Consider the following 40,808-nt stretch of genomic DNA (forward strand, 5'->3'; position numbering starts at 1 on the left):
TGGCCGGCGACGTCGGCAGCCTGCGTCACCTCGAAGCCTCCTAYCTGCAGAGCTGGCTCGTCTCCAAGGCGTGGGGCGACTGGGCGACGGAATCGCAATGGCTCTGGCGGCTGTCGACCAAACACGGCTCGAACGGTGTGCTGGGCGATGTCGGCATCCATATCCTCGATTTTGCCGGTTATGGCGCCGGCACCGAGGCCGAGCGGATCTTCGCGCGGCTGAAGACCTTCGACAAGGCGCCGGGAAACCGCATCGGCGAATATGACCTCGACGCCAATGACAGCTTCGTCATGACGGCCGAGTTCGGCAACGGCGCCATGGGCGTGATCCATGCCAGCCGCTGGGCCACCGGCCATCTCAACGAGCTGCGGCTGCGGCTGCATGGCGACAAGGGGGCGCTCGAAGTGGTTCATACGCCCGATGGCTCGACGCTTCGCGCCTGCCTCGGCACGGATGTTGAAACGGCAACCTGGCGTGATGTCGATGCCGGCACGGTGCCGACCAACTACCAGCGCTTCGTCGCCGCGGTTCGGGATGCCAAGACGGTCGAGCCCGGCTTCCGCCATGCGGCAAACCTGCAGAAGGTGCTCGATCTNCGACCAACTACCAGCGCTTCGTCGCCGCGGTTCGGGATGCCAAGACGGTCGAGCCCGGCTTCCGCCATGCGGCAAACCTGCAGAAGGTGCTCGATCTGGCGATGGAGACCGAGGCGGAAAGGCGCGAACTCTCGGTCTGATAAACGCCTCAGCCGGCCGGCGGGGCGGTGGAGTTGCGCATGACCAGCTCCACCGGCCAGACCTCGTTGAGGTCGGCGGCCGGCGTGCCCTGAAGCAGATCCAGAACCATTTCGGCGATCCGCGTTCCCGCAGCGCGGATTGACGAGCGTGTGGTGGTGAGCGTTGGGATCAGGTTCTCGGGGCTGAGATACGGAAAGACGTCGTCGTGGGCGATCAGCGAGATATGTTCGCCGACCGTCATTCCGGCGCTGCGGATTGCCCGCATGGCGCCGAGTGCCGACATCATCGAGCCGGCCAGCACCGCCGTCGGCCGGTTCTCCTGAGCCAGAAACCCCTGCATCAGGCGAAAGCCCATCTCGTCGGTGAAATCGCCGTTGCCGAGCAGGTTGGGATCGATGCCGATGCCGCGAGCGCCAAGCGCCGCCGCATAGCCATCCTGGCGGTGTTCGGTAAAGGTATAGCCGCGATGGCCGTTGACGAGCGCGATGCGGCGATGACCGAGCGCGGTCAGTAGGTCGGTTGCCTGGCGGATCGCGCCGTAATTGTCGATGTCGAGAAAGGCGAAATTGCCTGCCGTCTCGGTTCGTCCGTGCAGGACGAAGGGCAGCCGCAGGTCTGTCAGCAGAGCGATGCGGGGATCGTCGACCGCGGGCGAATGCAGGATCACCGCATCGACGCGCTTGCTGGCTGCAAGCCGGCGATAGGTCGCAAGCTCCGCTTCCCGACTGTCGACGGTTGAAAGCAGGATATCGACGTCGGCCTGTTGCAGCCGGCTACCGAGCCCACCCATGAACTCGCTGGTGTGCGGGCCGAAATCGCCGCCGCCGCGAAAGACGATGCCGATGGTGCCGACGCGTCCGGTCGCAAGCCCAAGCGCGCTGGTGTTCGGTCGGTAACCAAGTTCGGCCGCCGCCTTCAGCACCCGTTCGCGCGTCGCCTTCTTGACTTCCGGATAGCCGCTGAGCGCGCGGCTGACCGTCGTTTGAGATAGCCCCAGCCGGCCTGCGAACTCCTTGAGATTCATTTCATTTTCCCGTTGCCGTGGAGATCATAGCCTACCGGGCTTTGCCCGTGCAACAAGGCATGGCGTCAGGGGGCAACAGTCGAGCCGACGGTATTTTCCACTGATTGGCCAAGACGACGGACCTGATTGCCGTAGTTGGCGCGGGTACGCGGGTCGAAGATCATGATCGGCGTGGACACCGCGATGCTGGCAGCACTGCCGACGGTCTGGGCGGTGCCCAGCGCCACCGCGCCGACGCGTTCGCCGAGGCCGACATCGGAATCGGTCACCGTCTGCCCGGCGATCAGCCGGTTGCCGAGCAGTTGCACAACCTCAGGGCTTTCGGCGAATTTTCCATGATTCAGCTTGTCGCCGCCCTTGAGTGCCGTCAGGTCGAGAACGGTGATACCGGCCTGTTCCAGCTGGGTGCGATAAGGCTCGACCGTCGGGTCGATCTGCCCGAGCCGATCGATATTGCCGGAGATCCGGCGCGAGAGGTTGAGCGCGCGGTCGTCGCGTGACACGAACAGCGTGAATTTCGGCCGTGCCTTGCCCATCGCCTGGATCTGCTTGCCGAACACGTCGACGTCGAGATCCGGCGAGGCGAGAATGACGTCGGTAATCTTCGGTGCAATGCGGCCGTCGCGGATTGCCATCTGTCTGAGCGCCTCGACCGTGACCCAGGATCCCATCGAGTGGGCCATGACGGTGATTTCGCCGACCTTCGGGTCGCGGGAAGCGCGGCGCAGCAAATCTTCCAGCGCATCGCGGGAATAGTTGGTGCTTTCCTTGTCGTAATTGTAGTCGAAGACGCTGGCGCGCGACGGCCAGGTGAAGATCACCGGCGCGACGTCCGTTCCTGAATCGTGGACGATCTGGGCATAACGATAGACCGCATCCTCATAACGGTTGTTGAAACCGTGAACGAAGATCAGCACGCGCCGGCTTTTCGGCAGGTTGCCCTTCAGCCAGGACTGCGCATCATCCTTGCCCTTGAGCGGCGTTACGCTGACCGTTGAAAACTCGCGTTCGGGATTGGCCGGCAGTTTCTTCGGCCATTGAACCTGACCGACCTCGCGGTTCTTGCCCGGCGGGATCGAGACGACGATTTCCGTCAATGAGAGTTCGTCCGAGCGCTCACCGCTGAAAAGCACGCCCGGCTCAGTAGAGGGCGCGCGGGTGGTGGCGACCAGCAGGTCGACCTCCGAAGCGCCGCCGGCCGTTCCCGAGGGAACGAGCACGCCGACGGGCCGGCTGGCGCAGGCTGCGAGAAAGGATGCCAGGAACAATATGCTGGCGACGCGGCTGATTTGGCCCGGTCGGCCAGCCAGAGAGAACAAACGCAGCAACAAAACCCCCAATGCCGCATCATGCGGCGTGCCGATCCGTCATCGGGACCAGGCAATTCTCTTGCCTGAGAAATGGCAGGATTTCTGCCCTCGGAATAGCTTTTCGGCCTGTTCGGGACCTTTCTGGCGTCGCACGTGCGGCAAACATGCAACATTTCGCGACAGGCGGCCCTGGGTAAAACCCCTCGATATTCATTGAAAAGGGTTTGACCTTTCAATAGCATCCGATCTTCCTTCTTTCGGTGCGGCATCGCATGCCTCATCTGATCTCCCTGAAAACATAAGGAAATCCGGAATGCAGGCGGTTTTCGATGGCCATAATGACGTGCTTCTGCGGCTGTGGCAGAACGCACGCAAGGGAAGCGACCCCGTTGCCGAGTTCGTCGAGGGTACCGATAAGGGGCATATCGATGCGCCACGTTCGAAAGCCGGCGGTCTCATTGGCGGTCTCTGCGCCATCTACGTGCCCTCCGGCGATCTGGTGCTGGCGGGGCCGGACGAGAACGGCCACTATGTCACGCCGCTCTCGGCACCGCTCGAGCATTTGCCGTCGCTCGGCGTTGCCGTCGAGATGGCCGATATTGCGGTTCGTCTCGACCGCGCCGGTGCCTGGAAGCTTTGCCGGTCGACGGCGGAGATCCGCGATGCAGCCGGGCAGGGCACTTTTGCATCCGTTCTGCACATGGAAGGCTGCGAAGCCATTGGTGCCGATCTGTCCGCACTCGAAACCTTCTACGCCGCTGGCCTGCGTTCGCTTGGACCGGTGTGGAGCCGCCACAACGTCTTTGCCCACGGCGTGCCCTTTGCCTTCCCGATGTCGCCCGATACGGCGCCTGGCCTGACCGAGGCCGGCTTCGAACTGGTGAAGGCGTGCAACCGCTTGGGCATCCTGATCGATCTCGCCCACATCACCGAGAAGGGCTTCTGGGATGTCGCCAAGACGAGCGACCAGCCGCTGGTTGTCAGCCATTCGAACGCCCATGCACTGACGGCGGTTGCGCGTAATCTCACAGACAAGCAGCTGGATGCCGTCAGCGAGAGCAAGGGGCTCGTCGGCCTCAACTACGCAACCACGATGCTGCGCGCCGACGCGCAGGAAAATGCGGCGACACCGCTTTCCGATATGGTCCGCCACATCGACTACATGGTCGAGCGCATGGGCATCGACTGCGTCGGGCTCGGTTCGGACTTCGACGGCGCGACGATACCGGAAGACATCGCCGACGCTGCGGGCAGCCAGAAGCTCGTTGCCGCGCTTAGTGGCGCCGGATATGGTGACGCCGAACTGGCAAAGATATGCCGGGAGAACTGGCTGAGAGTTCTGGGGCAGGCTTGGCACGAGGCCGCCTGATCCATGAAGAAGAGCCCCCAAAGGGCACAAACGAGGGAACTGCAAAAAAATGATGCACAAGCTCAATGGACGTCTTCGTCTTCTGACCGCTTCGGCAGCGCTGGCCATGGTGATGGCCGCGACCGCACCGGCCTTTGCCGAAACGCCGAAGGACACGCTGGTCGAAGCCTTTGCGATCGACGACGTTATTTCCATGGATCCGGGCGAAGCCTTCGAGCTGACCGCGGCCGAAATCACCGGCAACACCTACAGCATGCTGGTGCGCCTCGACATCAACGACACCACCAAGATTGTCGGCGATCTCGCCGACAGCTGGACGGTTTCCGATGATGGTCTGACCTATACGTTCAAGCTGAAGTCCGGCCTGAAGTTCGCCTCCGGCAACCCGGTAACCGCTGCTGATGTCGCCTGGTCGTTCGAGCGCGCTGTCAAGCTCGACAAGAGCCCCGCCTTCATCCTCACCCAGTTCGGCCTTACCGGCGACAACGTGACGGAAAAGGCCAAGGCCGTAGACGATACGACCTTCGTCTTCACCGTCGACCAACCCTATGCGCCGAGCTTTGTCTTGAACTGCCTGACGGCGACCGTTGGTGCCGTGCTCGACAAGAAGCTGGTGCTCGAAAACGTCAAGCCGGTCACGCCAACGGATGACTACAAGTACGACAACGACTTCGGCAACGAATGGCTGAAGACCGGCTATGCCGGTTCGGGTCCGTTCAAGCTGCGCGAATGGCGCGCCAACGAAGTCATCGTTCTCGAGCGCAACGACAACTACTATGGCGAACAGGCCAAGCTCGCCCGCGTCATCTATCGTCACATGAAGGAAAGCTCGGGCCAGCGCCTGGCGCTGGAAGCCGGCGACATCGACATCGCGCGCAACCTGGAGCCGGGCGATTTCGACGCCGTTGCGAAGAATGCCGACCTCGGCACGACCAATGCGCCGAAGGGCACGGTCTATTACATCAGCCTCAACCAGAAGAATGCCAACCTTGCCAAGCCCGAGGTGCGCGAGGCCTTCAAGTATCTGGTCGATTACGATGCGATCGGCTCGACGATCATCAAGGGCATCGGCGAGATCCACCAGAGCTTCCTGCCGAAGGGCGTGCTGGGTGCCCTCGACGAGAACCCCTACAAGTTCGACGTCGCCAAGGCGAAGGAACTCTTGGCCAAGGCCGGTCTCGCTGACGGCTTCACCGTCACCATGGACGTGCGCAACGGCCAGCCGGTCACCGGCATTGCCGAATCCTTCCAGCAGACACTCGGCCAGGCCGGCGTGAAGCTGGAGATCATCCCCGGCGACGGCAAGCAGACGCTGACGAAGTACCGTGCCCGCAACCACGACATGTATATCGGTCAGTGGGGCATGGACTATTTCGACCCGAACTCGAATGCCGAAACCTTCACCAGCAACCCGGACAACTCCGACGAAGGCAAGAACAAGACGCTTGCCTGGCGCAATGCCTGGGACGTTCCGGAACTGACGAAGAAGACCAAGGATGCCCTGCTCGAGCGTGACAGCGCCAAGCGTGCGGAAACCTACAAGGAACTGCAGAAGACCGTTCTCGGCGAAAGCCCGTTCGTGATCATCTTCCAGCAGACCGAAGTTGCCGGCTACCGCGGCAACGTCAAGGGCCTGAAGCTCGGCCCGAGCTTCGACACCAACTTCGTTGCTGGCATCTCGAAGGAATAACCCGAAAGGATAGTTCCCTTGAGCATGAGCGGAACAGAACGGATGGGCGGGCGCCGACGCGCCCGTCCGGCGAAGATCATGGGCGCCGTGTTGCGCTTCCTCGTGATCGTCGTCACCACCTATCTCGGCCTTCTGGCCGTGACCTTCTTCATCGGCCGGGTGATCCCGATCGACCCGGTGCTCGCCGTCCTCGGCGACCGGGCGCCGACGCATGTCGTCGAAAGGACGCGCGAGGCGATGGGGCTGAACCTGCCCCTGTACCAACAATTCTTGATCTATGTGCGCCAGGCGCTGACCGGCGACTTCGGTATTTCAGTGCTGACGACCAACCCTGTGATGACCGATATCCGCCGCGTGTTCCCGGCGACCATGGAGCTTGCGACGCTCGGCACCCTGCTCGGCGCCATCTTCGGCGTGCCGCTCGGTGTTCTCGCTGCCGTCAAGCGCGGCAGCATCGCCGACCAGATCGTGCGCATTATCGGCCTTGTCGGCTATTCCGTGCCGATCTTCTGGCTGGCGCTGCTGTCGCTCCTCGTGTTCTACGCCCGGCTGAAGTGGGTCGCCTATCCCGGCCGTATCGATATCGTTTTCGAATACACCTTCACGCCGATCACCGGCTTCTACCTGTTCGACGCGCTCTGGCAACGTCAGTGGGATGTGCTGTGGGACGTCTTCCGCCACATCATCCTGCCGGCATCGCTGCTCGGTTATTTCTCGCTGGCCTATATCAGCCGCATGACGCGCAGCTTCATGCTCAATGAGTTGCAGCAGGAATACATCGTTGCCGCCCGCGCCAAGGGGCTCTCGGAATCCCGCATCATCTGGGGCCATGCGCTGCGAAATGCCGCCGTGCCGCTCGTGACCGTGATTGCGCTTTCCTATGCCGGGCTGCTCGAAGGTTCGGTCTTGACCGAAACCGTCTTCGCCTGGCCGGGCCTTGGCCTCTACATCACCAATTCGCTGCAGAATGCCGACATGAATGCCGTTCTCGGTGGCACCATCGTCATCGGTTCGGTCTTCATCGGCATCAATCTGCTGTCCGATCTTCTCTATCGGACGCTTGACCCAAGGACGCGCCAGCGATGAGCACCGTCACTGAAACACGCCCGATGACACGCCGCGAATGGCTGTTGTCCGACCGGCCGCAATCGCGCACCCAGGCGCGCCTCGGCCGCGCCTACATGACCTGGCAGCGCTTTTCCGCCAACAAGCTGGCCGTTCTCGGCCTGTTGATCCTGCTGGCATTGGTGTTCGTCGCCGCTTTCGCCAACGTGCTGGCACCGCATTCGCCCTATATCGGCGACCTCGCCAATGCCCGCTTGCTGCCGCCCGGCACCCAGGGTTATCTGCTCGGCACCGATGATCTCGGAAGAGACATTCTCTCTCGGCTCATCCACGGCTCGCGGCTGACGCTTGCCGTCGTGCTTTTGGTCGCGATCATCGCCGCACCCGTCGGCCTCATCGTCGGCGCGGTCGCTGGCTATGCCGGCGGATGGGTCGATGCGGTGCTGATGCGCATCACCGATATCTTCCTCGCCTTTCCGAAGCTGGTTCTGGCTCTCGCTTTCGTGGCAGCGCTTGGCCCGGGCATCGAGAATGCCGTCATCGCCATCGCCATTACCTCCTGGCCACCCTATGCCCGCATTGCGCGCGCCGAGACGCTGACGGTGCGCAATTCCGACTACATCGCCGCGGTGCAACTGATGGGCGCGTCGCCGACCCGCATCGTCTTCCGGCATGTGATGCCGATGTGCATGTCGTCGCTGATCGTGCGCGTCACACTCGACATGGCCGGCATCATCCTGACGGCCGCGGGCCTCGGCTTCCTCGGCCTCGGCGCACAGCCGCCGCTGCCGGAATGGGGCGCGATGATCGCATCCGGTCGCCGCTTCATCCTCGACCAGTGGTGGGTTGCCACCATGCCCGGCGTCGCGATCCTGATCGTCAGCCTCGGCTTCAACTTGCTTGGCGACGGCCTGCGCGACGCGCTCGACCCGCGGGAGAGCGGACAATGAACCCGCTTCTGACCGTTGACGACCTGAAGGTCTCGTTTCCAACCCGCACAGGGGTGGTTGAGGCCGTGCGCGGGGTCTCGTTCACGCTCGGCCGCGAGCGCCTCGGCATTGTCGGCGAGAGCGGCTCCGGCAAGTCGCAGACGGGGCGGGCGATCATGGGTCTGACGCCGGCGCATGCGCGGGTCACGGCCAAGACGCTTTCCTTCGAAGGCATCGACCTGCTTTCGGCCGCGCCGAAGGTGCGTCGGGATTTGCGCGGCAAGCGCATCGCCATGATCCTGCAGGACCCGAAATACTCGCTGAACCCGGTGATGAGCATCGGCCGGCAGATTGTCGAGACCCTCAAACGCCATGAGAGCGTCAGCCGCGCGGAAGCGCGTGAGCGGGCGCTTGACATGCTGGAGGCCGTGCAGATCCGTGATCCCGGGCGCGTCTATGATCTCTACCCGCACGAAGTCTCGGGTGGCATGGGGCAGCGCGCGATGATCGCGATGATGCTGGTGGCTGGCCCGGAACTTCTGATCGCCGACGAACCGACTTCGGCGCTCGACGTGACGGTCCAGCTCGAAGTGTTGTCGATCCTCGACAAGCTGGTCGCCGATCGCGGCATGGGCCTGATCTTTGTTTCGCACGACCTGCGGCTGGTGTCGTCGTTCTGCGACCGCGTCATCGTCATGTATGCCGGAAAGATCGTCGAGGAACTGGCCGCTTCCGACCTCGCAAACGCCAAACATCCCTATACCCAGGGCCTGTTGAACTGCATGCCGGCCATCGGTTCCGATCGCCATCCCCTGCCGGTTCTTGATCGCAAACCGGAGTGGGCCCTATGACGACCGCCACCGTATCCGTCGAAAATCTTGTCGTCACCTATGACGAGTTCAAGGCGCTGGACGACGTCAGCATCGACGTCGCGCCCGGTGAATCCTTCGGGCTCGTCGGTGAATCCGGTTCGGGCAAGTCGACCTTGCTTCGCGCGGTCGCCGGCCTTGCGCCGGTGACGTCAGGCAAGGTCCGCGTGCATGACCGGGTTCTGATCGGCAACCGCCGGGACAAGGCGTTTTATCGCGACGTGCAGATGGTGTTCCAGGACCCCTATGGTTCGCTGCATCCGCGCCAGACGATCGACCGCCAATTGCTCGAACCTCTCGCCATTCACGGCGTTGCCGATGGCGAACGCCGCATTCTGAAGGCGCTCGATGAAGTCGGCCTCGGCTCGGGCTTCCGCTTCCGCTACCCGCATCAGCTGTCCGGCGGCCAGCGCCAGCGCATTGCCATTGCCCGGGCGCTGATCCTCGAGCCCTCGATCCTGCTTCTCGATGAGCCGACTTCGGCGCTCGACGCCTCCGTGCAGGCCGAGGTCCTGAACCTGCTCGAACAGGTTCGACGCGACCGAAAGCTCACCTTCATCATGGTCAGCCACGACCTCGGCGTCGTCACGCACATGTGCGACCGCCTGGCGGTGATGCAGAACGGACGGGTGGTCGAACGCCTGTCCTCGGCGGATCTTGTCGCCGGGCGGATCGGCGAAGAGTACACGCGCAACCTGATGGTTGCGAGCAAGGGCTTCCAGCGCAAGGGTGCCGCTGCCTGACTTCAAGGGTTGCACAGTTGGGCCTGACAGGGCCCGACTGTGGTCCAAGGACCCTGGAATAGTTGGGCCTCTCGTTGAGGCGCGCAGCGCGCGACGAGGAGCGCGCGTCACATATGGACGCCATGGCGCCTTTAAGCACGTGGCATTGATTTCTCCCGCAACCGATTCCGATTTTGGAAGAAAAATAAGGCGTTAGCTTGCCTTCTCCCAGATCGATGTGGCGTTGGCAATGACCTTGCGGATGTTGCGCTGCTCGCGCCACTCGCGTCCCATGTCGCGAATGACCGGCTTTCTTTCCGGCGAGAAGATGTAGTTGCGGTAGCCTGCGACGTAGCCTTCCAATGCCGGGTTGACGCCGGAATAGAACTGCTTCTCCGGGTCGCGCGACAAGTCCATCATCTCGGCGCAGCGGCGCGCGAACGTCCCGCGCAGGATAGATGGGGAGGTCGTGAATTTCGGGAAGGTGCGGAAGAGCGGGATCTTGATCCCAAGCAGGCGGCCATACTCGTTTCGCTGATGGAAGTGCCCTTTTCGGCGGATATCCCAGTTCTGATCGGCGGTGTGAAACGACACCTGCATGATCGACGGATCGGCAAAGGGGGCCAGCAGATCCTCGCCCACGTCGCGCAGCGCGACCCAGTCGTCTTCCAGATGGAAGACATAGTCCGACGTGGTCGCGGCCCATACTCTTGCGACTGCGGCGCAAAAACCCGGATGCTGCGGTTCGGAGATCGTCGCGTCGGGGAAATGGCCGCGAACGATGTCGACGCAGGCGGCATGATCCTCCGGCGAGCCGAAGACGGGATCGAGATTGAGATGGGCGATCCCCACATCAAAACGGCATAGGACCTTTTCACGGAAGCTGTTCAGCGTTGCTGAAAGCAACTCCGGTCGCCTGGTTGCGACAATGCAAAGATCGATCCTGGACATTGTGCTCCTGCCCGATGCCGTTTCCTTCGCCGTTATCGCGGATTTTGATGAAGAGTTGGCCTAAATCAAGCGGACGAATGGTATGGCGACGACGAAACGACCGCCCCAGGCGCGGATGGTGGCATTGTCAGCGACGATCTCGTCGGTCAGGTTCCAGGGAAGGATAACGAGATAGTCCGGCTTGGCCACCTCCAGGTGGCTCGGCGCATGCACCGGGATGTGGGTGCCGGGCAAAAGCTTGCCCTGCTTGAGGTCGTTGCGATCGACCGCAAAGGCGATCTCGCCGGGCTTCACGCCGCAGACATTGAGGAAGGTATTGCCCTTCGCGGCTGCACCATAGGCAGCGACCGTCTTGCCCTCGGATTTGGCGAGAGCGAGGAAGTCACGGAATCCCTGGCAGACAGCGGCGATGCGCGTATCGAATTTCGCGTAGGTCTCCATCTGCGTGAGGCCAGCGGCCTCTTCGCTCGCACGTATCGATGCCAGGCGCTCCGTCGCCGGGCGCGTGCCGGTTTCGGTCTGGGCGAAAACCCGTAGCGAGCCGCCGTGGGTCGGCAACTCTTCCACATCGAAGACCTTCAGGCCGGATGCTGCAAAAATGCGTTCAACCGCCGCCAGTGAGAGATAGGAATAGTGTTCGTGATAGATCGTGTCGAACTGGACGCCTTCCATCAGGCGCAGCAGATGCGGAAACTCGAATGTTGCGACGCCATCCGGCTTCAGCAGAATTGCAAAGCCGGCGACGAAATCGGCGATGTCGGGCACGTGCGCCAGCACATTGTTGGCGGCAGTCAGGTCCGCACGGATGCCGCGGGCAACCAGGTCCGTTGCCGTCTTCCGGCCGAAAAAGGCGACCTCGGTCGGAACGTTGCGGGTCTCGGCGATCTTGGCCGCGTTGGCTGCGGGCTCGATGCCCAGAACCGGAATATCCTTGGCGACGAAATATTGCAGCAGGTAGCCGTCATTGGACGCGATCTCCACCACCTGCGAGGCTCCATCGAGCTGGAAGCGCTCGGTCATGGCATCGGCGTAGCGACGGGCGTGATCGAGCCAGCTGCTCGAAAAGGAGGAGAGATAGGCATAGCCATCGGTGAAGATTTCATCGGCCGGCACGGTTTCCGTCGTCTGAACGAGCAGGCACTCGGAACAGACCATTGCCTTTAGCGGGAAGGCGCGTTCACGCGCGATCGCTTCCTCGGTCGGCTCCAGGAAGGAGTTGGACCAGGGGGTCGATCCCAGATCGGCGACGACGGTCTTAAGCGGGGTCGAGCAGAAGCGGCAGTTGTGGGACATTGGGTCGTCAGCCTTTCATGAATGCGTCGATCTGGTCGAGCGTCAGAGCGCGAGCGTCGCCGCCCTTGCGCCAACCGTCGTACCAGTTTGCCGTCCACGCGATCGCTTCGTCTTGCGAAAGTCGGGAGGCCCAAGAGAGAGTCATGGCGGCAAGCGCCGGATCGAGCCCGAGCGTCTGCATTTCCCGCGGCTGGTCGGTCGAGGAAACATCGCGCCATTGCGGCGGCAGGCCCATCGCGGCCTGGACCGCTGAGGCGACGTCACGGACGGGGATCTGACGCTCGGCAGGCGAGGGGCCGAAGTTCAGGGCATCAACGGCAGTCTCGCCGGCATAGAGCGCTTCGGCATAGACGAAATAGCCGTTGAGGCAGTCAAGCACATGCTGCCACGGCCTCGTCGCCATGGGGCTGCGAATATCGAGCGCCTTGCCGGACAGAGCAGCGCGGACAATGTCGGGCACCAGTCGGTCGGTCGAAAAATCGCCGCCACCGAGCACGTTGCCGCCGCGTGCTGTCGCTACCCGGATGCCGCGCTCACGCAGGAAGGCATCACGCCAGGTCGAGACGACCAGTTCACAGGCGGCCTTGGAGCCGGAATAGGGATCGTGCCCGCCGAGCGTCGCATCTTCGGGAAAGTGCCTTCCGCTTTCGTCGTTGCGGTAGACCTTGTCGGTCGTGACCACGACGATTGCCTTCAATGCCGGAGCAATGCGTGCTGCCTCGAGCAGGCGCACGGTGCCCATGACATTGACATCGAATGTTTCGGCAGGGGTTCTGTAGCTTTCTCGCACCAGCGGCTGTGCCGCCATGTGCAGGATGATCTCGGGATTGCTCTTTTGCACCGCGGCCGCGAGCGCATCGGCGTTGCGGATGTCGCCGAGATGCTCCTTGCCGTCAGCCTGTCGCAAAAGGGTGTGCAACGACGGCTCGGCGAGCGGCGCCAGCGCATAGCCGGTGACGTCGGCACCCATTTGCCTGAGCCACAGCTGCGCCCAGCTTCCCTTGAACCCGGTATGCCCGGTTAGAAAGATGCGCTTGCCCGCCCAGAAGTTCCGGTTTGCCAGGCGGCTCATGCCCAGATTTTCCACGGCGCCGAGCCCTGCTGCCAGAGCTCTTCGAGTTGGGTCTTGTCGCGCAGGGTATCCATCGGTCGCCAGAAGCCATCGTGGGGGAAGGCCATCAGTTGCCGGTCTCTGGCAAGGCCCTCCAGTGGCTTGCCCTCGAAGGACGTGCTGTCGCCCTCGATGCGATCGAGAACGCTTCGGTTCAGCACGAAGAAGCCGCCATTGATGCGGCCGTTGTCGCCGGCCGGCTTTTCCGTGAAGCTTCGCACCTCGCCGTCATGGGTCGCCAGCGCACCGTAACGCCCCGGCGGCATGACGCTGGTAACCGTTGCTTCTCTGCCGTGGCGAAGATGAAAGTCGGTCAGCGCCTTGATATCGACATCGGCAACGCCGTCCCCATAGGTCAGGCAGAACGTATCACCCAAGTGGTCCGCCACGCGCTTCAGCCGTCCACCGGTCATCGATTCCGTGCCCGTATCTACCAGTGTCACGCGCCAAGGTTCAGCCTTGTTGGAGTGAAACAGCGTTTCACCCGTCGCCATGTCATAGGTCACGTCGGATGAGTGGAGGATGTAGTTGGAGAAGTACTCCTTGATCATATAGCCACGGTAACCGAGGCAGATGACGAAGTCCGAGAAGCCATAGTGGCTATAGATCTTCATGATGTGCCAGAGGATCGGCCGCCCGCCGATCTCGATCATCGGCTTCGGGCGCAGATGGCTCTCTTCCGAGATGCGGGTCCCGTAGCCACCCGCAAGAATGACAACTTTCATACGACTGCCCCTTGACGCAGTTTACGATATAATACCGTGAAGGATTGCTCCAATAGCGCTATCTGCCGCGGACGGCCCCTCTATATCAGCAGCCGCTTGCCCGATCTACATCTGCAATCGCTTACGCAATTTCGGTTTATTGGCAGCGAGAAATCGCTTTTTTTGACGCACACTTTCGATCGATACGCTGACGAGTGGGTTCTCCAACGGGCTGCTAGGCCCTGAGAAGAAAGCCCTCCGGAGCCACGGTCACCAGAAGCTTGCCGTCAATTTCGCCATTGACGCTGAATTCGGGATGGTCCGCCAGATAGGCGCGCACGGCCGTCTTGGGGTTGTCGCCGACGTTCCACGGACGGTCATTGAAGAAGTCCCGTGGGAGGTCCTCGACGAATGTATCGAACACCACGCAGTAGCATCCCGAGGTGACGAGGGGGGCATAGGCTTCCAGTTCGGCGAGCACGTGATCGTGCGTGTGCATGGAGTCGAGGCACACCATTACCCGTTCGTATCCCTGCGCCGCCTGTTGAACCTGGTCAACGACGTCCTTGGCGATCGAGGAACCTTCGATCAGCTGGATTCTCGACGCCATTGGATGCTCTTCAATGGCCTTGCGATTGTGCTTGCGGATGTCGATATCGATGCCGATCACCTTGCGGTTCGAGACCTTCGGATCGATCGTGACGCCTTTTTCGATCGCATCGCACATATCCAGCATCGCCAGCAGCGAGGCGCTCAGAACGATCGAGCCGCCATGCGCGATACCGGTCTCGATGATCAGGTCCGGCTTTGTCGCCCAGACCAGTTCCTGCATCGCCTGGATGTCCTGCGGATACTGGATGATCGGGCGCCCCATCCAGTCGAAATTGTAGACGTAGCGTTTGTCCATGGACATCTGCCGCCATTGCGACGACAGCGCGGTGAACGCCTCGTCGGTGCCGTAGCCGGCAATGGCAGCCATGCGCTCTGCGGAGAATTGCTTGATCGGGTCCATCCGAAGTCCTTTCGGTCGATGCTGAGGATCGCCAGCGTGTTTTAAGGGGCAAACGAGAGTATGTCCGCAATTCTGTCGATAACGCGCTCTGGTTTAAACGCGAACTCGGCCCGTATGCGGTCGATGTCTATCGGTGGGAATGTGATTGTCGGAGCATGGTCGGCGACGTCAACCCGGCAGCCCGTGTGGCGAGCGAGCCCAGTCACCCAGTCAGCATTGCTGGTCTGTTGACCGCTCGCCACGTTGTAGATCGTTTCCTGTCCATTTTCGGCAATTTGCGTCAAGAGTTTAACCGCGTCGTCGATCCAGATATAGTCCTTGGCCGACGCCATACTGCTCCGCAGCGTGATGTGACCGGCCGCTGCTTCCCGACAGAGATCGCCGATGAAACTCTCCGATGTGGCCGATGCCGGCCCGACGACGTTGGACAGGCGGGCGATGCGCACATTCGGCCTGCCGGACGCATTGCAGATTGCCTCACCTGAAAGCTTGGAGAGATTGTACAGATCCGATGGGTTGCCGGGGCGAACGGTCAAAGCTGCCAATTCGTCCGTGTTCGTGCTGCCGGCATAGACCCGCGTCGACGACAAATAGAGAAACGACGTGAAGTCGCAGTCTCGCAGCAGTTCGGCGGCCAAGCTGACATGCGCCTCGATCGTATCGAAAGGTCTCTGCCGAAAGTCGGCCGTAAGCCCTATGGCGTAGATCACATGCGTGCCATGGCAGGCCTCGGTCAGGCGGGCGTCGCGTGCAGGGGCGATCACTTCGTGGCCGAGTGACGTCAGATAGGTCAACAGGTGGCGCCCGACAAAGCCGCGGGCGCCGAGCAGGGTAAATCTCAAGATCGATATCCCAGGGTTCTCAATGGATTCCCGCCGGTGATCGAATAGGCCTCGACCGTGCCGCGCACGATGCTGCCTGCCGCGATCACGCAGCCCTTGCGCAGGATAGTTCCATCGAGAAGCACACAATTGGCCCCAAGCCAGACATCGTCCTCGATGACGATACCGCCTCTGCTTTCCTGGAAGCCCTGCTCACGTATCGGGCGGCTCTTGTCGCGGAATTCGTGATTGACGGGTGCAAGCGTACAATTCGCGGCGATCAAGACATTGTCGCCGATGGTGATGCCGTGACCGCTGTAGAAAACGCATCCACTGTTGATCGTGCAGTTGCGGCCGATCACGATGTCGCCACTGCCGCCGGCCGGCTTGAACTTCACGAAACTGTCGATGACCGAGTTCTCGCCGATCACGTATTTCGAACCGCGCACGGAGGCTTCCAAATCAGCCAGGTCGCTTATCCGCGCCGTGAGGTGTGCCTCGATCATTGTTCAAGCCGTTCGCTGTGCACGGCCTGCACCAGTCGCACCCTGCAGGGTCACACTACGCTTGTCCGTGCTTGCATTTCCGCGCGTCTTATGTCCTGAGAATTTGTTGGCCGTCAATATCTGCGGGCTGGAACACGACCCTTGTTCTGCCCACCGACCCGTTCCACGAGAAAGCCGATGTCGCGTTTCAATCGTATCGCCACACCTATCCCCGATCTTTTGGTCATCGAGCGTCAGCGCTTTGGCGACGAGCGCGGGTTCCTCTCGCGCTTCTTTTGCCGCGAAGAGCTTGCCGATTTCGGCGCCGATGGCACGATCGCCCAGATCAACCACACGATGACGCACCTCAAGGGCACGATCCGTGGGATGCATTTTCAGCGTGCGCCGCATGACGAGGCCAAGTTCGTGTCCTGTCTCGCCGGCTCCGTCTTCGATGTCGCCGTCGATCTGCGCCCGGGTTCGCCCACCTACCTGCAATGGCACGGCGAGGTTCTGAGCGCAGAGAACGCGCGATCGATGATGATCCCCGGTGGATTTGCGCATGGATTTCAGACGCTCTGCGAAGACTGCGAACTGATCTACCTGCATGACAAACCCTATGCGCCGGAGGCGGAGGGCGGGCTCAATGCGTTCGATCCGAAGCTGGCGATCGGCTGGCCGTTGCCTGTCGCCCAGATGTCGGCGCGCGACCAGGCATTCACCTATATATGAAGCGATTGCTAAAATAGCGTCTGCTGCCTGATCCCTTGCATTGTGCTATCCTCTCGCGCTGGCGGCCGAGTGTCGGCGAGGCGATGGAGATGCAGCGCAAGCTGGTTGCGATCATGGTGGCGGATTTCGTCGGGTCGACCGCGGCGATGGAATCCCATGAGGAAGAAGCCGTCGAATGCGTCTCTGCGTGCCTGAAGGCCGTGGGCGACACGGTCGCGCGCCATGATGGCCGGGTCTTCAACACCGCCGGCGATGCCGTGCTTGCGGAGTTCACGAGCCCGGTCAACGCCCTTCGCGCAGCCATGGAGGCGCGCAGCTCGCTTGCGGCCATCCCCGATGCCACGCCCAACCACATGCGCTTCGGGTTGCATCTTGCCGATGTGCTTGCCGTCGGCGACGACCTCAGGGGCAACGGTGTCAATCTCGCCGCAAGGCTGCAATCGAGTGCTGCCGCCGGCGAAATCGAAGTTTCCCAAGCTCTGTACGAGCAGGTGCGGCGGGTCTCGCCCTGCGCCTTCGAAGAGATCGGCGAGCGTCGCTTCAAGGGTGTCAGCGAGCCGATGCGTGTCTATCGGGTCGGGACGACGATCGACAGGCATCGGTTTCTCTCGGCGCCGACGCGCGAGGCGCCGCCGGCCGCGATGCGGCCCAATTCGGTGATCGTCACGCCCTTCGTCGCCTTCGCTGCCGGTCAAGACGACCAGTCCTTCCTGACGGAGGGGCTGACCGACGACCTCACGCTGGAGCTCGGCCGGCTGAAGAGCCTGTTCGTCAGCTCGCGGTCGGCCTCCGTGGTCCTTGCCATCCGTGATCCCGTCGAGGTGGGGAGGGCACTGGGGGTGCGCTATGTCGTTTCGGGCTCCGTGCGCAAACTGGGTAGCCTCGTGCGGCTCAACGTGTCGCTGTGCGAGACGACCCACGGGCATCTGGTCTGGTCCGACCGGATCGAGCGGCCGTTCGAGGAGCTGCTTGCCATCATCGACGAGGTGACCGCCCGCATCGCCGCAACAGTGGCAGGACGGATAGAGCAGGCGGAGCTGGTCGCCGCGCGGCTGAAGCGGCCGGACAACATGTCGGCCTACGAGTACTACCTGCTTGGCCTCGACCACCATCGCCTGATCGGTGTCGCCGATCGGCATATCGGCGAAGCCATGCACTGGTTCGAGCGCTCGATGGATGCGGATCCAACCTTCGGACGGCCGGTCGCCATGCATGTGTGCGCCTGGAGCAACCTGCCCGATTTCGACCTTTCGGCCGGCGAGCAGCAGGTCGCACACGCGCTCGATCTCGATCCTACCGACCCGGACTCCCATCGCATCATGGGTGCGATCAAGTGCATGGAAGGCGACTTCGCGGCATCGCGGCATCATCACGAGCGGGCGATAGACCTGGCGCCCAACGATGCCTACATCGCGGGCCGTTGTGCGGCTTTCTACACCTATGCGAACGAGGCGGAGCGGGCGCTCGAGCTGCTCGACCGGGCGGAGATGCTGGACCCGTTTCTACCGGTGTGGATTGTAGAGGAGCGCGTCGCCTCGCTCTATGTGCTCGGCCGGCATGACGAGCTTTTTGCCGTGGCGCGGGCGCTTCCCTATCAGACCCGGCGCACGCTGATCTATCGTATCGCCGCGCGGATGGCGCGCGGCGATATTGACCGGGCGCGCCAGTTGGTGGCGCAGATCCAGGCGCTCGATCCAAAACTGACGGCCGGCTATATCCGCACCCAGGAGTTCTTTAGGGATCGGACGATCACCGAAGCGCTTGTCGATCGCGTGCATGCCGCGGGCTTGCCATTGGCCTGATGGCGCTGTCGGCGGATGACGCCGCCCTCGGTTTCAGCTCGCGCGCGCCAAAGCCACGGCGTCGGCCCCCGCCGGGAAATGCAGCTGTTCCGACGTATCATTTGCAGCGCGCCATACCGCGTCCGCCACATCGCTCTCCGTGGTAATCAGGGCCGGGTTTGCAAAAGCGGCAAAGATCGGCTGCGCGAAGGCCGCATAGGTTTCAGGGATCAGATCTTCGATGCGCACGCCGACATTTTGCGAAAACCGCGTGCTCGGAGCGTAGCCGGGCTCGACCAGTTTGGCGCGCACGCCGAAGGCGCGAAGCTCGTGGGTAAGCGACCCGGTAAACCCCTCGATTGCCGTCTTGCTGGCGGTATAGGCGGCGGCAAGAGGCATGGCGGCGAGCGTCACGCTTGATGTCACATTGACCACGACGCCGGACCGCCTGCGGCGCAATTGCGGGATCACCGCCTGTGTCATTGCCATGACGCCGAACGTGTTGGTCTCGAAGATCTTCCGCACATGAGCCATCGGCGTTGCCTCGAAAGCCCCGACCACGCCGATACCGGCATTGTTGACGAGCGCATCAATCGGACCGCTTACCTCCAGTGCCACCGAAATGCTGTCGGGGTCGGTGACGTCAAGCTGCACGATACGCATGCGCTCCGACCGGGGCAGGATATCCTCGCGCGGCGTGCGCATGGTCGCGACCACGTTCCAGCCGTTGGCGTGAAAGAGGCGGGCGGTTTCGAGGCCGTAGCCGGACGAGCAGCCAGTGATCAATACGGTTTTCATGACAATTTCCTTGTTCGGTTCAGATGGTGTCATGATACCGAGCGAAAACCGGACGATATATAATTGAAAGTCCGTATTTGATTTGCGATAGTCCGGAAATGATCGATCCACTCTCGGAAATCATCACGCTGCTGCGACCCCGCGCAGTGTTTACGAAAAGCATCAGCGGTGCCGGCCGCTGGGGCGTGCGTTATTCCGATTTCGGTCATCCCGGCTTCTGCACCGTTCTCGAAGGTGCCTGCCGTCTGGCGGTCGACGGTCAGGACGTGCTGGCGCTTGAGGCGGGCGATTTCGTCCTGCTGCCGACAACGCCGGGCTTCACCATGTCGGGCTTCGAGCCGGTTACCCCTGAATTCATCGACCCGAAGGCAACACCTGATCCGGGCGACGAGGTTCGCCACGGCGACCTCGATGGACCGCCAAGCGTGCGGCTGCTCGGCGGCTACTTCGTCTTTGCAACGGAGGATGCGGGATTGCTGGTGTCGCTGCTGCCGGCGCAGGTGCATGTGCGCGGCGCCGAGCGACTTTCGATCCTGGTTCGGCTGTTGACAGAAGAAGCCGCCGAACAGCGCGCCGGTCGCGATCTGGTACTGGCGCGCCTGGTCGAAGTGCTGCTCATCGAGGCGCTGCGGCTGACCCAGCGGCCGGACGCTCCGCCGGGATTGTTGCGCGGGCTCGCCGATCAACGGCTGGCGGAAGCGATCAGGGTGATGCACGGCAACCCGGCGCGCTCCTGGACAGTGGCCGAGCTTGCGAAGGCGGCCGGGCTCTCTCGTTCGGCGTTCTTCGAAAGGTTCACGCGCAATGTTGGCCTGGCGCCGATGGAATACCTGCTCGCCTGGCGCATGGCGATGGCAAAGGACCTGCTGCGCAGCCACGACGCCGAAATCGCCGATGTCGCCGAACGGGTCGGCTACGGCTCGGCCAGCACCTTCAGCACCGCCTTCAGCCGGCACGTTGGACAGGCGCCGGGACGGTATGCGCGGGCGGGTGCAGAGGGGTAGTCGCTCGGCGCCAGCCGATATGCTGTGCCAATCTCCCGATGCGTATCGATAGATTTGTTCTGCCCTTGAGTGTTTTGGCTCGCTATAGCCTTGGGTGTCGTGCAGCGCGGCTCAGTGTCGGAGTAATCGGGACGGCAGAAGGGATTTGGTTTCCAACGTTACTTGGAAATCAACTCGTTGCGCGCTTCCTGGTGTCCTGCTGACCATGGCCACGATGATCTCAAAGAGTTCGTCTTGCGCCTGCTGAGCGGTGATTTCTGCTGTCGCTGCGGCATGGGACAAGGCGTCGGCGGCGCCCAGCATCGCCCAGAAGCTGGACTGCATGATACCTCTAGGCTGAAAGCGTCGGATGCCCGGTGCTTTCTCCCGCGCAGAAAGAAGATCTCGTAGAACTTTCCCACGGCGAACGCTCTGTTTTAACACCGCCATGACGCGACAGGGCAAGCCCTTTAAGGCGCAGGCGACACACATCGCGCTAACACGATGAGGGGGCTCTTTCGCCCATTCCTGAAAACGTACACGCTAACCAGTGGTCGCTGAGCCAAAGTACGCTCCACCCTCAGTCGTCCAGAGCATTCATGATACTCCGGCCCCGCAGGACGATGGGCCGCCAAGGAGGGGGCGAACGCCGTAAGTTACCGTAACGTACTTGCTACTACGGAGCTTTGCGAAAAGGCTGCCTCGGGCGGGCATCACCCACGTGAGCCGTTAAATAAAGCAACGGGAGAACACCATGAACAGGCACGTGATCGGTCTGTCCCTAGGACTAGTTTTAGGGCAGTCAGCGATGGCTCAGGCCGCGCAGCCCGCTCTTACCGAGGCAGAGGCGCACTCTATTGCCGTGGACGCCTATGTGTATTTCTACCCGCTGTTGTCCATGGACATCAGCCGAAAGACATTCACCAACGTCGAACCCGGCAAGGAATTCGGGAAGGGTCCGATGAACGTCTTCACCAACGTTCCCGAGTATCCTCCGGCGGATTTCAAGGGTGTGGTCCGCCCAAACTTCGACACGCTGTATTCCTCCGCGTGGCTCGACATGACGAAGGAGCCCGTAGTCATCAGTGCTCCGGATACCGACGGACGCTATTACCTGCTTCCGATGCTGGACATGTGGACGGATGTTTTTGCGTCGCCGGGTTGGCGGACCACGGGCACAACCGCAGGGACATTCCTTGTCACGCCGCCGGGCTGGAGACCCGACTTGCGCGACAAGTTCATTGAGGAGTTCAAGCTCCCCGAGAACACCCAGCGAATTGAAGCGCCGACGACGCATGTCTGGGTTATCGGTCGGACAAAGACCGACGGCCCGGCTGACTACGATGCCGTACACAAGATCCAAGCGGGGTACAAGGTTACGCTCCTATCGGACTGGGGCAAGTCAGCGAAGCCGGTTGAGGTTAAAATCGATCCCAGCGTCGACATGAAGACACCGCCAAAGATCCAGGTCGATACGATGGACGCTGGCAAGTATTTCGCATATGCCGCCGAACTGCTCAAGGTCGAGCCGCCCCACCTGACCGATCAACCGATCCTCGCGGAGATGAAGAAGATCGGCATCGAACCCGGCAAGAGCTTTGACATGAGCAAGCTCGATCCGACCGTACAGAAAGCCTTGGAGAGCGCGCCGCAAGTCGCCCAGAGACTGATGGAATGGAAGCTGGCGACGTTGGCGAGGGTAGAGAACGGCTGGTCGATGAATACCGATACGATGGGAGTATACGGCAACTACTATTTGAAGCGGGCCATTGTTGCGCAGCAAGGCCTTGGCGCGAATCTGCCGGAAGATGCCATCTACCCTCTCAATCTCGCCGACGAGTCAGGGCAGCCGCTCGATGGCGCGAATAAATACACGATAGCGTTCGAAAAGAATGCCATGCCGCCCGTCAACGCTTTCTGGTCGATCACGCTGTACGACGCAGCCGGATTTCAGGTTGGCAACAGCCTCGAACGTTTCGCACTCAGTAGCTGGATGCCGTTCAAAGACAACGCAGATGGCTCGCTTGATCTCTACATTCAAAACGAGTCCCCCGGTCCGGATAAGGAGGCCAACTGGCTGCCTACACCGAAGGGAGCGTTCACTCTGACGATGCGCATGTACGCTCCGAAATCCGAAGCGCTGATCGGAAAATGGAATCCGCCGCCCGTCAGGAAGGTGCAGCTTCCGGCCCTGGCTACTCAGTGAGTTTTCGAACAGCAAACCTCGGCTGGGAGACAACTCGGGCTTGAGATGTGTTTTGCCAGTGGCCGTGTGAACGGCTACTGGCAAAAACCTAGTTTGTGGCAATCCGCAACTCTTCAACCAACAGCTCGAATTTTCGGCGGTCTTCGTCTGACAACCGAAAAGCGCTGGCAGATAGTCAGCAAGACCTTTTTCGACTACAGTTGATTATAGCGTGAGCACAATCCACGAAGTTCGATGGAGCCACTGGGCAGGAAAATTTCCAAATGCCAGCGGGCGATTGCTTGAGCCCGACTCGATCCCGGCCTCCTTTTCGGCGTCCATGGAACTCGGGAAGGAGCGCCCGCTTTGCCGATGCAAAATTTGTGAGTGGGGCACAGAGGTGGAACCGAACTCGGAGATCGGCCCAGCCGGGCCTGACGACTTCCCTGCCATTCGAGCCTTGTGCAACAGCTTCATCGACTGGTGCCGGTCACGCTACGGCGAAAACGCTTGGTTCGTCGACCGCTATTACACACCAGAAGAATGGGCCGCGCTCCTGGACAGCCTGCCGAGGATCCACTCGGCTCCACATGGCGAGATCCTTGTTGCCCGCCTGAACGGAAAGGTGGTCGGTTGTGTTATGATGCAGCGGATCGATGAACACACATGCGAGATGAAGCGCATGTTCATCAGCCCCGAGGGCCGAGGCTTAGGGCTGGGCCGCCGTCTCGCCGAAAACATCGTGCGCGTGGCTGCTGAGCGGGGCTACGCGACCATGCGGCTGGATACCGGCCGCAACCACGATGAGGCGCTGAGCCTCTACCGCTCTCTCGGATTCCAGGAGATCGCGCCTTATTACGACGCACCTCCTGAACTGTGCAACCATCTCATCTTCATGGAAGCCCCTCTGGCGGGATAGCTTCTTGGCACGCCATGGCCGCAGATACCGCGTTTGTATCAACTCGGCGACAACACGAGGACAAATGGCAGCGGCTGGCGGTAACGAGCGGGCTCGCAGAGGATCGTCTTCTTGAGGGGGTGAGGATGCTCAAGGCGCGCGAGCCACGTCAGCCTGTCACGGACATACTGGCTGGGCAGTTCATGACGTCTTCGGCGGAAATACGGCCCTGGGCAACTGATAGAAGGAAAACGTCCGGTCGGCGGCGGGCGCGGACCTAGCACCATCATTGTTCTGGAATGGTGGAAAGATGGCGCACCCGACAGGATTCGAACCTGTGACCTTTGGAATCGGAATCCAACACTCTATCCAGCTGAGCTACGGGTGCATCCGTTTGCAGCAAGGCCGCCGAAGCGGACTGTGAGCGGTTCATAGCTTAGCTTGCGCGTCGCTTCAATGGTGAAATGACGGAGTTCGCAGGGGAATTTGCGAGCGGCTCACAAATTGATGCGGAAGCCAGCCGATGGTCGAGCTTTGGAATGGGCCTGATGTGGCTGCCGGGCGGGGCGGGACAAGCTGTGCCCTTTGTGTCAGGCATGGCGGTGCGGGTGAGGGGAAAGGTCGGGCATGCAGAATGGATCAGTGGGGATGTCGAGGTGGTCTGCACCGGAGTCGAACATGACTCGTAAAGCGAGCTGAAGCCCTTGAAGCTTGCTACTCGGTTCCGCTTAAACCGATGAAACACATGGCCCGGCGATTGCCGGGCCATGTGGCGTCGTTGGTTAGGCGGTCTGCATGGCGCCGGGGCCGGGGATCGCCTTGGGCGGGACCTTGCCCATGATGATCATGCCGAGCACCTCGTCCTTGGTCACATCCTCTGTGCGGGCCTGGCCGACGACCTGGCCGTTCTTCATCACCGAGACGCGGTCGGCGAGGTCGAAGACGTCGTGGATGTCGTGGCTGATCAGGAAGATGCCGATGCCTTCGCGCTTCAGCTGCTTGATCAGCTCGCCGACCTGGGCGGTTTCCTGGGGCCCGAGGGCTGCCGTCGGTTCGTCCATGATCAGGATGCGGGCGTCGAACAGGATCGCGCGGGCGATCGCCACCGACTGCCGCTGGCCGCCCGAAAGCGCCTTCACCGGTTCCTTGAAGCGCTGGAAGTTGGGGTTGAGACGCCCCATGACTTCGCGGGCCTTGGCCTCCATCGCCACGTCGTCGAGCGTGCCCCAGGGGGTGCGCAGCTCGCGGCCGAGATAGAGGTTGGCGGCCGCATCGACGTTATCGGCGACGGCAAGCGTCTGATAGATCGTCTCAATGCCGTATTTCTTGGCGTCGCGCGGGTTGCTGATGTCGGCGGCTTCGCCATTGATCAGGATCTCGCCGCCGTCGCGCTTGTAGGCGCCCGACAGGATCTTGATCAGCGTCGACTTGCCGGCGCCGTTGTGGCCGAGAAGCGCCACGACCTCGCCGGGGTAGAGGTCGACGGAAGCGTTGTCGACCGCATGGATGCCGCCGAAGGAGATGGAAATGTTCTTCATTTCCACGAGCGGAGTGCGTTGGTCTTTCATTGGTCGGACTCCTTCTTACTTGGCACGGGCGCGGTAGATCGTGTCGAGCCAGACGGCGACGACAAGAACCACGCCGACGACGATGCGCTGGAACGGCGAGTCGATCCCCAAGAGCACCATGCCCGACTGCAGCGATTGCATGACGAGTGCGCCGATCATCGCGCCGGCGATCGTGCCGACGCCGCCGGCAAGCGACGTGCCGCCGATGACCGCGGCTGCGATCGTGTAGAGCTCGTCGAGCTCGCCTTGCGCGTTAGTTGCGGCGTTGAGGCGGGCCGTCGAGATCGCCGCGGCGATGGCGCAGAGCACGCCCATCAGCATGAAGATCTTGACGGTGACCCAGCGGGTCTTGATCCCCGCCAGTTCGGCTGCCTCAGGATTGCCCCCGAGCGCAAAGACATAGCGGCCGAAGCGCAGGCGAGTGGCGATGAATGTCATGACGATGCCGACGGCGATGGCGACCAGCACGGGGATGGCGATACCGTGCGAGATGAGCAAGCCGCCGTCCGGCCAGGCGATGCCGTTGGCGTCGGCATATTTGCGAGCAATGTTGACCGGCCAGTAATAGTGGTTGGCGATCGCCACCGCGCCCATCACCAGGATGCAGCCGAGGATGCCGAGGAAATATTCGGCCCAGACCGGGCGCAGCGGAAAGCCGAAGCGCTTGCGCTGCTTGCGCGAGTTGAGGATGGCCCCGACGATGGCGATACAGGCGATGATGCCGACAATCCAGCTGGCTGTCGCCCCGATGGACCCCTCGGTGCCACCGCCCATCAGGCGGAAGGTGGAATTCATCGGTGCAACAGTCTGGCCGCTGGTGACGAACCAGGTGGCACCGCGCCAGACGAGCAGGCCGCCGAGCGTGACGATGAAGGCCGGCACGTTGAGGAAGGCGATGATCGAGCCCTGGAGCGCGCCGATCGCGGCGCCGACGGCGATGCCGCAGGCAAGCGTGATGATCCAGATGGCGGGATGCTCGAGCCCGAGATATTGCGGCAGGACCTTGACCTGCATGACCGCCATGATCATGCCGCAGAAGCCAAGCACGGAGCCGACCGACAGATCGATGTTGCGGGTGACGATGATCAGTACCATGCCGGTCGCCATCACGGCGACGGACGAGGTTTGAACCGTCAGGTTCCAAAGGTTTCTCGGCGTCAGAAACAGGCCGCCGGTCATGATCTCGAAGCCGAGCCAGATGATGGCCAGCGCGCCGACCATGCCGAGCAAGCGGGTATCGATCTCGGTGGCGCGGAAGAAGCGCTTCACCGGGTTCTCGTCCGCGTTGCGGGCACGGTTGGCCTGGCTCTGTGTCTGATTGCCTTGTGTGATGTCGGCCATGGACGTGCCTTCCCCCCACTTTCTGTTGATGTCACCGCATCCGCCGGCGCCAAAGACCGGAATGGGACGCGACAAGTCTGATGATGAAGACAGTTGTCGAGCGCTTCTCTCGTTCGTGCCAACGCGTGCCTGAAGGTCTTACAGCGCCGCGTGTGAAATATGACGCGCTAAGGACGCTGTAAAACTTCAAGCATGCTTCATGATCCTCTCCTCAGATCGCTTCCGATTTAAGGGATCATGCAGCGGGCATTGTCCGCCCCGGTCACACCTTGCGCAAGCGCCGCAACGGGTTGCGTTGCGGCGCTTGTCGAAGGTTAGAGCTCAACTCTGTCCGGGCGGCTTATTTGCACGCAGCGACGTCGCCCTTGACGCCCTGGCAAGCTTCGTCCTTGGAGATCCAGCCGGCGTCGATGACGACGTTGAGGTTCTCCTTGGTGATCGGAAGCGGTGCGAGGAAGACCGACTGCATGGCGACGCCCTTGGGGCCGCCATTGAAGGCCGTCACGCCGGCGATTTCTTCCATCTTCTTGCCGCTCGCCAGTTCGGCGGCGATTTCGGCTGCGCGCTTGCCGAGTTCACGCGAGTCCTTCCAGACCGAAACGGTCTGGGTGCCGAGGGCGACGCGGTTGAGGGCTGCCTTGTCGGCGTCCTGGCCGGAGACCGGAACGGAGCCGGCGAGGCCCTGGGCATCGAGGGCTGCAATCGCACCGCCAGCGGTGCCGTCGTTGGAAGCGACGACCGCGTCGACCTTGTTGTCGTTTGCGGTCAGGAACTGCTCCATGTTCTTTTGGGCATTTTCCGGCTTCCATCCGTCGGTGTAGGCTTCACCGACGCTCTTGATCTTGCCGGCGTCGACAGCTTCCTTCAGCACTTCCATCTGTCCGGAGAACAGGAAGTCGGCGTTCGGGTCGGCAGACGAGCCCTTGATGAAGACATAGTTGCCTTCCGGCTTGACCTTGAACACTTCGCGAGCCTGCATGCGGCCCACTTCCTTGTTGTCGAAGGTGATGTAGAAGGCGGCCGGATTTTCGATCAGGCGGTCGTAGCCGACAACCGGAATGCCTTCGGCGGCAGCCTTTTCGATGGCCGGGCCGATGGCGTCGCTATCCTGTGCAAGCACGATCAGAGCGTTGGCACCCTGGGCGATCAGCGACTCGACGTCGGTCAGCTGCTTGGCAGCGGAAGACTGGGCGTCAGCGGAAATGTACTTGTCGCCGGATGCCTCAAGTGCTGCCTTGATGGCGGCTTCGTCGGTTTTCCAACGCTCTTCCTGGAAGTTCGACCAGGAAACGCCGACCACCAGATCCTTGGCGATGGCTGCGGAATGCATCGACGCGATGATGGCAGCCCCTGCCATCAGCTTCAAAACGGATTTCATTTCATCCTCCCGAGTGGCGGCCGGCTGAGCGTGCGAACCTCCCGCACCATCCTCGACCAGCCTTGCAACGCTGTCGAAATGCCACCGTAAACATCGTCCGGTTTTATTTTCTCGACAGTCGAGAAAATGAATGTCAGAGAATCCACGGCCTGTCAACACGGCCGACCCGGTTGCGTATGGACTGCCGATGCGCCGGTTTCCTGGGCTCGTCACCGGGGGTGCGGTGAGGGTCCGGGTGAAACGGACGCAGGCGGGAAGGGGATTGTTGTGTCATTTCAACAGTTCCGGCCGCCAAGCTCGGGTCGGGTGCCGCGTGATTTGCCGGCGACCCCGCTCGGTCTTGATCAATGGCCGTGCGTTTCAGCTCTGATGACAGCCTTCTCGCTCAGCGCCGAGCAAGTTCATTGCCACTCATCGCTGCCGGAAAGGGTCTGTGGATTATTTCTCGACAGTCGAGAAAATCAATGGCAGAGATTGACGAGGTGTCGACAAGGCGATCAGTGCCTTGCCTCGCCGTGCAACAGATGCTTTGGGAGGGCATGTGTTCGAAGGACCCGCCACCGGCAAGGACGTATGATGCTGACCAAGTCCAGCACTGAGCTCGTGCGTCAGCAGAACAGTGCGCTGGTCCTTGCCGCGCTCCGGCGCGCCCGCAATCTCTCGCATACCGAAATTTCCGCCGCAACCGGGCTCGCCTCGGCGACGGTGTCGGCGATCACGGCCGAGCTCGAGCGCGCCGGAGTGATCGCCAAGGCGGAACAGCATGTGCAGGGCGGACGAGGGCGCCCGCGCGTCCTGTTCACGCCACGTCGCGACTGCGGTTACATCGTCGTCGTGCGTATCTCTTCGGATGTGGTGCAGTATTCGCTGACCGACTATGGCGGCACGCTGCTCGACCGCTTCGAGGAGGGCCGCAATCACGACCAGCGCGGCACGGACGCGTTTGCGCGCACCTTCGTCGAGGCGCTGGAGCGCCTGCTGCAGCGCTCGCGCCTGACGCGCGACCGCGTGCTGGCCATCTCCATCAGCAGCAAGGGGCTGGTCGACGCCGATACGGACGCGGCACGGCTGCTCTGGTCTCCGGTGTTCGGCAGCGAGCAGCTCGACTTTGCCGCGTTGCTTGCGCCGGAATGGCGAGCGAGGGTGATGCTCAACAATGAGACCCTGCTGGTGGCACAGGCGCTGGCGGCCGAAGCGGAGCGCGCGCCGGACGGCGGATTTCGATCGCTTGCCGCCATCTCGCTCGGCCACAGCATCGGCCTCGGCGTTGCCCGCAAGGGCAGGTTCGGCGAGATCGACGTGACGGCGCCGAATTTCGGCCACATGCTGCATGCGCCATCGGCCGGACTGTGCCGTTGCGGCGCCTATGGCTGCATCGAAGCGGCTGCCGGTTTCTACGGCATTCTGCGGGCCGCCTTCGAAGTGCCGGCCGACACGATCCCGGCGAAATTCGTGCCAATTGCCGAAATGGACAAGATCGCAGCGAGTGCGCGCCAGGGGCATCGCATGGCCGGCTATGCCTTTCGCCAAGCTGGCATCGCGCTCGGCAACGGCGTCTCGCGCATGCTCAGTCTTTACGAGCGTATGCCGATCTACGTTACCGGCCCCGGCACGCGCTACTTCGATCTCTTGCGCGGCGGGTTGGAGGAGGGCGTATCCCAGTCACTCCAGCTCAGGCTTCAGGGCGCGCCCGAGATATCGGTCGTGCTCGACGAACAGCGGCTCGTGTTCGACGGCCATCTCGAGCGTGCTCTGGGCAAGATCGACAGCGAGATTGCTACGGCCGGATCGCACTAAGGAACAGCCGCTTTGGCGAGACGGGCGAGGCAACCATTTTTGGGGTTGTATCAAGGGCGAACAAACCAGCTAATACAATTTACAGTTATTTAGCAACTCCTTGTCAATGTGACATTGACGCGGGAGACGATGATGTTTTCAGTGATTGCATGCATACGCGATGATCACGATTGGCGTCTGGTGCTGGTGGCGGCCGTGGTTTGCCTGGCCGGTTGCGTCGCAACCATGCTGTTGCTGCTGCGTGCCCAGCGAAGCGAAGGCAGTCAGCGCGGTCTTTGGACCGCCGTCAGTGGTTTTGCCTGCGGCATCGGCGTCTGGTCTACTCATTTCATTGCCATGCTCGCCTATGATGGCGGGATGACGGTTTCCTATGGCGCCTGGGGGACGACGCTTTCGATCGTTCTCGCGATCGCGGCCGCCTGGGTTGCTTTCACGGTCGGGCTTGGCGCTCGCTCGCACTACGCCCTTGCATCTAGCGGTGTCATCCTGGGCGGCGGCATTGCCGCCATGCACTTTACCGGCATGCAGGCGCTCGAGATGCCGGGACACATTGTCTACGATGCAAGGTTCACGGTTTTCGGCATCGTCGCCGGCACCCTGCTGGCGATGGCAGCGCTGCATGCGTTTCATGTGCTGCGCAACGCCCGCAGGCTTGTCGTCTCGACGCTGCTGCTCGTCGTTGCCATCTGCGTCCTGCACTTCACCTCGATGAGTGGCATCACGCTGGTACCGGCGCCGGATATTCCGGCAGCCGATACCATCCATCCGGCCTGGCTTGCCGGCGGGGTCATTGCTGCCTCGACCATGCTGATCATCCTGGCCTTCGGCGCGCTGTTCGTCGATCGGCATCTGACCGACCTGCGCGGGCTTGCCAATGCATCGCTGGAAGGCATGGCCATCGTGCATGAAGGCCGCATCATCGACACCAACGAGCGTTTTGCGCGCCTGACGGGATGGAAGGTTTCGGAGCTCACCGGCCGAGATCCGGCGGAGGTTTTCGCCTTCGGTGAGGAAGGGCTGCAGAGCCATCATCGCGGCGACGGCCCCGGCGAAATCGATCTGATCAATGTGGCCGGCCAGTCCGTGCCGGTCGAGTTCATGTGCCGGACGGTCGAGTATCGCGGCCGCGAATGCGAGGTGATCTTCGTGCGCGACCTCAGCGCGCGCAAGGAAGCCGAGCGCACTATCGAGCATCTGGCCCACCACGATGTGCTGACCGATCTTCCCAATCGTGGTTTCTTCGACCGGCGCCTGGCCCAGGTCATGACGGTGGCGGCGGCGAAGAACGAGCAGCTTGCCATCCTTTGCCTCGACCTCGACCGCTTCAAGGCCGTCAACGACATTTTCGGCCATGGCGAGGGGGACCGCATCCTCATGAAGGTCGCCGACATCCTGCGCAAGGCGGTCGGCGAGGGGGATACCGTCGCCCGGCTGGGCGGCGACGAGTTTGCCATTCTTCAGGTGGGTGGCGAACAGCCCGACGCGGCGCGTCACCTGTCGGACCGCATCCTGACTTATTTTGCCGCCGAGATGGATACGAACCGCGATCCGACCGCCGTCGGCGTCAGCATCGGTGCTGCGATCTACCCTGCTGATGGCGACACGGCTGACCGGCTGCGCAACAATGCCGACACCGCTCTCTACCGCGCCAAACAATCGGGCAAGGGGATCGCCTGCTTCTTCGACACGGAAATGGACGAGACCGTGCGCACGCGACGGCAGATCGAAAACGACCTGCGCCATGCCGTGCTTCGCCGGCAGCTCTTCCTTGAATATCAACCGCTTGTCGATCTGCGCGGCGATCGGATCCTGGGTTACGAGGCGCTCTTGCGCTGGATGCATCCGGAGCGTGGCCTCATCAGCCCCGATGTCTTCATCCCGATCGCCGAGCAAAGCGGTTCGATCATCCAGATCGGCGAATGGGTGCTGGAGCAGGCCTGCAGGGAGGCGGCGAAATGGAACGAGCCTCTACCGGTTTCGGTCAATATCTCGCCGGTGCAGTTCCTGCTTCCCAATCTTTTCGATCAGATCTTTGGTATCCTGCGGCGAACGGGGCTGGAGCCGCGCCGGTTGGAGCTGGAGATCACCGAGGCGGCCCTTCTGCACAATCGCGAAGACGTTCTCGCCACCCTCGGACGACTGAGGATACATGGGGTGCGCATCGTCATGGATGATTTCGGCACCGGGCATTCCTCGCTCAGCAACCTGCAGACGTTCCCGTTCGACAAGCTGAAGATCGATTGCAGCTTCACTGCCGTGATCGACAAGGACCCTTCGGCGCACGCGATCGTCAGGGCGATCATTGCGCTTGGCAACAGCCTCAACCTGCCTGTCGTAACCGAAGGCGTGGAAACGGAGCGGCAAAGGCAGATCCTGGTCGACGAGGGCTGCCTCCAGGTTCAGGGCTTTCTCACTGGCAGGCCCGGCGTTGCCCCGAGCACCGGGCAGGAGGAGCAGTCAGGCGGATGGGAGAATGCGCCATTGCGCGCGGACGGCTGAGGCAATGAACTGAAACACGAAACGGCCGGGCGTGTCGCGCCCGGCCGTTTGTCTTTGCCAAACGGAAACCCGCTTCGCACTTTTCCTCGAAATGCTTTACGCGACGCTGATCTGGCGCTTTTCGATGACCGACTTCACGGCTGCGTCGGCAAGCGCGAGCGCTGCCAGGCCATCCTTGCCCGACGGGGTGATTTCCGTGCCCTTTTCGATCGCGGAGATGAAGCTCTCGATCTCGTTGGCATAGGCTTCGGTGTAGCGGGTCATGAAGAAATCGTGCAGCGGCGGGCGGGTGTAGCCTTCGCCATTGGCGATCTCGATCGACACCGGGCGCTGGTTTTCCGCCGAGACGACACCCTGGGAGCCGTGAACCTCGATGCGCTGGTCGTAGCCGTAGGTGGCGCGGCGCGAGTTGGAGATGATCGCCTGTTTGCCGGAGGCGGTCTGCAGGATGACGGACACACTGTCGTAGTCGCCGGCTTCGCCGATTGCCTTGTCGACGAGGACGGCGGCGGTCGCCGTTACCGATACGGGCTCTTCGCCGAGCAGGAAGCGCGCCATGTCGAAGTCATGGATCGTCATGTCGCGGAAGATTCCGCCCGAGCGCTTGATGTAGTCGACCGGCGGCGCGCCGGGATCGCGCGAGGTGATCGTCACCATCTCGACGTCGCCGATCTTGCCGGCGTCGATTGCCTGCTTGACGGCCATGAAATGCGGGTCGAAGCGGCGGTTGAAGCCGACCATCAGCTTGCCCTTGGTCTCGGCCACCACCTTCATGCAGGCCCGCACGCGATCGACATCGAGATCGATGGGCTTTTCGCAGAAGATCGCCTTGCCGGCGCGGGCGAAACGCTCGATCAGGTCGGCATGGGTATCGGTCGGCGTGCAGATGACAACGGCGTCGATATCGGCCGATTTTTCGATTGCCTCGATGGTGCGGACCTCGCAGCCATAGGCCTTGGCGATGGCATCGGCGGCGGCCGGAAAGGCGTCGGCCACGGCGACGAGCACGGCATCGGGATTGCCGCTGACGGCCTTTGCGTGAACCTTGCCGATGCGTCCGGCGCCCAGAAGACCAAATCTCACTGTCATCTCTGTCTCTCTCGAAATCCGGTCCTCGACCGGGAAGGTGCGTGATGATCGGCGCTCATCGCGCAAAGGCGCCGCGGAGGGGCAATTCCGCGATTGGGTTGCAAGGTGGTTGTCAGCGATGGTGCCCGAGCGGATGCCGCGCGCTTTCCTCTCCCTTGCCCGACCGTTTCTTCCGTGCGGGCGTCCGGCGCCATCTGTTCGGAATGAAATGGTCGAAGAAAACAATTTCGGAATTTTTATTCTATTTTCATGGTGCCCGTCAAGGGCGTGATGCGGTCGCGGGCTTGCGGCGGCCGGTGGATTTCCCCTACAAGACATCCGTTGCCGATCACGAGCGCAAGCACCCAGAGGACAGGATGATCAAACTCATCGACCCGGACCACGCCTTTTACCGTCCCTTGTGGCGGCGGGTTTTGATCTTTTTAGTCTGCGCCGGCTGGGCGGCGCTCGAATTCTATCACGACCAGCCGTTCTTCAGCATCATCGCTCTGGCGATCGCCGCCTATGTCGGGTCCTCTCTGCTGCTGTTTTACAAGCCGACAGACAAGACTGCCGGTGCTGAGGGCTCGGCGTCAAAAGACGAGACGCCCAAGGCTGACAACGACGCGTGAGCGGCGGTCAGGCCGCCTGCAATTGGCGCGACGCCTCGTCGATGAGCATGTTGGCGAGTTTCATCCGGACCGTCGCATTGGCGCGGTAGTCCTGCGGCAGGCGATCGGGATGATTGGCGGCGGCGAAGCTTCGCCGCTTGGCAGCGAGCGTCGTCAATGTCTCCCCTTCACCAAGGTCAAGTTCCTCGGCGACTTCGGCAAGGCTGATGCGGTTGAGAAATTCCGGCATCGGCTCTATCGGCGGCGGCTCGACGAAGGACGCATCGAAATAGGCTCGCTCGACGGCGCTGCGCGCAGCAGACGCGCTGTCGGCGCCGCCGGCGACGAACGTGGTTGCGAACAGAGGCGTGCGCGACGTCGCGAAAACCTCCGCATTGGCGGTCTCTTCCTCGTCTTCTTCCGTCTTCAGCCGCTCGAGCACGGACTGAAACACCGACATTCCGAACATGCAGCCTCCGCTATCCCGGCGCAAAATGCCGGATGGAGATTATCCCAGGCTGATCAACTTGATCATGCCCAGGCTGATCAACCAATGCTGGCTGATCATGCTCGTCCCTGTTTGAGAATGAGGTCGTAGAGCAGCTTGGCGCTCGGCGGCAGCGCGCGTCCCTCGGCGGTGATCAACCCATAGGGCTTGATGCGGATCGGGATCTCGGTTTTGAGGATGCGGATCTCGCCGGCCGGCGTGCCGTTGTCGGCGATCAGGTTGGCGACATCGAGCGCCACCGGCGCAATCGCATTGGTGTTGCGCACGATCGACAGCGTCAGGATGATCGACGAGGTGTTGATGACGGTCGCCGGTAGGCGCACACCCGCGGACATGAAGCTGTCTTCGACGGCGCGGCGCAGCAGCGTTCCCGGCGGCTGGAACACCCAGTCGTAGGCGGGCAGATCTTCGGCGCCGGCAATGGGCTTGTCGAGCAGCGGATGGCCGTCGCGCACGATCAGGCAGACCTCCTCGTAGCCGATCTCGACCATGTTGAAGAGCCGCGGGCTGAGATCGTCTGGGATGCGTCCGACGACGAAGTCGTGGCGGGCGGCGAGCAGCTCGCGCGTCAGCACATTGCTGTTTTCGATCTGGATGTTGATCTCGATGCCGGGATAGGCGGTGATGACCTGGCGGATTGCCGGAACGGCGAGGTTGAGCGCCGGCCCGGTCACCGAGCCGATCGACACCGAGCCGCCGCTGCCGGTCTTCAGTTCGCTGATCTCGCGCGAGGCCTCCCGCAGTTCCAGAAAGATCGTGCGCGCCCGCCGCGCCAACGCCTGGCCGTAGCGGGTCAGTTCTACGCCGCGTGCCACTCGCTCGCAGATCGGCGCCTTCAGGATCGTCTCGATCTCCGCCAGCATGCGCGAGGCGGCGGGCTGGGAGATGCCGAGCGTCTCGGCGGCCGCACTGATGCGACGATGATCGTCGATCGCCAGGATCAGCCGGAGGTGATTGATCTTCAGCCCTGAGCGAAAGAGCCCGCTGTCGAACTGTTCGGCGGCAATCCCTGTCGTGCCGGGCTTTCCTTCTTTCATCATCGTGGGCAATCCAGTTTTCAGGATGTTTCAAAAATCACACTGTTTTCGAGTAGTATATCAATATTGGTATGGTAGCAAAGCGATATTGTATTTGACAGTTATGGCTTTTGATTCCAGTTTTTCCCCATGTGCCAGTGCATGTGGGAGCATGCGGGCGGGGAGGACTTCCTTCACCTGGATCCACCGCCGGAGACGCGATCTCCGGGCCGGTGGATCGCTGCGCATAGGACGGGGAGGCTGCGGGCCTGCCGGCTTCAACACTTTTGGGAGAGACCAGATGAAATTGATTACTTCGCTTCTCGCAGCGGCCGCGATCTCCGTCGCGTCGTTTGCTGCGCCCGCCTTCGCACAGGACAAAGGCACGGTTGGCATTTCCATGCCGACGAAGACCTCGACCCGCTGGATCTCCGATGGCGAGACCATGGAGAAGCTGTTCAAGGAAGCCGGTTACACGCCGGACCTGCAGTTTGCCGACGATGATATTCCGAACCAGCTCGCCCAGATCGAAAACATGGTGACCAAGGGTGCCAAGGTTCTCGTCATCGGCGCCATCGACGGCACGACGCTTTCCGACATCCTGCAGAAGGCCCATGACGCCGGCGTCAAGGTCATCGCTTACGACCGTCTGATCCGCGATTCGGGCAATGTCGACTACTACGCCACCTTCGACAACTTCCAGGTCGGCGTGCAGCAGGCAACGTCGCTGGTGCAGGGCCTGAAGCTCGACGGCGCGACCGAGCCGAAGAACGTCGAACTCTTCGGCGGTTCGCCTGACGATAACAACGCCTTCTTCTTCTACGACGGTGCGATGTCGGTCCTGCAGCCGCTGATCGACAGCAACAAGATCGTCGTCAAGTCCGGCCAGAAGGGCATGGACCAGGTCGGCACGCTGCGCTGGGATGGTGCCGTTGCCCAGGCCCGCATGGAAAACCTGCTGTCCTCCAACTACACCGATGCCAAGGTCGATGGCGTTCTGTCGCCCTACGACGGCCTGTCCATCGGCATCATCTCGGCGCTGAAGGGCGTCGGCTATGGTTCCGGCGACATGGCGATGCCTGCCGTTACCGGTCAGGACGCCGAACTGCCTTCGGTCAAGTCGATCCTTGCCGGCGAACAGTATTCGTCGATCTTCAAGGACACGCGCGAACTCGCCAAGGTCACGGTCGGCATGGTCAATGCGATCATGGAAGGCAAGGAGCCGGAAGTGAACGACACCAAGACCTATGACAACGGCGTCAAGGTCGTTCCGTCCTACCTGCTGAAGCCGGTCGCGGTCGACAAGTCCAACATCAAGGATGTGCTGGTCTCCTCCGGTTACTACACCGAAGATCAGATCAACAACTGATAGGATGACGCACCTGAGGGTCCGCGATCCATCGCGGACCCTTTTATCCCGGTGAGGGAGCCTGTACTCTCTTGCCGACTGCCGCTGGAATGACTGAACATGGACAATATCATTCTCGAAATGCGTGGCATCACCAAGACGTTTCCGGGCGTCAAGGCGCTGGACAATGTCAGCTTCAAGGTTCGCGAAGGTGAGATCCACGCTCTGGTCGGTGAAAACGGTGCCGGCAAATCGACGCTGATGAAGGTACTGAGCGGCGTCTATCCCGCCGGCACCTATGACGGCGAGATCTACTACGACGGCGAGCCTCGCCGCTTCTCGACCATCTCTGACAGCGAACATCTCGGCATCATCATCATCCACCAGGAACTGGCGCTGGTTCCGCTGCTGTCGATCGCCGAAAACATCTTTCTCGGCAACGAGATCGCCACCAATGGGGTGATCCATTGGCCGCAGACCTTTGCCCGCACGCAGGAACTTCTGAAAAAGGTGGGCCTGAGCGAGCCGCCCGCCACGCTGATCACTGACATCGGCGTCGGCAAGCAGCAGCTGGTCGAGATCGCCAAGGCGCTGTCGAAGAAGGTGCGGCTGCTGATCCTCGACGAACCGACCGCCTCGCTCAACGAAAACGATTCTGACGCGCTCTTGAAGCTCTTGATGGAGTTTCGCGCGCAGGGCATGACTTCGATCATCATTTCGCACAAGCTGAACGAGATCCGCAAGGTCGCCGACCAGATCACCATCCTGCGCGACGGCGGAACCGTTGAAACGCTCGACTGTCAGACCGAGGATATCGGCGAAGACCGGATCATCAAGGGCATGGTCGGTCGTGCGATGGAAGATCGTTACCCGCCGCGCGAGCCCAAGATCGGCGAGACGCTCTTGGAAGTGAAGAACTGGAACGTCTTCCACCAGCATCACCGCGACCGGCAGTTCCTGCACGACGTCAATTTTACCGTGCGCGCCGGCGAAGTCGTCGGCATCGCCGGCCTGATGGGGGCGGGGCGAACCGAAACGGCGATGAGCATCTTCGGCAAGTCCTGGGGGCACAAGATCACCGGCGACGTCCTGATGCGCGGCAAGCCGGTCGACGTCAGCACCATCCCCCGCGCCATCGACGCTGGTCTCGCCTATGTCACCGAAGACCGCAAGCAACTGGGTCTCGTGCTGATCAACAACATCAAGGAGAACACCACGCTCTCCAACCTGAAGGCGGTGGCGTCCAACGGCGTCATCGACGATCGCAAGGAGGTCAAGGTCGCCTCCGACTATCGTTCGAAGCTGCGCATCCGCTCGCACTCGATCTATCAGGAAACGGTCAATCTTTCCGGCGGCAATCAGCAGAAGGTGGTGCTGTCGAAGTGGCTGTTCACCAATCCGGAAGTCCTCATCCTCGACGAGCCGACACGCGGTATCGATATCGGCGCGAAGTATGAGATCTACACCATCATCAACCAGCTTGCAGCCGAGGGCAAAGGCATCGTGATGATTTCATCGGAGATGCCGGAACTGCTTGGAACCTGCGACCGCATCTACGTCATGAACGAGGGCCGCATCGTCGCCGAGCTTTCAAAGGCCGAAGCGAGCCAGGAATCCATCATGCGTGCCATCATGCGTTCAGGGGAGAAACACTAATGGTCGCCGATACGAGCACCCAACCGAACAAACCCTCGATCGGGGACTATCTCAAGAACAACATCCGCGAATACGGCCTCCTGGTCGCGCTCGTGGTCATCATGCTGTTCTTCCAGTTCGTCACCAACGGCGTGCTGTTCCGCCCGGTCAACATCACCAACCTGGTGCTGCAGAACTCGTTCATCGTCATCATGGCGCTGGGCATGCTGCTGATCATCGTCGCCGGACACATCGACCTTTCGGTCGGCTCGATCGTCGCCTTCATCGGGGCGATATCGGCGATCATGCTGGTCAAGTGGGGCCTGCCGGCCTTCGTCGTCATTCCTGCCTGTCTTGTTGTCGGCGGCATCATGGGGGCGGCGCAGGGTTACTGGGTCGCCTATCAGAAGATCCCGTCCTTCATCGTCACGCTTGCCGGCATGCTGGTCTTCCGCGGGCTCACCTACGTGGTGCTCGGCGGCCGGCCGATCGGTCCGTTCCCGAAGGAGTTTCAGCTGCTTTCGACAGGCTTCGTTCCGGATTTCCTCTACTTCCTCAATCCGAGGCCCGACCTCATCCAGAACATGGTGGCGCTGGTGGCGGTGCTGGCACTCGTCGGCTACGCCATCTATGCGGGCGTGCGCAATCGCCGGGTCAACGAGCAGCACGGTAGCGAAAACGAGCCCTTCGTCTTCTTCGCCATCCAGATGGCGGTCATCGCCGTCGTTGCGCTGTTCATCGGCTATCAGCTTTCGACCTATCGCGGCCTGCCCAACGTGCTGATTGCCATGGGCGTGCTGATCGCGCTCTATACCTTCGTCACCACGCGCTCGACGATCGGCCGTCGCATCTATGCCATGGGCGGCAACGTCAAGGCGGCGAAGCTCTCCGGCATCAACACCGAGCGGCTGACGTTCTACACCTTCATCAACATGGGTGTTCTGGCCGCACTTGCCGGCATGATCATCACCGCCCGCCTCAACTCGGCAACGCCGAAGGCCGGCCAAGGCTTTGAACTCGACGTGATTGCGGCCTGCTTCATCGGCGGCGCCTCAGCGTCCGGCGGCGTCGGCAAGATCATCGGCGCGGTGATCGGGGCCTTCATCATGGGCGTGATGAACAATGGCATGTCGATCATGGGCATCGGCATCGACTACCAGCAGCTGATCAAGGGTCTGGTGCTGCTCGCTGCCGTCTTCTTCGACGTCTACAACAAGAACAAGGGCTGACCAGCGACCGAACGGCCCGGATCGAACCAGTACCATTGAACGGGCAGCTCCGGCTGCCGGGAGTGACAGCCCGGACTGTCAGGATTGGGTGGCGAGAGCCACCCGAGGGGCCGCGGTTTGCCTGAGATCAGGCGCGAGCAAGGCCCGAACGATGCAAGGAAGGACAGGATCGTGCTGATTTCTCAGATCAGGAACGAAGACGGATCGACAACGGTCGCGGTACGCGCGCCGGGCGAGGTTGCCCGCGCAGTCAACGGCGCGGCGAGCGTCTATGCACTGGCGATGGACGCGGCCAATGCCGGGCGTAGCCTCAAGGACACGATCGAGGCAAAGGGTCTTGGTGCTGCCGTCGATCTCGAAAAGGCCTATGCCGAAGGCCGTCTTCTGCCGCCGATCACCCACCCCGACCCCGCGCACCTGCATCTGACCGGAACGGGGCTGACGCATCTTGGTTCAGCCGCGACCCGCGACGCCATGCACAAAAAGACGACCGAGGCGGCGGAGGAGACGCTGACCGACTCGATGAAGATGTTCCGCATGGGCCTTGAAGGCGGCAAGCCGCAACCGGGCGAAACCGGCGTGCAGCCGGAATGGTTCTACAAGGGTAACGGCACCTCCGCCGTCGCGCCCGGTTCGGCGCTCGTCTCTCCGGCCTTTGCCGAAGACGGTGGGGAGGAGCCGGAGATGGCCGGCATCTACGTGATCTCTGACAAGGGCATGCCGTTCCGTATCGGCTTTGCCGTCGCCAACGAGTTTTCCGATCACAAGACCGAGCGGGTCAACTATCTCTGGCTCGCGCATTCGAAGCTGCGCCAGGCGAGCTTCGGGCCGGAAATCCGCGTCGGCGCAGCACCCGACGATATCAGAGGCACCTCGCGTATCCTGCGGAGCGGCAAGGTTCTGTGGGAAAAGCCGTTCCTATCGGGCGAAGCCAACATGTCGCACAGCTTTGCCAACCTCGAGCATCACCATTTCAAATATGGCCTGTTCCGCCAGCCGGGGGACATCCACGTCCACATGTTCGGCACGGCGACGCTCTCCTTCGGCGATGGTATCCGCACGGAAGAGGGGGATGTCTTCGAGATCGAGGCTGCCGAATTCGGCCTTCCCTTGCGCAATCCGCTCGCAATCGCCGCCGCCGAACCGGTCGCCATACATCAGCTCTGACATATGCGGTATGCCAGTGGCAGGCCGCGACAGGCGCGGTTGCCCGCGAAAAGTAGATGAAGGAGGCTGAGGCCCATGACATTGCACCAAAACCTGATTGCCGGCGAATGGGTTGGCGGTGATGGCGTTGCCAATATCAATCCGTCCGACACCAACGACGTGATCGGGGAATAT

General features: G+C 61.8%; 34 protein-coding genes, 1 tRNA gene and 1 pseudogene. 18 read left to right on the forward strand and 18 right to left on the reverse strand.

Features of this window, described 5'->3' with window-relative positions:
- Positions 1-744 precede the first annotated feature (744 nt).
- Both ASD52_RS23775 and ASD52_RS23780 read right to left on the reverse strand, forming a co-directional pair.
- Positions 745-1,761: a substrate-binding domain-containing protein gene (locus ASD52_RS23775; protein ID WP_025428077.1), complete on the reverse strand. Its 1,017-nt coding sequence runs from the start codon at positions 1,759-1,761 to the stop codon at positions 745-747.
- 65 nt (positions 1,762-1,826) lie between these two features.
- Positions 1,827-3,050 (reverse strand): alpha/beta hydrolase, encoded by a 1,224-nt coding sequence (locus tag ASD52_RS23780; RefSeq protein WP_239637579.1) that lies wholly within the window; start codon positions 3,048-3,050, stop codon positions 1,827-1,829.
- A 334-nt stretch (positions 3,051-3,384) separates the two neighbouring features.
- On the opposite strand from ASD52_RS23780, the gene ASD52_RS23785 reads away from it, so the two are divergent.
- The 6 genes from ASD52_RS23785 to ASD52_RS23810 are packed head-to-tail and all read left to right on the forward strand — an operon-like array spanning position 3,385 to position 9,736.
- Positions 3,385-4,440, forward strand: coding sequence for a dipeptidase (locus tag ASD52_RS23785; protein ID WP_057205801.1), 1,056 nt, complete (start codon positions 3,385-3,387; stop codon positions 4,438-4,440).
- A 49-nt stretch (positions 4,441-4,489) separates the two neighbouring features.
- A complete protein-coding gene (locus tag ASD52_RS23790) occupies positions 4,490-6,130 on the forward strand; it encodes an ABC transporter substrate-binding protein (protein ID WP_025428074.1) in 1,641 nt (546 codons plus the stop codon).
- A gap of 42 nt (positions 6,131-6,172) precedes the next feature.
- Entirely contained in the window at positions 6,173-7,216 is a 1,044-nt protein-coding gene (locus tag ASD52_RS23795) for an ABC transporter permease (protein WP_025428073.1), read from the forward strand.
- Positions 7,213-8,145: a nickel transporter permease gene (nikC, locus tag ASD52_RS23800; protein WP_025428072.1), complete on the forward strand. Its 933-nt coding sequence runs from the start codon at positions 7,213-7,215 to the stop codon at positions 8,143-8,145. Before ASD52_RS23795 ends, nikC begins: the two co-directional genes overlap by 4 nt.
- Entirely contained in the window at positions 8,142-8,975 is an 834-nt protein-coding gene (locus tag ASD52_RS23805; RefSeq protein ID WP_025428071.1) for an ABC transporter ATP-binding protein, read from the forward strand. The genes nikC and ASD52_RS23805 overlap by 4 nt, the downstream gene beginning before the upstream one ends.
- On the forward strand, positions 8,972-9,736 hold the full coding sequence (locus ASD52_RS23810) for an ABC transporter ATP-binding protein (protein ID WP_025428070.1): 765 nt from the start codon (positions 8,972-8,974) through the stop codon (positions 9,734-9,736). The genes ASD52_RS23805 and ASD52_RS23810 overlap by 4 nt, the downstream gene beginning before the upstream one ends.
- Positions 9,737-9,928: 192 nt before the next feature.
- Here ASD52_RS23810 and ASD52_RS23815 read toward each other — a convergent pair whose 3' ends face one another.
- The 7 genes from ASD52_RS23815 to ASD52_RS23845 form a co-directional block, all read right to left on the reverse strand.
- Positions 9,929-10,666 carry a hypothetical protein gene (locus ASD52_RS23815; RefSeq protein ID WP_038576354.1) on the reverse strand — a complete coding sequence of 246 codons (738 nt, stop codon included), beginning with the start codon at positions 10,664-10,666 and terminating at the stop codon, positions 9,929-9,931.
- A 60-nt stretch (positions 10,667-10,726) separates the two neighbouring features.
- A complete protein-coding gene (locus ASD52_RS23820) occupies positions 10,727-11,959 on the reverse strand; it encodes a class I SAM-dependent methyltransferase (protein WP_025428068.1) in 1,233 nt (410 codons plus the stop codon).
- A 7-nt stretch (positions 11,960-11,966) separates the two neighbouring features.
- Positions 11,967-13,031 carry a CDP-glucose 4,6-dehydratase gene (rfbG, locus tag ASD52_RS23825; protein ID WP_025428067.1) on the reverse strand — a complete coding sequence of 355 codons (1,065 nt, stop codon included), beginning with the start codon at positions 13,029-13,031 and terminating at the stop codon, positions 11,967-11,969.
- A complete protein-coding gene (rfbF, locus tag ASD52_RS23830) occupies positions 13,028-13,795 on the reverse strand; it encodes a glucose-1-phosphate cytidylyltransferase (RefSeq protein WP_025428066.1) in 768 nt (255 codons plus the stop codon). Before rfbF ends, rfbG begins: the two co-directional genes overlap by 4 nt.
- Positions 13,796-14,009: 214 nt before the next feature.
- A complete protein-coding gene (locus tag ASD52_RS23835) occupies positions 14,010-14,786 on the reverse strand; it encodes a cephalosporin hydroxylase family protein (protein WP_025428065.1) in 777 nt (258 codons plus the stop codon).
- 41 nt (positions 14,787-14,827) lie between these two features.
- The gene (locus tag ASD52_RS23840) at positions 14,828-15,628 is read right to left on the reverse strand and encodes an SDR family oxidoreductase (RefSeq protein WP_025428064.1); all 801 of its coding nucleotides are present in this window, start codon (positions 15,626-15,628) and stop codon (positions 14,828-14,830) included.
- Complete coding sequence (locus tag ASD52_RS23845; RefSeq protein ID WP_239637559.1) at positions 15,625-16,056, reverse strand: acyltransferase; 432 nt, start codon at positions 16,054-16,056, stop codon at positions 15,625-15,627. Before ASD52_RS23845 ends, ASD52_RS23840 begins: the two co-directional genes overlap by 4 nt.
- A gap of 234 nt (positions 16,057-16,290) precedes the next feature.
- Here ASD52_RS23845 and rfbC point away from each other — a divergent pair, with 234 nt between their 5' ends.
- Positions 16,291-16,824, forward strand: coding sequence for a dTDP-4-dehydrorhamnose 3,5-epimerase (rfbC, locus tag ASD52_RS23850; protein WP_025428062.1), 534 nt, complete (start codon positions 16,291-16,293; stop codon positions 16,822-16,824).
- Positions 16,825-16,913: 89 nt separating this feature from the next.
- Entirely contained in the window at positions 16,914-18,626 is a 1,713-nt protein-coding gene (locus ASD52_RS23855; protein ID WP_038577375.1) for an adenylate/guanylate cyclase domain-containing protein, read from the forward strand.
- Positions 18,627-18,659: 33 nt separating this feature from the next.
- Here the strand turns inward: ASD52_RS23855 and ASD52_RS23860 are convergent, their stop codons facing one another.
- Positions 18,660-19,403, reverse strand: a complete 744-nt coding sequence (locus ASD52_RS23860; RefSeq protein ID WP_025428061.1) for an SDR family oxidoreductase — start codon at positions 19,401-19,403, stop codon at positions 18,660-18,662.
- 98 nt (positions 19,404-19,501) lie between these two features.
- On the opposite strand from ASD52_RS23860, the gene ASD52_RS23865 reads away from it, so the two are divergent.
- Positions 19,502-20,407, forward strand: coding sequence for an AraC family transcriptional regulator (locus ASD52_RS23865; protein WP_057225620.1), 906 nt, complete (start codon positions 19,502-19,504; stop codon positions 20,405-20,407).
- A 111-nt stretch (positions 20,408-20,518) separates the two neighbouring features.
- Here the strand turns inward: ASD52_RS23865 and ASD52_RS40305 are convergent.
- Positions 20,519-20,740, reverse strand: a pseudogene (locus tag ASD52_RS40305) (hypothetical protein); the annotation flags it as partial.
- A 400-nt stretch (positions 20,741-21,140) separates the two neighbouring features.
- Between ASD52_RS40305 and ASD52_RS23875 the strand changes: the two are divergent.
- Together ASD52_RS23875 and ASD52_RS23880 are read left to right on the forward strand one after the other, a co-directional pair.
- Positions 21,141-22,592: a DUF1254 domain-containing protein gene (locus tag ASD52_RS23875; RefSeq protein ID WP_025428058.1), complete on the forward strand. Its 1,452-nt coding sequence runs from the start codon at positions 21,141-21,143 to the stop codon at positions 22,590-22,592.
- 211 nt (positions 22,593-22,803) lie between these two features.
- Positions 22,804-23,490 carry a GNAT family N-acetyltransferase gene (locus ASD52_RS23880; protein ID WP_244497511.1) on the forward strand — a complete coding sequence of 229 codons (687 nt, stop codon included), beginning with the start codon at positions 22,804-22,806 and terminating at the stop codon, positions 23,488-23,490.
- Positions 23,491-23,780: 290 nt separating this feature from the next.
- Here the strand turns inward: ASD52_RS23880 and ASD52_RS23885 are convergent.
- The 4 genes from ASD52_RS23885 to xylF all read right to left on the reverse strand — a co-directional run bounded on the left by ASD52_RS23885 (position 23,781) and on the right by xylF (position 27,756).
- Positions 23,781-23,857, reverse strand: a tRNA-Arg gene (locus ASD52_RS23885).
- Positions 23,858-24,251: 394 nt separating this feature from the next.
- Positions 24,252-25,037, reverse strand: a complete 786-nt coding sequence (locus tag ASD52_RS23895) for an ATP-binding cassette domain-containing protein (RefSeq protein ID WP_025428054.1) — start codon at positions 25,035-25,037, stop codon at positions 24,252-24,254.
- A gap of 15 nt (positions 25,038-25,052) precedes the next feature.
- Complete coding sequence (locus ASD52_RS23900; protein ID WP_025428053.1) at positions 25,053-26,378, reverse strand: sugar ABC transporter permease; 1,326 nt, start codon at positions 26,376-26,378, stop codon at positions 25,053-25,055.
- A gap of 340 nt (positions 26,379-26,718) precedes the next feature.
- Entirely contained in the window at positions 26,719-27,756 is a 1,038-nt protein-coding gene (xylF, locus tag ASD52_RS23905; protein ID WP_025428052.1) for a D-xylose ABC transporter substrate-binding protein, read from the reverse strand.
- Between the two features lie 576 nt (positions 27,757-28,332).
- On the opposite strand from xylF, the gene ASD52_RS23910 reads away from it, so the two are divergent.
- Together ASD52_RS23910 and ASD52_RS23915 are read left to right on the forward strand one after the other, a co-directional pair.
- Complete coding sequence (locus ASD52_RS23910) at positions 28,333-29,553, forward strand: ROK family transcriptional regulator (RefSeq protein WP_025428051.1); 1,221 nt, start codon at positions 28,333-28,335, stop codon at positions 29,551-29,553.
- Positions 29,554-29,685: 132 nt separating this feature from the next.
- Positions 29,686-32,052 (forward strand): EAL domain-containing protein, encoded by a 2,367-nt coding sequence (locus ASD52_RS23915; RefSeq protein WP_025428050.1) that lies wholly within the window; start codon positions 29,686-29,688, stop codon positions 32,050-32,052.
- Between the two features lie 96 nt (positions 32,053-32,148).
- Here ASD52_RS23915 and iolG read toward each other — a convergent pair whose 3' ends face one another.
- Positions 32,149-33,141: an inositol 2-dehydrogenase gene (gene iolG / locus ASD52_RS23920; RefSeq protein ID WP_025428049.1), complete on the reverse strand. Its 993-nt coding sequence runs from the start codon at positions 33,139-33,141 to the stop codon at positions 32,149-32,151.
- Between the two features lie 44 nt (positions 33,142-33,185).
- Here iolG and ASD52_RS40795 point away from each other — a divergent pair, with 44 nt between their 5' ends.
- On the forward strand, positions 33,186-33,752 hold the full coding sequence (locus ASD52_RS40795) for a hypothetical protein (RefSeq protein WP_309141689.1): 567 nt from the start codon (positions 33,186-33,188) through the stop codon (positions 33,750-33,752).
- A gap of 7 nt (positions 33,753-33,759) precedes the next feature.
- Here ASD52_RS40795 and ASD52_RS23930 read toward each other — a convergent pair whose 3' ends face one another.
- Together ASD52_RS23930 and ASD52_RS23935 are read right to left on the reverse strand one after the other, a co-directional pair.
- Positions 33,760-34,200 carry a hypothetical protein gene (locus tag ASD52_RS23930; protein ID WP_025428047.1) on the reverse strand — a complete coding sequence of 147 codons (441 nt, stop codon included), beginning with the start codon at positions 34,198-34,200 and terminating at the stop codon, positions 33,760-33,762.
- A gap of 95 nt (positions 34,201-34,295) precedes the next feature.
- Entirely contained in the window at positions 34,296-35,276 is a 981-nt protein-coding gene (locus ASD52_RS23935; protein ID WP_025428046.1) for a LysR family transcriptional regulator, read from the reverse strand.
- 280 nt (positions 35,277-35,556) lie between these two features.
- Here ASD52_RS23935 and chvE point away from each other — a divergent pair, with 280 nt between their 5' ends.
- The 4 genes from chvE (at position 35,557) to araD1 (ending at position 40,634) form a co-directional block, all read left to right on the forward strand.
- Positions 35,557-36,624 carry a multiple monosaccharide ABC transporter substrate-binding protein gene (gene chvE, locus ASD52_RS23940; protein WP_025428045.1) on the forward strand — a complete coding sequence of 356 codons (1,068 nt, stop codon included), beginning with the start codon at positions 35,557-35,559 and terminating at the stop codon, positions 36,622-36,624.
- Positions 36,625-36,723: 99 nt separating this feature from the next.
- Positions 36,724-38,259 carry a multiple monosaccharide ABC transporter ATP-binding protein gene (mmsA, locus tag ASD52_RS23945; RefSeq protein ID WP_025428044.1) on the forward strand — a complete coding sequence of 512 codons (1,536 nt, stop codon included), beginning with the start codon at positions 36,724-36,726 and terminating at the stop codon, positions 38,257-38,259.
- Complete coding sequence (gene mmsB / locus ASD52_RS23950; protein WP_025428043.1) at positions 38,259-39,467, forward strand: multiple monosaccharide ABC transporter permease; 1,209 nt, start codon at positions 38,259-38,261, stop codon at positions 39,465-39,467. The genes mmsA and mmsB overlap by 1 nt, the downstream gene beginning before the upstream one ends.
- A 171-nt stretch (positions 39,468-39,638) precedes the next feature.
- Positions 39,639-40,634 (forward strand): AraD1 family protein, encoded by a 996-nt coding sequence (araD1, locus tag ASD52_RS23955; RefSeq protein WP_025428042.1) that lies wholly within the window; start codon positions 39,639-39,641, stop codon positions 40,632-40,634.
- Positions 40,635-40,808 lie beyond the last annotated feature (174 nt).

Origin of the sequence: Ensifer sp. Root142 (genome assembly GCF_001426785.1) — a bacterium.
Taxonomy (GTDB): Bacteria; Pseudomonadota; Alphaproteobacteria; order Rhizobiales; family Rhizobiaceae; genus Ensifer; species Ensifer canadensis.

What these genes read in the sequence shown, in the direction of transcription:
- ASD52_RS23775 (WP_025428077.1), bottom strand. Translation starts at nt 1,761, where the DNA reads ATGAATCTCAAGGAGTTCGCAGGCCGGCTGGGGCTATCTCAAACGACG.
- ASD52_RS23785 (WP_057205801.1), top strand. Translation starts at nt 3,385, where the DNA reads ATGCAGGCGGTTTTCGATGGCCATAATGACGTGCTTCTGCGGCTGTGG.
- ASD52_RS23790 (WP_025428074.1), top strand. Translation starts at nt 4,490, where the DNA reads ATGATGCACAAGCTCAATGGACGTCTTCGTCTTCTGACCGCTTCGGCA.
- ASD52_RS23795 (WP_025428073.1), top strand. Translation starts at nt 6,173, where the DNA reads ATGGGCGGGCGCCGACGCGCCCGTCCGGCGAAGATCATGGGCGCCGTG.
- nikC (WP_025428072.1), top strand. Translation starts at nt 7,213, where the DNA reads ATGAGCACCGTCACTGAAACACGCCCGATGACACGCCGCGAATGGCTG.
- ASD52_RS23805 (WP_025428071.1), top strand. Translation starts at nt 8,142, where the DNA reads ATGAACCCGCTTCTGACCGTTGACGACCTGAAGGTCTCGTTTCCAACC.
- ASD52_RS23810 (WP_025428070.1), top strand. Translation starts at nt 8,972, where the DNA reads ATGACGACCGCCACCGTATCCGTCGAAAATCTTGTCGTCACCTATGAC.
- ASD52_RS23815 (WP_038576354.1), bottom strand. Translation starts at nt 10,666, where the DNA reads ATGTCCAGGATCGATCTTTGCATTGTCGCAACCAGGCGACCGGAGTTG.
- ASD52_RS23820 (WP_025428068.1), bottom strand. Translation starts at nt 11,959, where the DNA reads ATGTCCCACAACTGCCGCTTCTGCTCGACCCCGCTTAAGACCGTCGTC.
- rfbG (WP_025428067.1), bottom strand. Translation starts at nt 13,031, where the DNA reads ATGAGCCGCCTGGCAAACCGGAACTTCTGGGCGGGCAAGCGCATCTTT.
- rfbF (WP_025428066.1), bottom strand. Translation starts at nt 13,795, where the DNA reads ATGAAAGTTGTCATTCTTGCGGGTGGCTACGGGACCCGCATCTCGGAA.
- ASD52_RS23835 (WP_025428065.1), bottom strand. Translation starts at nt 14,786, where the DNA reads ATGGACCCGATCAAGCAATTCTCCGCAGAGCGCATGGCTGCCATTGCC.
- rfbC (WP_025428062.1), top strand. Translation starts at nt 16,291, where the DNA reads ATGTCGCGTTTCAATCGTATCGCCACACCTATCCCCGATCTTTTGGTC.
- ASD52_RS23855 (WP_038577375.1), top strand. Translation starts at nt 16,914, where the DNA reads ATGCAGCGCAAGCTGGTTGCGATCATGGTGGCGGATTTCGTCGGGTCG.
- ASD52_RS23860 (WP_025428061.1), bottom strand. Translation starts at nt 19,403, where the DNA reads ATGAAAACCGTATTGATCACTGGCTGCTCGTCCGGCTACGGCCTCGAA.
- ASD52_RS23865 (WP_057225620.1), top strand. Translation starts at nt 19,502, where the DNA reads ATGATCGATCCACTCTCGGAAATCATCACGCTGCTGCGACCCCGCGCA.
- ASD52_RS23875 (WP_025428058.1), top strand. Translation starts at nt 21,141, where the DNA reads ATGAACAGGCACGTGATCGGTCTGTCCCTAGGACTAGTTTTAGGGCAG.
- ASD52_RS23895 (WP_025428054.1), bottom strand. Translation starts at nt 25,037, where the DNA reads ATGAAAGACCAACGCACTCCGCTCGTGGAAATGAAGAACATTTCCATC.
- ASD52_RS23900 (WP_025428053.1), bottom strand. Translation starts at nt 26,378, where the DNA reads ATGGCCGACATCACACAAGGCAATCAGACACAGAGCCAGGCCAACCGT.
- xylF (WP_025428052.1), bottom strand. Translation starts at nt 27,756, where the DNA reads ATGAAATCCGTTTTGAAGCTGATGGCAGGGGCTGCCATCATCGCGTCG.
- ASD52_RS23910 (WP_025428051.1), top strand. Translation starts at nt 28,333, where the DNA reads ATGCTGACCAAGTCCAGCACTGAGCTCGTGCGTCAGCAGAACAGTGCG.
- ASD52_RS23915 (WP_025428050.1), top strand. Translation starts at nt 29,686, where the DNA reads ATGTTTTCAGTGATTGCATGCATACGCGATGATCACGATTGGCGTCTG.
- iolG (WP_025428049.1), bottom strand. Translation starts at nt 33,141, where the DNA reads ATGACAGTGAGATTTGGTCTTCTGGGCGCCGGACGCATCGGCAAGGTT.
- ASD52_RS40795 (WP_309141689.1), top strand. Translation starts at nt 33,186, where the DNA reads ATGATCGGCGCTCATCGCGCAAAGGCGCCGCGGAGGGGCAATTCCGCG.
- ASD52_RS23930 (WP_025428047.1), bottom strand. Translation starts at nt 34,200, where the DNA reads ATGTTCGGAATGTCGGTGTTTCAGTCCGTGCTCGAGCGGCTGAAGACG.
- ASD52_RS23935 (WP_025428046.1), bottom strand. Translation starts at nt 35,276, where the DNA reads ATGAAAGAAGGAAAGCCCGGCACGACAGGGATTGCCGCCGAACAGTTC.
- chvE (WP_025428045.1), top strand. Translation starts at nt 35,557, where the DNA reads ATGAAATTGATTACTTCGCTTCTCGCAGCGGCCGCGATCTCCGTCGCG.
- mmsA (WP_025428044.1), top strand. Translation starts at nt 36,724, where the DNA reads ATGGACAATATCATTCTCGAAATGCGTGGCATCACCAAGACGTTTCCG.
- mmsB (WP_025428043.1), top strand. Translation starts at nt 38,259, where the DNA reads ATGGTCGCCGATACGAGCACCCAACCGAACAAACCCTCGATCGGGGAC.